This window comes from Rhizobium sp. WYCCWR 11152 (assembly GCF_013087615.1).
In the GTDB taxonomy this organism is placed as follows: domain Bacteria; phylum Pseudomonadota; class Alphaproteobacteria; order Rhizobiales; family Rhizobiaceae; genus Rhizobium; species Rhizobium indicum.
Map to the genome: position 1 here is coordinate 1 of NZ_JABFCP010000027.1, position 57,671 is coordinate 57,671.

49 protein-coding genes, 1 tRNA gene and 1 riboswitch (1 of these 51 running past the window's edge) are annotated in these 57,671 nt (G+C 61.9%); of the genes, 35 read left to right on the plus strand and 15 right to left on the minus strand.

Annotated elements, in window-relative coordinates; genetic code table 11:
* Positions 1-349 precede the first annotated feature (349 nt).
* The 21 genes from G9X67_RS32295 to G9X67_RS32395 all read left to right on the plus strand — a co-directional run bounded on the left by G9X67_RS32295 (position 350) and on the right by G9X67_RS32395 (position 23,924).
* Positions 350-688 carry a hypothetical protein gene (locus G9X67_RS32295; RefSeq protein ID WP_017961927.1) on the plus strand — a complete coding sequence of 113 codons (339 nt, stop codon included), beginning with the start codon at positions 350-352 and terminating at the stop codon, positions 686-688.
* A gap of 139 nt (positions 689-827) precedes the next feature.
* Entirely contained in the window at positions 828-1,034 is a 207-nt protein-coding gene (locus G9X67_RS32300; RefSeq protein ID WP_012758797.1) for a hypothetical protein, read from the plus strand.
* A 157-nt stretch (positions 1,035-1,191) separates the two neighbouring features.
* Positions 1,192-1,998 (plus strand): pseudouridine synthase, encoded by an 807-nt coding sequence (locus G9X67_RS32305; protein WP_138335034.1) that lies wholly within the window; start codon positions 1,192-1,194, stop codon positions 1,996-1,998.
* 14 nt (positions 1,999-2,012) lie between these two features.
* Positions 2,013-2,699, plus strand: coding sequence for a phosphoribosyltransferase (locus G9X67_RS32310; RefSeq protein WP_138335036.1), 687 nt, complete (start codon positions 2,013-2,015; stop codon positions 2,697-2,699).
* A 103-nt stretch (positions 2,700-2,802) separates the two neighbouring features.
* Positions 2,803-4,548 (plus strand): SLC13 family permease, encoded by a 1,746-nt coding sequence (locus tag G9X67_RS32315; protein ID WP_171600591.1) that lies wholly within the window; start codon positions 2,803-2,805, stop codon positions 4,546-4,548.
* Positions 4,549-4,632: 84 nt separating this feature from the next.
* Complete coding sequence (locus G9X67_RS32320) at positions 4,633-5,577, plus strand: phosphoribosylaminoimidazolesuccinocarboxamide synthase (RefSeq protein WP_138335032.1); 945 nt, start codon at positions 4,633-4,635, stop codon at positions 5,575-5,577.
* A 108-nt stretch (positions 5,578-5,685) separates the two neighbouring features.
* On the plus strand, positions 5,686-6,288 hold the full coding sequence (locus G9X67_RS32325) for a TetR family transcriptional regulator (RefSeq protein WP_011653308.1): 603 nt from the start codon (positions 5,686-5,688) through the stop codon (positions 6,286-6,288).
* Between the two features lie 169 nt (positions 6,289-6,457).
* A complete protein-coding gene (locus G9X67_RS32330; RefSeq protein ID WP_138335031.1) occupies positions 6,458-7,669 on the plus strand; it encodes an efflux RND transporter periplasmic adaptor subunit in 1,212 nt (403 codons plus the stop codon).
* A 48-nt stretch (positions 7,670-7,717) separates the two neighbouring features.
* A complete protein-coding gene (locus G9X67_RS32335) occupies positions 7,718-10,828 on the plus strand; it encodes an efflux RND transporter permease subunit (protein WP_138335030.1) in 3,111 nt (1,036 codons plus the stop codon).
* A 150-nt stretch (positions 10,829-10,978) separates the two neighbouring features.
* Positions 10,979-12,412, plus strand: a complete 1,434-nt coding sequence (locus G9X67_RS32340) for an efflux transporter outer membrane subunit (protein WP_138335029.1) — start codon at positions 10,979-10,981, stop codon at positions 12,410-12,412.
* Positions 12,413-12,586: 174 nt separating this feature from the next.
* Entirely contained in the window at positions 12,587-13,630 is a 1,044-nt protein-coding gene (locus G9X67_RS32345) for a LacI family DNA-binding transcriptional regulator (RefSeq protein ID WP_138335028.1), read from the plus strand.
* Position 13,631: 1 nt separating this feature from the next.
* Positions 13,632-14,654 carry an ABC transporter substrate-binding protein gene (locus G9X67_RS32350; protein WP_171600592.1) on the plus strand — a complete coding sequence of 341 codons (1,023 nt, stop codon included), beginning with the start codon at positions 13,632-13,634 and terminating at the stop codon, positions 14,652-14,654.
* Between the two features lie 68 nt (positions 14,655-14,722).
* Positions 14,723-15,550 carry an ABC transporter permease gene (locus tag G9X67_RS32355; RefSeq protein ID WP_138335026.1) on the plus strand — a complete coding sequence of 276 codons (828 nt, stop codon included), beginning with the start codon at positions 14,723-14,725 and terminating at the stop codon, positions 15,548-15,550.
* The gene (locus tag G9X67_RS32360) at positions 15,547-16,326 is read left to right on the plus strand and encodes an ABC transporter permease (RefSeq protein ID WP_017961938.1); all 780 of its coding nucleotides are present in this window, start codon (positions 15,547-15,549) and stop codon (positions 16,324-16,326) included. The genes G9X67_RS32355 and G9X67_RS32360 overlap by 4 nt, the downstream gene beginning before the upstream one ends.
* Positions 16,319-17,344, plus strand: coding sequence for an ABC transporter ATP-binding protein (locus G9X67_RS32365; protein ID WP_138391223.1), 1,026 nt, complete (start codon positions 16,319-16,321; stop codon positions 17,342-17,344). Before G9X67_RS32360 ends, G9X67_RS32365 begins: the two co-directional genes overlap by 8 nt.
* Before the next feature lie 4 nt (positions 17,345-17,348).
* Positions 17,349-18,269, plus strand: a complete 921-nt coding sequence (locus G9X67_RS32370; RefSeq protein WP_171600593.1) for a nucleoside hydrolase — start codon at positions 17,349-17,351, stop codon at positions 18,267-18,269.
* On the plus strand, positions 18,266-20,053 hold the full coding sequence (locus G9X67_RS32375; protein ID WP_171600594.1) for an adenine deaminase: 1,788 nt from the start codon (positions 18,266-18,268) through the stop codon (positions 20,051-20,053). The genes G9X67_RS32370 and G9X67_RS32375 overlap by 4 nt, the downstream gene beginning before the upstream one ends.
* A gap of 337 nt (positions 20,054-20,390) precedes the next feature.
* A complete protein-coding gene (locus tag G9X67_RS32380) occupies positions 20,391-21,323 on the plus strand; it encodes a metal ABC transporter substrate-binding protein (RefSeq protein ID WP_138335022.1) in 933 nt (310 codons plus the stop codon).
* Complete coding sequence (locus G9X67_RS32385; protein ID WP_171600595.1) at positions 21,320-22,225, plus strand: manganese/iron ABC transporter ATP-binding protein; 906 nt, start codon at positions 21,320-21,322, stop codon at positions 22,223-22,225. The genes G9X67_RS32380 and G9X67_RS32385 overlap by 4 nt, the downstream gene beginning before the upstream one ends.
* Positions 22,222-23,082: an iron/manganese ABC transporter permease subunit SitC gene (gene sitC / locus G9X67_RS32390; protein ID WP_171600596.1), complete on the plus strand. Its 861-nt coding sequence runs from the start codon at positions 22,222-22,224 to the stop codon at positions 23,080-23,082. The genes G9X67_RS32385 and sitC overlap by 4 nt, the downstream gene beginning before the upstream one ends.
* Positions 23,079-23,924: a metal ABC transporter permease gene (locus G9X67_RS32395; RefSeq protein ID WP_029872008.1), complete on the plus strand. Its 846-nt coding sequence runs from the start codon at positions 23,079-23,081 to the stop codon at positions 23,922-23,924. Before sitC ends, G9X67_RS32395 begins: the two co-directional genes overlap by 4 nt.
* Positions 23,925-24,059: 135 nt before the next feature.
* Here the strand turns inward: G9X67_RS32395 and G9X67_RS32400 are convergent, their stop codons facing one another.
* The 6 genes from G9X67_RS32400 to G9X67_RS32425 form a co-directional block, all read right to left on the minus strand.
* A complete protein-coding gene (locus G9X67_RS32400) occupies positions 24,060-25,229 on the minus strand; it encodes a M20 aminoacylase family protein (RefSeq protein WP_171600597.1) in 1,170 nt (389 codons plus the stop codon).
* A gap of 215 nt (positions 25,230-25,444) precedes the next feature.
* Positions 25,445-26,950: a tripartite tricarboxylate transporter permease gene (locus G9X67_RS32405; RefSeq protein ID WP_029872006.1), complete on the minus strand. Its 1,506-nt coding sequence runs from the start codon at positions 26,948-26,950 to the stop codon at positions 25,445-25,447.
* Positions 26,951-26,959: 9 nt separating this feature from the next.
* Positions 26,960-27,421 (minus strand): tripartite tricarboxylate transporter TctB family protein, encoded by a 462-nt coding sequence (locus tag G9X67_RS32410; protein ID WP_029872005.1) that lies wholly within the window; start codon positions 27,419-27,421, stop codon positions 26,960-26,962.
* A gap of 212 nt (positions 27,422-27,633) precedes the next feature.
* Entirely contained in the window at positions 27,634-28,617 is a 984-nt protein-coding gene (locus tag G9X67_RS32415; RefSeq protein WP_029872004.1) for a tripartite tricarboxylate transporter substrate-binding protein, read from the minus strand.
* A 229-nt stretch (positions 28,618-28,846) separates the two neighbouring features.
* A complete protein-coding gene (locus tag G9X67_RS32420) occupies positions 28,847-30,181 on the minus strand; it encodes a sigma-54 dependent transcriptional regulator (RefSeq protein ID WP_017961950.1) in 1,335 nt (444 codons plus the stop codon).
* A complete protein-coding gene (locus G9X67_RS32425; protein ID WP_348649133.1) occupies positions 30,178-31,974 on the minus strand; it encodes a sensor histidine kinase in 1,797 nt (598 codons plus the stop codon). Before G9X67_RS32425 ends, G9X67_RS32420 begins: the two co-directional genes overlap by 4 nt.
* Before the next feature lie 191 nt (positions 31,975-32,165).
* Between G9X67_RS32425 and G9X67_RS32430 the strand changes: the two genes are divergently transcribed.
* On the plus strand, positions 32,166-32,828 hold the full coding sequence (locus tag G9X67_RS32430; protein WP_171600599.1) for a sulfite oxidase-like oxidoreductase: 663 nt from the start codon (positions 32,166-32,168) through the stop codon (positions 32,826-32,828).
* On the opposite strand, the gene G9X67_RS32435 is transcribed toward G9X67_RS32430, so the two are convergent.
* Genes G9X67_RS32435 through G9X67_RS32445 form a run of 3 tightly spaced genes read right to left on the minus strand, consistent with a single transcriptional unit; the run spans position 32,813 to position 34,478 of the window.
* A complete protein-coding gene (locus G9X67_RS32435) occupies positions 32,813-33,445 on the minus strand; it encodes a hypothetical protein (protein ID WP_138333534.1) in 633 nt (210 codons plus the stop codon). The genes G9X67_RS32430 and G9X67_RS32435 overlap by 16 nt on opposite strands.
* Positions 33,446-33,495: 50 nt before the next feature.
* Entirely contained in the window at positions 33,496-34,242 is a 747-nt protein-coding gene (locus G9X67_RS32440) for a CbtA family protein (RefSeq protein ID WP_138333532.1), read from the minus strand.
* 26 nt (positions 34,243-34,268) lie between these two features.
* Complete coding sequence (locus tag G9X67_RS32445; RefSeq protein ID WP_003542661.1) at positions 34,269-34,478, minus strand: CbtB domain-containing protein; 210 nt, start codon at positions 34,476-34,478, stop codon at positions 34,269-34,271.
* Between the two features lie 51 nt (positions 34,479-34,529).
* Positions 34,530-34,605: riboswitch (cobalamin riboswitch) on the minus strand.
* Positions 34,606-34,712: 107 nt separating this feature from the next.
* Here G9X67_RS32445 and G9X67_RS32450 point away from each other — a divergent pair.
* Both G9X67_RS32450 and G9X67_RS32455 read left to right on the plus strand, forming a co-directional pair.
* Positions 34,713-35,267, plus strand: coding sequence for a histidine phosphatase family protein (locus G9X67_RS32450; protein ID WP_171600600.1), 555 nt, complete (start codon positions 34,713-34,715; stop codon positions 35,265-35,267).
* Between the two features lie 448 nt (positions 35,268-35,715).
* Positions 35,716-37,287 (plus strand): bifunctional diguanylate cyclase/phosphodiesterase, encoded by a 1,572-nt coding sequence (locus tag G9X67_RS32455; protein ID WP_171600601.1) that lies wholly within the window; start codon positions 35,716-35,718, stop codon positions 37,285-37,287.
* A 71-nt stretch (positions 37,288-37,358) separates the two neighbouring features.
* On the opposite strand, the gene G9X67_RS32460 is transcribed toward G9X67_RS32455, so the two are convergent.
* The gene (locus G9X67_RS32460; RefSeq protein WP_171600602.1) at positions 37,359-38,960 is read right to left on the minus strand and encodes an inorganic phosphate transporter; all 1,602 of its coding nucleotides are present in this window, start codon (positions 38,958-38,960) and stop codon (positions 37,359-37,361) included.
* A gap of 292 nt (positions 38,961-39,252) precedes the next feature.
* Between G9X67_RS32460 and G9X67_RS32465 the strand changes: the two genes are divergently transcribed.
* The 3 genes from G9X67_RS32465 (at position 39,253) to G9X67_RS32475 (ending at position 43,245) form a co-directional block, all read left to right on the plus strand.
* Positions 39,253-40,431 (plus strand): acetate/propionate family kinase, encoded by a 1,179-nt coding sequence (locus G9X67_RS32465; RefSeq protein ID WP_138390890.1) that lies wholly within the window; start codon positions 39,253-39,255, stop codon positions 40,429-40,431.
* Between the two features lie 71 nt (positions 40,432-40,502).
* A complete protein-coding gene (locus tag G9X67_RS32470) occupies positions 40,503-42,887 on the plus strand; it encodes a phosphoketolase family protein (protein ID WP_171600603.1) in 2,385 nt (794 codons plus the stop codon).
* Between the two features lie 79 nt (positions 42,888-42,966).
* The gene (locus tag G9X67_RS32475) at positions 42,967-43,245 is read left to right on the plus strand and encodes a hypothetical protein (protein ID WP_171600604.1); all 279 of its coding nucleotides are present in this window, start codon (positions 42,967-42,969) and stop codon (positions 43,243-43,245) included.
* Between the two features lie 22 nt (positions 43,246-43,267).
* Here G9X67_RS32475 and G9X67_RS32480 read toward each other — a convergent pair whose 3' ends face one another.
* Entirely contained in the window at positions 43,268-44,158 is an 891-nt protein-coding gene (locus G9X67_RS32480) for a helix-turn-helix domain-containing protein (protein ID WP_171600605.1), read from the minus strand.
* Between the two features lie 127 nt (positions 44,159-44,285).
* Between G9X67_RS32480 and pobA the strand changes: the two genes are divergently transcribed.
* The 7 genes from pobA (at position 44,286) to G9X67_RS32515 (ending at position 51,482) form a co-directional block, all read left to right on the plus strand.
* Positions 44,286-45,458: a 4-hydroxybenzoate 3-monooxygenase gene (gene pobA / locus G9X67_RS32485; RefSeq protein ID WP_171600606.1), complete on the plus strand. Its 1,173-nt coding sequence runs from the start codon at positions 44,286-44,288 to the stop codon at positions 45,456-45,458.
* 207 nt (positions 45,459-45,665) lie between these two features.
* Positions 45,666-46,838 carry an ABC transporter substrate-binding protein gene (locus G9X67_RS32490; RefSeq protein WP_171600607.1) on the plus strand — a complete coding sequence of 391 codons (1,173 nt, stop codon included), beginning with the start codon at positions 45,666-45,668 and terminating at the stop codon, positions 46,836-46,838.
* Positions 46,839-46,913: 75 nt separating this feature from the next.
* Positions 46,914-47,777, plus strand: a complete 864-nt coding sequence (locus tag G9X67_RS32495; protein WP_138333512.1) for a branched-chain amino acid ABC transporter permease — start codon at positions 46,914-46,916, stop codon at positions 47,775-47,777.
* 1 nt (position 47,778) lies between these two features.
* Positions 47,779-48,783 carry a branched-chain amino acid ABC transporter permease gene (locus tag G9X67_RS32500; RefSeq protein WP_171600608.1) on the plus strand — a complete coding sequence of 335 codons (1,005 nt, stop codon included), beginning with the start codon at positions 47,779-47,781 and terminating at the stop codon, positions 48,781-48,783.
* A complete protein-coding gene (locus tag G9X67_RS32505; RefSeq protein WP_138333508.1) occupies positions 48,780-49,544 on the plus strand; it encodes an ABC transporter ATP-binding protein in 765 nt (254 codons plus the stop codon). Before G9X67_RS32500 ends, G9X67_RS32505 begins: the two co-directional genes overlap by 4 nt.
* The gene (locus G9X67_RS32510; RefSeq protein WP_011653344.1) at positions 49,525-50,241 is read left to right on the plus strand and encodes an ABC transporter ATP-binding protein; all 717 of its coding nucleotides are present in this window, start codon (positions 49,525-49,527) and stop codon (positions 50,239-50,241) included. Before G9X67_RS32505 ends, G9X67_RS32510 begins: the two co-directional genes overlap by 20 nt.
* Before the next feature lie 389 nt (positions 50,242-50,630).
* Positions 50,631-51,482 carry a VCBS domain-containing protein gene (locus tag G9X67_RS32515; protein ID WP_348647903.1) on the plus strand — a complete coding sequence of 284 codons (852 nt, stop codon included), beginning with the start codon at positions 50,631-50,633 and terminating at the stop codon, positions 51,480-51,482.
* 450 nt (positions 51,483-51,932) lie between these two features.
* On the opposite strand, the gene G9X67_RS32520 is transcribed toward G9X67_RS32515, so the two are convergent.
* The 3 genes from G9X67_RS32520 to G9X67_RS32530 form a co-directional block, all read right to left on the minus strand.
* Positions 51,933-52,009: transfer RNA gene (locus G9X67_RS32520), tRNA-Met, on the minus strand.
* Between the two features lie 135 nt (positions 52,010-52,144).
* Positions 52,145-53,344 carry a tRNA 2-thiouridine(34) synthase MnmA gene (mnmA, locus tag G9X67_RS32525; protein ID WP_138390901.1) on the minus strand — a complete coding sequence of 400 codons (1,200 nt, stop codon included), beginning with the start codon at positions 53,342-53,344 and terminating at the stop codon, positions 52,145-52,147.
* A 447-nt stretch (positions 53,345-53,791) separates the two neighbouring features.
* Entirely contained in the window at positions 53,792-55,945 is a 2,154-nt protein-coding gene (locus G9X67_RS32530) for a bifunctional diguanylate cyclase/phosphodiesterase (protein ID WP_171600609.1), read from the minus strand.
* Positions 55,946-56,109: 164 nt separating this feature from the next.
* Here G9X67_RS32530 and G9X67_RS32535 point away from each other — a divergent pair, with 164 nt between their 5' ends.
* Complete coding sequence (locus G9X67_RS32535; protein ID WP_138390903.1) at positions 56,110-56,376, plus strand: hypothetical protein; 267 nt, start codon at positions 56,110-56,112, stop codon at positions 56,374-56,376.
* A gap of 77 nt (positions 56,377-56,453) precedes the next feature.
* Here G9X67_RS32535 and serA read toward each other — a convergent pair whose 3' ends face one another.
* Positions 56,454-57,671, minus strand: partial view of a phosphoglycerate dehydrogenase gene (gene serA, locus G9X67_RS32540; protein WP_003542699.1) — the 3' portion only. Its footprint extends 378 nt past the window's final position; only the last 1,218 of its 1,596 coding nucleotides appear in the window; its start codon lies beyond the right edge, outside the window; the stop codon is at positions 56,454-56,456.

Consider the following 57,671-nt stretch of genomic DNA (forward strand, 5'->3'; position numbering starts at 1 on the left):
TAGAACTAACCCACCGAAACAGTCAACACACCCAACCAAAGTTTTTTGACATTTTTGTAACAGGTTGATTCGGCTGGCATTTTTGCCGGTCGATATTATCCACAGGGCGCCCTTTCGGGACGGATTCCCGAAAATTCCTTTACCGGCTGGTCAAAAATCCATCGGAACGTCGTTCTCAACGATCGAAAGATAGCGAGAAAACAGGATCTTGCGCGAAATTATGGTTAACGGAGGATTAAAGCGCCTCCGACCGGCGAGCTTTAAATTTCCGTCACAAATCAGCGGCTGAGATTTCGGAACCTATCACCGAGTTGGGTGTTGTCTTTCCCATTGAAGGAAGGAGACCGACATGGCTGCCAATACCGATGATATCAGAGCATCCGTCAGCAAGGACATCGCCGCACTCCAACAGGAAGTCTCGCGCCTGCAGAAGATGATTTCCGCTCAGGGCGCTGAAGCCTATTACGAAGTGCGTGGCCGCGCCGGCAAGGTTTATGACGAAGCCCTGCCCCGGGCAAAGAACGCCGTCGCCCAGATCCGGGCCGAAGGTGTGGCTGCTGCCGACGCCGCCCGCGAGCATCCGACCGCAACGACCACTGCCCTGGTGCTTGCAGGCGCCATTGGCTTTCTTGCCGGATACCTGCTTTCCGGCAGTTCTCAGCCGCAGCCTCGCCATTGGTGGCGCTGAACACGCCATATCCACCCATAAACCAGTTTTTGCGCACCCGCCGATCCGTTTTTCGGCAGGGTGCGTAAATGCTTATGTCTTAGAAAAACCAATTTTTAATGCCAGCTATGGGAACATAAAAAACGAAGGGAGGACTACCATGGAAAACAAGAGGGCCAACTGCATTATTGAAGTCAGCGTCGACAGCGCCGATGGCCGCTATGCCGTCGGTATCATGAATATGCGCCAGGCACTCGATCTGCCGGAAATGCCTAGTCTGTCCTACACACATCCGGACCCGGTCAAGGCCGCCGCCGGCATCGTCGTCAGCCGCAAGGAACTGGCCGGTTTCATGGTCTGCCGCTGAGGCAGCACCACCCTAACAAAGCCGTGACGGCGCTTTATCCAAAGCGCTGACCCCTTGTTGCAGCGCCTTTATTCCCCTCGTTTTTTATTCACGTTGCTGGCATCCTTCTGCCGTTCATGCCAAGAAAACGGCATCGAAAGCAGGATAAGGATGGCAAATGAGGGAGCGGCGCCCCCCGCACAAGACGCGTGAACGAACAAAGCCCGGAGATACCGCCGCGGCCAAGCGGGTCACCCTTCCCCGTGCCCTTTCCAAACTCGGTTATTGCTCCCGCACGCAGGCCGAACGTCTGATTGCCGAAAATCGTGTTGCGGTTGACGGCCGTACCGTCAGCGATACCTCCGCATGGGTCGATCTTGCCACGGCAAGGATCAGCATCGACGGCCTCGTCATCGCTGCCGAAGCGAAAATCTATCTGATGCTCAACAAGCCTCGCGGTCTCGTCACCACCCGCCACGATCCCGAAGGCAGGCCGACGGTCTATGATTGTCTCAGGGATTTCGACATCCCGCATCTCTCTCCGATCGGCCGGCTCGACAAGGCGAGCGAGGGCTTGCTGCTTTTCACCAACGACACCGAATTCGCCCAGATCCTGCTTGATCCGGTCACCCATGTAACAAAAACCTATCATGTCCAGATCGACCGCATCATGGACGACGAGGACATAGCCGCCATGACAGCAGGCATCCGCCACGACGGCGAAGTGCTGACGGCGACCGCCGCGCGGCGCCTGCGCCAGGGCGACAGGAATTCGTGGATCGAGGTCGAGCTCGACGAGGGCCGCAACCGCCAGATCCGCCGCATGCTGGAGGCGCTCGGCACCGAATGCCTGCGTCTCGTGCGCGTTGCAATCGGCGGACTCGAACTCGGCGAACTGCCGAAAGGCACCGTGCGTGCGCTGACCGAACCCGAATTGCAGGCACTGCGCCGGAAAACCGGCATGGAGAGGACGAGACGCAATTGACTGCTGTGACGGAGATGGCGCCGCACGACTTCTGGCAGGAACTTCACCCGCCCGGCACCTTTGCCGGCGATGGGGAGTTCACCTCCTTTTACGTCGCCACGCTCGAAGACGGCCGCCAGCTTCGCCTGCCGATCCGTGAGCTGGCGGATGGCGACCGGGCCCTCGCCTCGCTGATCGTCAACCAGGCGAGCTTCGCCGTGCTCGATGCGCTCGCCGAAAGCCTCGCCGAGAAGATCAGGCCCATGCGCATCGATGTCGTCGCCGGCCTGCCGACGCTCGGCCTGACGCTGGCCGCCGCCGTGGCGCAGAAGCTCGGCCATAGCCGCTACGTTCCGCTCGGCACCTCGCGCAAATTCTGGTATCGCGACGAGCTCTCCGTCGCCCTGTCTTCCATCACCACGCCGACACAGCAGAAACGTCTCTATATCGATCCGCGCATGCTGCCGCTGCTTCAGGGACGACGCGTCGCACTCATCGATGACGTCATTTCCAGCGGCGCCTCGATCGTCGCGGGTCTTCATCTGCTGACAGGCTGCGGCATCGAACCCGTCGTCATCGGTGCGGCCATGCTGCAATCGGAGCGCTGGCGCGAAAGTCTCGCAGCCGCCGGGCCGCAATGGAGCGCGCGCACCGTCGGCGTCTTCGCAACCCCCATTCTGGAGCGGAACGCCACGGGCCGGTGGCAGGCACCACCAGCCTGACGCGAGATATGAGGATTGTTCAATCTTTGCCTGAAGGCGCCTCTGTACAGCGCATGAGGAACGATTACAGTCCCGCCTGATCGATGAAACAACGGATCTGCCCATGTCGTTCGAGCAAGCATCCCTGCTGATCCTTCTGCTGGCGATGCTCATTCTCTTCTCGCTCGATCGCATCCGCATCGAGGTGGTCTCGATCGCCGGCTTGCTTGTCGGCCATGCGCTCGGCCTTTATCCCGCCGAGCAGATCTTCACGGGCTTCGCCAGTCCCGTCGTCATCACCGTCGTCGAGATCCTGCTGATCGTCCAGGTGTTGGCGCGCGCCAGGCTCTTCGACAGTCTCGCCGCCCGTTTCGCGGCCGCAAGACCTTCGGGCTTCAAGGTCATCGCCGGTACTTCCGCGCTCGCCGGCTTCATGTCCATCTTCATGAACAATATCGGCGCCTTTGCGATCACCTTGCCGGTCGCGCTACGCTTGGGCACGGTCCTGACGATCCCGCGCCGCCAGCTCGTCATGCCGGTCTCGTTCGCGGCCCTGCTCGGCGGCCTCGTTTCGCTGATCGGCACGCCGGCCAACCTGCTCGTCAGCGATGCACTCGCCAAGGCGACCGGAACCGGCTTTCACTTCTTCGATTTCGCCTATGTCGGCCTGCCGGTCGCCATCGCCGGCATTCTGCTCATCGCCTTTCGCGTGCAGCGCCTGTTTCCGGAACCCGACGAAACACCGGTAAAGATCTCTCCGGCCACGCGTGGCATCGTCGTCGAGCGTCGCATCCCTGACGTCTCGCCGCTGATCGGCGTGCGGCTTTCCGATTGCCCGGCAAGTTTCGGTATCAAGCCGCATGCGCTGATCCGCGGCGACAGTTTCGTCTTCGGTCCGCTCGACCAGTCGGTGATCGAACCCGGCGACGTGCTGCTTGCCGAAGGCGCCGATGCGGTCTTTGCCGGCCTTGCCGCCACGCAGGCGCTGATCGCCGATGCCCATCCGCATGGCCTGCAGCCGGATTTCACCCGTGTCGAAGCCGTCGTCATGCCGGAGAGCACGTTGGTCGGTTCGCGCGTCCGCTCGCTCGAAGTCTTCCACCGTCGCGGCATCGCGGTCACCGCCCTTTCCATGCGCGCGCCACGCATCGAGGGCCGCTTCCTCGACCTGCAATTGTCGATCGGCGATATATTGACGCTGGAGGGGCCGCGCATTGCAATCGGCGAAGCGTTGGAGGAAAGCGAGTGCCTGCCGCTCGCCTCGACAGCACCGAGCGAACCGGCGCCGCTCCTATCCTGGCGGCCCTTCGCGCTCTTTGCCTGCGGCGTCGCCGCCTCGGCGGCCGGCCTGCGTCCCGACATCGCTTTTGCCGGCGTCGTGCTCGTGCTCGCTCTGCTCAATCACCTCAACATCCGTCAGGCGATGGCCGATCTCAACTGGCCGATCATCATCATGCTGGCGGCGATGATCCCGATCGGCCAGGCGGTGGCAAGCACCGGAGCTGCCGAAACCATTGCCGGCTGGCTCAGCCTCGTCGCGCCGATCACCCATCCGCTCTTCGGCATCGCCCTCATCCTCTTCCTCGCCATGGCATTGACGCCTTTTGTCAACAATGCGACGGTCGCAATCGTCCTGACCCCGATCGCACTGGAATTCGCAAGAGCCGGCAGGCATGCGCCGGACGCCTATCTGATCGCGGTCGCCGCCGGAGCGTCGCTCGATTTCCTAACGCCCTTCGGCCATCACAACAACACGCTGGCAATGGGCATCGGCGGCTACCGCTTCAGTGACTTCCTGCGCGTCGGCTGGCCGCTTGCCGTCACAAGTTACGGCCTCGCCCTGCTTCTCACCGGTCTGTTCTGGCTGTGATGCGATACCCGATCGGCTTGACTTCCCCAGCAATGAAACTAGAGCAGGAAGTCTTCACCCAATAATTAAGGACAGTCGAGCACCGTGCGAATTCTTTCCGAAGCCCATTTCCCGGAATTGCCGGCCTATTATCGCGGCAAGGTGCGCGAGAATTACGATCTTCCGGACGGACGCCGCATTATTATCAGCACCGACCGGCTGAGCGCTTTCGACCGCATCCTGACCTGCATCCCCTATAAGGGCGAGGTACTGACGCAGACAGCGCGCTACTGGTTCGAGGCGACGAAGGACATCTGCCCGAACCACGTTCTCGACTATCCCGATGCGAATGTCGTCATCGGTAAGCGGCTCGACATCCTGCCAGTCGAGATCGTCGTGCGCGGTTATCTCGCCGGCACCACCGGCACCTCGATCCTGACGCTTTATAAGAAGGGCGAACGCGAGATGTACGGCATGCGTCTACCCGACGGCATGCGCGACAACCAGATCCTGCTGGAACCCGTCATCACGCCGACCAGCAAGGAATTCGACGGCGGCCACGATGAGCCGCTGACCCCGGCCGAAATCGTCACGCGCGGCCTTCTCACGAAGGAACAATGGCAGACGCTGTCGACATATGCGCTCGCCCTCTTTGCCCGTGGCCAGGAGATGGCGGCGAAAAACGGGCTGATCCTGGTCGACACCAAATACGAGTTCGGCACCGATGGTGACGGCAACATTATCCTCGCCGACGAGATCCACACGCCGGACAGCAGTCGCTACTGGCTTGCCGAAAGCTATCCGGCAAGCTTTGCCGCCGGAAAACGCCCAGAAAGTTTCGACAAGGATTTCGTCCGCGCCTGGGTGGCGGAACGCTGCGATCCCTATAAGGACGAGATCCCGGAAATCCCCGCCGAACTGATCGAGCAGACCTCGGCCGTCTATATCAAAGCCTACGAGGCGATCACCGGCGAGCGCTTCGTTCCTGACGATAGCGGCGAGACGCCACTTGCCCGTGTCCGAAACAACCTCGCTCCCTATTTCCCTTGAAATGGCGACAGACGAAAGCCGCCGGCCCGATCATCAGCTTGCGGCATTCCTTCCAATCGCGCTAGCATTGGCAAAAAGGGGTATCGGGCTCAGCCCGGCGGGGAACAAATGGTAAGAAGGCCAAGACGCAAGGCCGAGGAAACGCGGGAAGACATTCTCTCCATGGCGGAGATGCTGTTTCGCGAGCGCGGCTTCGTTGCGGTGTCGATCGCCGATATCGCCGGCGCGCTCCACATGTCGCCCGCCAATGTCTTCAAGCATTTCCGTTCCAAGGTGGCGCTCGTCGATGCGATCGCAGGACGTCATCTCGATGATGCCGCCGAGCGCTTCGCCGCCTTCGATGAGAAGCTGCCGCCAAAGGAACAACTGCTCCGCTTCATCCTGCGCCTGCTGGAAAGCCACCTGCAGGACATCCAGAAGAACCCTTATATCTTCGAAATGGTGCTTTCGACGATCGAGGCCAAACTCGAGGCCGGCAATCGCTATCGCGCCCGCATCGAGGCGAAGCTCGGCGAGATCATCCGTGAAGGCATGGCGGAGGGAAGTTATCATTGCCGCGATCCCGAGAGCGCGGCGCGTACCGTTGCAGACGTCCTCGCCTGCGTGCTGCACCCTGTCCTGATCGCTCGCGACGACAAGGAGACCCTTGTGCACCGCGCCGAAAAAATCGTGTGTTTCGTCGATGCCGCACTGCAAAATAGCGCTTGCTAAGTGATGATTGCTGAATTACGTCACTTCGTAAAGCTTTTCTTAAATTCGGATAACGGCATTTGAAGCCAACCCAATCCTGACGCCTATATAAGCCTGCGCTCGCTCAAGCCGAGCCCGCAGGCCCGAGCTCGTGGATTGAACGGCGATTGCCACCGCACAGGAATTCAGCATGATACGGCGTGCCCTCCTCATCTCCTCGGCCCTGGCATTCGCAGCCCTTCTCGCCGCCTGCAGCGACAGTGGCTCCAAGCCCGCCGGCAATGCGGGTGCAGCCGGGGCGCAGCAGGCTGCCCCCGTCGGCGTCATCACGCTGACGAAGGGCAGCTTCCCGATCACCACGATCCTGCCCGGCCGCGCCGAGACATTTCAGACCGCCGATATCCGGCCTCAGGTCAGCGGCCTGATCCGCGAGGTCGCCTTTAAGGACGGCGGCGAGATCAAGAAGGGCGACCTTCTCTACCAGATCGAGGATGCACCCTATATCGCCGCCGTCGAGCAGGCCAAGGCGGCGATTTCCAAGGCGCAGGCGAGCGTGCCGAGCGCTGAAAGCAATCTCGACCGCTACCAGCGCCTCGTCGGCAGCGGCGCCACCCAGATCGAATTCGAAACGGCCAAGACGACGCTGCTCCAGGCCAAGGCCGAAGTCGAGTCGGCGAAGGCCTCACTGTCCGCTGCACAGATCGACCTCGACCACACCAGGATCGTCGCCCCTTTCGACGGCATCATCGACCAGACGGCCGTTAATGTCGGCAACGTTGTCTCTGCCAACCAGACGACGGCGCTGACGACGATCCGCCAGCTCGATCCGATCTACATCTCGCTGACGGAATCGAGCACCAACCTGCTGAAGCTGCGCGATGCGATGGCCGCCGGCGACATCAAGGGCGAAGCCAATGTCGTCTTCCACCTGATCCTCGAAAACGGCAAGGAATATAACCAGCAGGGCAAGCTCGACATGTCGAAACAGGTGGTCAGTGAGACCACAGGCACCTTCATCATTCGTGTGCTCTTTCCCAATCCCGACCGTATCGTACTGCCCGGCATGTATGTCCGCGCAACCGTCGAGCTCGGCGCCGAGGCCGGTTATGCGCTGCCGCAGCTGGCGACGAGCCGTGACGCCAACGGCCGGCTGACGGCACAGTTCGTTTCCGCCGACGGCAAGGTCGAAACCCGCGCCTTCGAGAACAGCTCGCCCTCCAACAATTCCTGGCTCGTGACCGAAGGCATCAAGGACGGCGATCAGCTGATCGTCAGCGGCCTGCAATCGATCACCTCAGGCATGCCGGTGAAGCCGGTCCCGATGAAGATCAACGACACCGGCGTGGTCGTGCCTGCCGAGCAGCCCGCGGCCGGTGACGCGCAGAAGCCCGCAGCGAAGTAATCGCCGCAGGCCCGCATCGTCACCGTCTCAGCCGCACAGGAACAACCGATGGCCAAGTTTTTCATCCGACGTCCGATTTTCGCCTGGGTCATTGCGATCACCATCATGCTCGCCGGCCTGCTGGCGATTTTCACGCTGTCGATCTCGCAATATCCCGACATCGCCCCGACGACGGTTCGCATCAACGCCACCTATCGCGGCGCCAGCGCCGAGACTGTCGAGAAATCGGTGACGACGATCATCGAGGACGGCATGACCGGCCTCGACGACCTCACCTACATGACCTCGACCTCATCGACGGGTTCGGCCAGCATCCAGCTCACCTTCGGGACGAGCGCCGACCCCGATATCGCCCAGGTGCAGGTGCAGAACAAGCTGCAGCTGGTTCAGTCGCAGCTTCCAAGCGACGTCATCGATGCCGGCATCAGCGTCACCCGCTCGACCTCGAGCATCCTTCTCGTCGGCTCGCTCGTTTCGACCGACGGTAAGCGCAACTCCGTCGACCTCGGCAATATCATGTCGACCTCGATCGAGGATCAGATTCAGCGCCTGGAAGGCGTCGGCAGCATCAATGTCTTCGGTTCAGGATACGCCATGCGCGTCTGGCTCGATCCGTTCAAGCTGCTGAAATACCAGTTGACGCCGAGCGACGTGACGTCAGCCATCCAGGCGCAGAACACCCAGGTCTCCGTCGGTTCGCTCGGTGCTCAGCCGACGATCCCCGGCCAGCAGATCAACGTCACCATCACCGCCCAAAGCCAGCTGACCACCGTCGCCGATTTCGAGCACATCATCCTGAAGGTCGAAAAGGACGGCGCGACGGTGCGTCTGAGCGACGTCTCGCGCATCGAGATCGGTCAGGAAAGCTACGGCGGCAGTTCGCGCTACAACGGCCAGCCGTCGACCGGTTTCGCCGTCAATCTTGCAATCGGCGCCAACGCCATCGATACCGCCGCCCGCGTGCGCTCCGCGCTCGAGGTCATCGGCCGCGGCCTGCCGGCAGGTGTCGAGATCACCTATCCCTACGACACCACGCCCTTCGTGGAACTGTCGATCGAGAAGGTCGTGCACACGCTGATCGAGGCGATCGTGCTCGTCTTCGTGGTGCTGCTCGTCTTCCTGCAGAATCTCCGCGCGACGCTGATCCCGACGATTGCCGTTCCCGTGGTGCTGCTCGGCACCTTCGGGGTGCTGGCGGTCACCGGCTACTCGATCAATACCTTGACGATGTTCGCCATGGTGCTGGCGATCGGTCTTCTTGTCGACGATGCCATCGTCGTCGTCGAAAACGTCGAACGCATCATGTCCGAAGAAAAGCTTTCGCCGCTCGAGGCGACGGAAAAATCGATGGGCGAGATCACCGGCGCCATCGTCGGCATCGCGCTCGTCCTCACCGCCGTCTTCATTCCGATGGCCTTCTTCGGCGGTTCGACCGGCATCATCTATCGCCAGTTCTCGATCACCATCGTCTCGGCCATGCTGCTGTCGGCGCTCGTCGCCCTCGTGCTGACGCCCGCACTTTGCGCCACGATGCTGAAGCCGGTCGGCGAACACAGGAAGCACCGCGTTGGCGACTGGTTCAACCGCAACTTCACGCGCTCGACCAACGGCTATATCACGACCATCGGCTATCTGCTGAAGCGGCCGATCCGCGTCATGCTGGCCTTCCTTCTGGTCGGCGCCGGCTGCGCCTATCTCTTCACCCGCTTGCCGAGCTCATTCCTGCCGCAGGAAGACCAGGGCGTGCTGCTGACCATCGTCACCACACCGCCGGGCTCGACCACGCAGCAGACCCAGGCAGTCGTCGAGAAGGTCGAGAAATACTATCGTGAAAACGAGAAGGACGCCGTCGATTCCGTATTCGGCGCGCTCGGCTTCGGCTTCAGCGGTTCCGGCCAGAACAGCGCCATCGTCTTCACCAAGCTCAAGGATTTCTCGCTACGCACCGATCCGACGCTGAGCGCTCAATCGGTCGTCAACCGGGCGCTTGGCAATTTCTTCGCGATCCGCGAGGCGCAGGTCTTCGCGCTGCTGCCACCGGCGATCCAGGGTCTCGGCGTGTCCAGCGGCTTCTCCATGTATCTCGTCGACACCGGCGGCCACGGCAACGACGCCCTGACGGCCGCCTCCAAGCGGCTGATCCAGATGGGCAATAGCTCGGGCAAGATCGTGGCGCTGCGCAGCAGCAACAAGGAAGTCGAGCCGCAGATGCGCATCGTGCTCGATCAGGAAAAGATCGGCGCCATGGGCGTCGACATCGCTTCGGTCAATTCGATGCTGTCGATCATCTTCACCGGCCGCGACGTCAACGACTTCACGCTGAACGGCGAGATCAAGCCGGTCTACGTCGAGGGCGATGCGCCCTTCCGCATGCAGCCGAGCGATCTCAACCACTGGTACGCCCGCAACAATGACGGCGAAATGGTGCCCTTCTCCGCCTTTACCCGCACGGAATGGGTGAAGGGCGCGCCCTCGCTTGCCCGCTTCAACGCCGTCAGCGCCATTCCGCTCGACGGAGCGTCCGCTCCCGGGGTTTCTTCCGGCGATGCGATGAACGAAATGGAAGCACTGACCAATCAGCTCGGCGGCGGTTATACCGTCGCCTGGCAGGGCATCTCCTATCAGGAGCGGCTGTCCGGTTCGCAGGCGCCGATGCTCTACGCGATCTCGGTGCTGGTCGTCTTCCTCTGCCTGGCAGCGCTTTACGAAAGCTGGTCGATCCCCTTCTCGGTGATCATGGCGGTACCTGTCGGCATCCTCGGGGCGCTGACGGCGGCAACGGTCTTCGGCCAGGCGAACGACGTCTATTTCAAGGTCGGCTTGCTGACCACCATCGGGCTGGCGGCGAAGAACGCCATCCTGATCGTCGAATTCGCCAAGGACCGCATGGAAAGCGGCATGGGGCTCTACGAGGCGACATTGGAAGCCGCAAGATTGCGGCTGCGGCCGATCATCATGACCTCGCTTGCCTTCATTCTCGGCGTCGTGCCGCTGGCGATCGCGACAGGCGCGGGCTCGGCGGCACAGAATGCCATTGGTATCGGCGTTCTCGGCGGCATGCTGGCGGCTACAATGCTCGGAATTTTCTTCGTGCCGTCGTTTTTCGTCGTCATCCGACGCATCTTTGCCACACGCGGTAAAAATGCGGCAGGACTGTGATATAAATGCACTGTGATAATGCAGTTCCCGTTGCTACATTGCGCCCGACTGCTTCGGAATGGTGTTTTTGGTAGAACGAGGCGCGGCGGCCGATAGTGAAGCATGAAGCTTTGGACAAGAATTGACTTGCTCGAGTACAGGATGAAATGAATGGTATCTCTTCGTTTTGCCACACCGGCATTATTGTTATTGTTGTCGGGCTGCGTTGTGGGCCCGGATCATGTTCCTCCTGAGATGCCGCTGCCCGCCAAATTCGGAGAGGGTGGAACCAAGAGTGATGGCGATGTTACCACCGTGGCCTGGTGGAGCGCCTTCAGAGACCGCAAGCTGGACGGCCTCGTCCAGTCCGGCCTCGACCAGAACCTGTCAGTCCAGCAGGCGATCGAACGCATCAATGCGGCTTCCGCCAACGTCACCGTCGCAGGAGCCGGCGCCCTGCCCAACCTGACCGTCGGCGCCTCGCACACGGTCAGCGGCCAGAGGGGCGAGCTGCGCACGCAGTTCGACACGCGCAACACCAGCGGCGGCGAAGCACAGCTGACCTGGCTGCTCGATATTTTCGGCCTCTACAAGCGCAACACCGAGAGCGCTCTCGCTTCGCTCGATTCTGCTTACGCATCGGCAGACGTTGCCAAGCTGACCCTCGTGCAGGACCTCGTCTCCAGCTATATCGACGTTCGTTATTATCAGCAGCGCCTGGCGCTTTCGAAGGCCAACCTGAAGTCCCGTCAGGAAACCTACGAACTGACCAAGTTCCAGCTGGAAGCCGGCGCCGCCTCGCGTCTCGACGTCGTTCAGGCCGAAGGCCTGGTGCAGTCGACGCTCGCCGAAATTCCCGGCCTCGAAACCAACATCCGCATTTCGGCCCATCACATCGCCACGCTGCTCGGCCTGCCGGCCGCAACCCTTGTCGATGATCTGCTGAAGGGCTATGGCCAGCCGGTATTCCGCGGCGGCATCACCTCCGGCATCCCGGCCGACCTGATCCGCAACCGTCCCGACATCCGTGTGGCGGAACGCGACCTCGCAGCTGCAACGGCACTGATCGGCGTCGCCCAGGCGCAGCTCTATCCGAGCATCTCGCTCAGCGGCTCGATCTCGCCGGCCTACATCAACCAGCGTGGCATCCACGGCGGCCTGACGCCCTGGTCCTTCGGCCCCACCCTCAACCTGCCGATCTTCGATGGCGGTACCCTGCGCGCCGGCGTCAAGACGGCGCAGTCCAATGCCGCAGCGGCCTATCTCAACTGGAAGTCGACGGTACTGACCGCGATCGAACAGGTCGAGAATGCACTTTCGGCCGTCCGCCGTGACGCCCGCACGGTCTCGGCACTTCAGGCTCAGGTGAAGACGACACAGGAAACGCTCGAACTTTCGACCGCATCCTACAAGGACGGTGCCTCTTCGCTGCTCGACGTTCTCGACGCCCAGCGCCAGGTTTCGCTCGCCCAGGCAAGCCTTGCCGCAGCCGTCCAGCAGATGGCCAAGGACTACGTGTCGCTGAATATCGCAATCGGCGGCGGTTTCGCCCCCGGCGGCAAGACCACCGCACCGGCGGCGAAGGTTGTGGCTGTCAAGGGCTGACAACTTCTTCAATCGATCTGAAAGTACAGAGCCTCGCGATCGTCTCGCGGGGCTTTTTCTTGTCCGCCGCGTGCCGTAACCGAATAATTGCGCATAAGATGAATTCGGATTCGACAGGCGGGAAAAGCTGAGCTATCACTTTGATTAAACGATTAATCAGAATGATCGTCAATCATGCCAGCATCGCGCCCGGGACCGAACCTCAGCAGAATAGCGACGTCGCTCGGCGTCTCCGTCGCCACGGTCTCCAATGCGCTTTCCGGCAAGGGCCGGGTTTCCGGCCAACTGGTCGAAAGAATCCGTGAGCATGCAGCCGAGCTCGGTTACGTCCCGAGCCAGGCGGGGCGGGCGCTGCGGACCGGCCGCAGCGGCGTTCTCGGTCTGGTGCTGCCCGATATCGCCAATCCGCTGTTCCCGAAGATCGCGCAGGCGATCGAATTCGCTGCCTCCGCCGCAGGTTACGGCGTGCTGATCGCCGATTCTCGCGGTGATGTCGCCGCCCAGACCGAGGCGATCAACCGGCTGGTCGAGCGCGGCGTCGACGGCATGGTCGTCATTCCCCGCCGCGCCACCCGCATCTCGTCCGCCGCCTGTCCGGTCGCCGTCATCGACACTCCCTCGACGCCCGGCAACACCGTTGCCGCCGACCATTGGCAGGGCGGCCATGAAATCGCCGGCCATCTCGCAGGCCTCGGCCATCGCCACATCCTCATCATCGGCAACAATCAGGAATCCAACGTCCAGAACGACCGTGCCGGCGGCATCCGCTCCGGCATGCGCCGCGGCATGCATTCGGAAACGCTGTGGATCGACAGGCTGGAGAAGGAGAACGGCAGCGGCTGCCCGCTCGGCCTCGCCGAAAAAGTCAGGCAGGGTTTCACCGCCTTCGCGGCCCTGTCCGACCTGCAGGCGCTGCGGGCGCTGACGGAGTTGCAGCAGGCGGGCATCAACATTCCCACTGACGTCAGCGTCACCGGCTTCGACGACCTCATCTGGTCATCTGTTGTCACGCCGTCGCTGACGACGGTCCGGATGGACATGGATAGGATTGCCGAGATTGCCGTGTCGGCGCTGGTGGATACCATAAGAACAAGCAGCATCCGCGAGGGCGTACTCGTTACCGCGGAGATCGAACGCGTCGCCATGCAGCTGATCGTCCGCCAATCATCCGGGCCTGCGAACCCGGCACCAAAAACCTCAGAGATGGAGAACATGTAAGATGAAAAAGGCTCTCATTGCCTCGGTAGCACTCGCCGCCCTATGCCCGCTCACCGCAGCCGCAGCAGAACGGACGCTGACGATTTCCGTCTATGCCTTTGCGCAGGACGATTTCAAGACGCTGGTCTATGATCCCTTCGAAGCCAAATGCGGCTGCAAACTCGTGGTCGAAACCGGCAACAGCGTCGAGCGTCTGGCCAAAATGGAGGCGAACAAGGCCAACCCGGTCGTCGATCTCGCCGCCGTTTCCATGGCCGATGCGCTGGCCGCCTCGCGCGCCGGCCTGATCGACAAGATCGATACCGCGAAGCTCGCCGATTTCGCCAAGCTCTATGACGTCGCCAAGGATCCGAACGGTGACGGCATGAGCGTCGGTTACACCTTCTACGCCACCTCGATTGCTTATCGCTCCGATAAGATGAAGATCGACTCCTGGGCCGATCTTCTGAAGCCGGAATATGTCGGCCACGTCGCCTTTCCAAACGTGACCACCAACCAAGGCCCGCCGGCGCTCTATATGCTCGGCCTGGCGCTCGGCAAGGACACGCCGGATCTGAAGGGGCCGATCGAAGCGCTGGGCGAGAAGAAGGACGACATCGTCACCTTCTACGAAAAGTCCTCGCAGCTGGTGCAACTGATGCAGCAGGAGGAGATCTGGGCAGCGCCGATCGGCCGTTTCTCATGGGCCGGCTTCACCAAACTCGACGTCCCGGTCGCCTGGGCGACGCCGAAGGAGGGCCAGACCGGCGGCATGAACGTGCTGGTGCTGACCAAGGGCTCGAAGAACCAGGATCTAGCTTTGCAGTTCATGGACTTCTGGCTCTCGACCGACATCCAGACCAAACTCGCCGAAAAGCTGATCGACAGCCCGGCAAACAGCGAGGTCAAGCTTTCCGAAGCCGCCGCCAACAACCTCACCTATGGCGAGGAAACGGCCAAGAGCCTCAAGCTGATCCCATCAGCCGTCGCCCTCGACAATCGCGCCGGCTGGCTGAAGACGTGGAACGAGAAGGTCGGCCAGTAAGGCCCGCGTGAAAATTGGCCCCGGCGCCTCTGCCGGGGCCTCCCTCTTGTCCGCTCGAAAGGCGCCTCATGTTCCAGAACCGCGCAGAAGCCCTGGCGCTTGCCTTGCCGGCAGCCATCTTTGCGACCGTGGTCTTTCTGTTGCCCGTTGCGATCCTCTTGTCGGAGGGCTTCCGCGCCGGCAGCGCCTGGAGCCTGTCGGCCTATGCCGATTTCTTCTCCGGGACGTTGAACCGCACCGTTTTCCTGCGCACGTTCCGGCTCGGCCTCGAAGTCACCGCCGTTTCCGCGGTCATCGGTTATGCCGCAGCCTTTGCCATCGTCAACCTGCCGGCGAAGGGCAAAGGCCGGATGATCGGCCTCGTGACCCTGCCGCTGATGATCTCTCCGGTGGCGCGCACCTATGCCTGGATCGTCATTCTCGGCCGCACCGGCATCGTCAACCAGGCGATAACAGGCCTGGGTCTCAGCGCCGAGCCGCTGCGGCTGCTGTTCACCGAGACCGCCGTCTTCATCGGCCTCCTGCAGCTCTTCCTGCCGCTGATGATCCTGTCGCTGATCAGCGCGCTCGAAAACATGCCGAAGGATGCGATTCCGGCTGCTCGTGTGCTCGGCGCCAACTGGTTCCAGGTCTTCTGGAAAGTCATCCTGCCGCTCACCAGGGAAGGCCTCGTCGTCGGCGGCACGCTTGTCTTCACCGGATCGCTGACCGCCTATATCACCCCCGCCGTGCTTGGCGGCTCCAAGGTGCTGATGCTGGAAACGCTGATGTACCAGCAGGTTTCCGTCGCCAATGATTTCGTTTCGGCAAGCGTCATCGCCTTCATCCTGATCGTCATGAGCTTTGCCGCCAACATCCTGCTGAAACGCCTTGCGACGGCGAGGAACCGCCGATGACGCTGCGCCTGTTTTCGCCCCTCGTGCTTTTCCTGCTGCTGGTCTTCCTGATCGGCCCGTTCCTGATCATCATCGCCGCTTCGCTATCATCAGGAGATACGCTGGCCTTCCCGCCGCAGGGCCTGTCGCTGCGTTGGGTGATGAAGGTGTTCACCATCGAGAGTTTCCGCGACAGCTTCGCCATGTCGATGTTCCTCGCTGTCTTCGGAACGCTCGCAGCCCTCCTCCTCGGCATCCCGGCCGCCTACGCCCTCTCCCGCTACAAGCTGCCCGCGGCCGAGACCGTCCGCACCATCGTGTCGCTGCCGATCATCGTGCCCGGCATCATCGTCGGCCTGGCGCTGCTGCGTTATCTCGTCGTGCCCTTCGGCTTCAACATCACGCTCGCGCTCTTCTTCGCCCATACGGCGCTGGTGCTGCCCTATGCCGTGCGTGTCGTCTCGGCGAGCCTCGACAATCTGCGCTCGGACATTGAGGAGGCTGCCGTCCTACTCGGTTCCTCGCGGCTCGGCGCCTTCTTCCGCGTGGTGATGCCGAATATCCGCGGCGGCATCCTTGCCGCCTTCATCCTCGGCTTCGTCACCAGCTTCAATCAGGTGCCCGTCTCGCTCTTCCTGTCCGGTCCCGGCGTTCGCACGCTGCCGATCGACATGCTGGGTTACATGGAAACCACCTACGATCCTTCCATCGCGGCGCTCTCCGCCCTTCTCGCCTTTCTCTCGATCGGCATCGTCTTTCTCGCCGAACGCTTCCTGGGATTCTCGCGCTATGTCTGATGCCTATCTTCAACTCGACAAGCTGACCCTTGCCTATGGCGACACGGTCGCGGTGCAGGACCTCGACCTGGCGATCGGCAAAGGTGAGCTGGTGGCACTTCTCGGCCCCTCCGGCTGCGGCAAGACGACGACGATGCGCGCCATCGCCGGCCTGCTGACGCCCACCGCTGGCCGCATCCGCCTCGACGGCGCCGATATCACCCGCGTCTCTGCCAACAAACGCGCCGTTGGCCTCGTCTTCCAGTCCTATGCCCTCTTCCCGCATCTGACGGTCTATGAGAACGTCGCCTTCGGCCTGCGTCTCAAGCGTATCTCAGGTGCGGATCTCGACGCCCGCGTCGGCGCCGGCCTGAAATCGGTCGGCCTGTCGGCTTTTAGCGGCCGCAAGCCCGCCGAACTCTCCGGCGGCCAGCAGCAGCGGGTGGCGCTCGCCCGTTCGATGGTGATGGAGCCGAAGGTGCTGTTGCTCGACGAACCGCTCTCCAATCTCGATGCCCGCCTTCGCCTTGAAATGCGCGCCGAATTGCAACGCGTGCAGAAGGAGACCGGCGTCACCATGATCTTCGTCACCCACGACCAGGTGGAAGCCTTGGCACTCGCCGACCGCATCGTCGTGATGCTGAACGGTGGCATCGAACAGATCGGCACGCCGGAGGAGATCTACAACAATCCGGCCTCGGCCTTCGTCGCCGATTTCGTCGGCTTCGAGAATGTCTTCGCGCTGAAGGATGGAAAGCTTGTGACGCCGAATGGGCCGGTCGGACTTTCCGGCCCGGCGCCGGAAGCCGCAGCCGGCCTCGCCTGGCGTCCGCGCATGGTGAAGCTTGGCTCCGGTGCTTTCCAGGGCACCGTGTGCGGCACGTCTTTCGCCGGCAACACCCGCGAATACCTGCTCGACACTCCGCTCGGCCCGATCAAGGCCGAGATCGATGCAGGCCTGCCGCCGCACGAGATCGGCAGCCCGCTTACCTTCGATCTGCCGGTTGCCGGCGCGGCAAGCCTCAAACGGTTCGGGTGAAATCATGGGCGTCTGGATCGACACGGACATGGGCTTCGACGACATCGCCGCCATTCTGGTGGTGGGACAGTCGGAATTCGAGATCGACGGAATATCACTGGTCTTCGGCAATACGCCGCTGCCGCAGGTGAGGATAAACGCCGCCGGCGCCGCCGGCGCCTTCGGCTGGACATTCCCCATCCACACCGGCCGCGCCATGCCCGTGCTCGGCAAGCTGGAAACCGCTCAAGCGATCCTCGGCGAAACCGGCATCCCCACTATCGGCAGGAGCCTGCCGCAGCCGGCGGCCCTTGCCGAAAGCGATGCCTTCGCAGCACTCTGCCGCTGGCTGGAGCGCAAAGGCCAGCACCGCATCCTGGCGCTTGGCCCGCTCACCAACATCGCCGCCGTGGCGCTTGCCCGGCCCGATCTTGCTGCCCGCATCAGCGAACTCGTCTGGATGGGCGGCGGCGTCACCAGCGGCAACCATACGGCCTCCGCCGAGTTCAACGCGCTCGCCGATCCCGAGGCCCTCTCGATCGTCATCGCCCATGGCCTGCCGCTGCGCATGGTCGATCTCGACCTCTGCCGCAAGGTGCTGGCCAGGCCCGAAGACGCCGAGCCGGTGCGCAATGCCGGCGGCGCCAATGCCGAACTCATCGCCGATATGTTTTCGGGTTATATCCGCATCGGCACCAGCCGTGGCCGCCCGGCCATGGCAATTTACGATCCTTCCGCCGCCGTCGCCTTCGTCGCTCCGGATATTGTCAGCTTCCGCCCCGCCCGTATCGACGTCGAGCTGCAGGGCGCCTTGACCCGCGGCCGCACCGTCGTCGAGACCCGCGCCACGCATGCGACCTTCAATGCGCAATTCGCCGCCGACATCGATGCCGACATGGCGCGTGTCATCATTCTCGCTGCCCTGGTCAACGAGGCCCGCAAATGAACGTCACCGCTCGCCAAGAACCCGCCGATCTCAACGATCCCGCCTTGCGGGCCCGCGCCGTCACCGCTGCGCGCGGCGATGCCCCCTTCGACATGCTGATCACCGGCGGCCGGCTGCTCGATGCGGTGACGGGCCTGACCCGGCAAGCCGATATCGGCCTCGTCGGCGCGCTGATATCAAGCGTTCATGCCCCGGCAAGCCGCACGGATGCCATCGAGATCATCGATGCGGCGGGCAGTATCCTGACGCCCGGCCTGATCGACACGCACATGCATATCGAAAGTTCGATGGTGACACCGGCCGAATATGCGAGCGCCGTCTTGCCACGCGGCGTCACCACGATCGTGTGGGATCCGCATGAATTCGGCAATGTCCACGGGCTCGACGGCGTGCGCTGGGCGATCGAGGCGGCGCGCAGCCTGCCGCTGCGTATGATCCTTCTCGCGCCCTCCTGCGTGCCCTCCGCGCCGGGCCTGGAACTTGCCGGCGCCGATTTCGATGCTGCGGTCGTCGCCGAGATGCTGCACTCCTCCGCCATCGGCGGCGTCGCCGAAGTGATGAACATGCGCGGCGTCATCGACAGCGATCCGCGCATGACTGCTATCGTCAATGCCGGCCTCGCCGCCGGCAAGCTCGTCTGCGGCCATGCCCGCGGCCTCGAAGGCGCCGATCTCAACGCCTTCATGGCGGCGGGCATCACCTCCGACCACGAACTTACCTCCGGCGCCGATCTCCTCGCCAAGCTTTCCGCCGGCCTGACGATCGAGCTGCGCGGCTCTCACGACCATCTGCTGCAGGAGTTCGTCGAGGTACTGAACGGTCTCGGCCACCTGCCCCCGACCATCACGCTCTGCACCGACGACGTCTTTCCTGACGAACTGCAGGAAGGTGGCGGCCTCGACGACGTCATCAGGCGCCTGGTGCGCTACGGCATGAAGCCGGAATGGGCCATCCGTGCCGCGACCTTCAACGCCGCACAACGTCTGAAGCGCTCCGATCTCGGCCTCGTCGCCGCCGGCCGCCGCGCCGACATCGTGCTCTTCGAAGACCTCGCGGAGTTCCGGGCGCGGCTCGTCATATCAGGCGGCCGCATCGTTGCCCGCAACGGCGGCATGCAGGTTGCCGTCCAGCAGATCGATACGGCGCCGCTTGTCAATTCGGTGAAGCTGCCGCCGCTGACCGAGAATGATTTTCGCATTCCGGCGAAGGGCGCGCGCGTCCGCGTCGCCACCATCGACCGCCCGCGCTTCACGCAATGGGGCGAGGCCGAAACCGAGGTCAGGGATGGTTTCGTCGTGCCGCCGGCCGGCAGCGCCATGATTTCGGTCGCCCATCGCCACGGCAAGACCGACGGCATCCCGCGCATCGGTTTCCTCACCGGCTGGGGTGAATGGCGCGGCGCTTTCTGTACCACCGTTTCGCATGACAGCCACAACCTCACCGTCTTCGGCGGCAATGCCGGCGACATGGCGCTCGCCGCCAACGCCGTCATATCAGCCGGCGGCGGCATGGCGGTCGCCAAGGACGGCAGGATCGAGGCGATGCTGCCGCTGCCGCTCTCAGGCCTAGTGACCGATGCCTCGCTGAAGGACACGGCGCTGGCCTTCGCCGGCATCCGCAAGGCGATGGAAAAGATCGTCACGTGGAAGCCGCCCTATCTGGTCTTCAAGGCCTGCTTCGGCGCCACGCTCGCCTGCAATGTCGGCCCGCATCAGACCGATCAGGGGATTGCCGATGTGGTAACGGGCAAGGTGCTGGAAAACCCCGTGCTGAAGGTCTTGTAAAGGCCGAGGGCGCGCAAGTTCCGTCATGAGGGGTGCCGTGTGCCCCTCAAACGAGGGGTGCCGTGTGCCCCTCAAACGCCTAACCGATCGAACCATGCGCCGTTACGGCAAATCCCGGTATGCGTTGTTCGATGAGGTTGACCGCAGCCAGCCCGTCGGGGCCTGCTGTCATCTTTTTCGGCCTCCGGTTCGGATCATTGTTGCAATTCATTCTTAATTGCACAATAGTCGAAACAAGGGTCGTCAAGCATTTTTTGCAAATCATTCCGAAGCGCAACTTGTTCGACTCTCCGCGGCTTTTGCAATTCGGTCGCAATAGCAGCAAGAGGAGAAATATATGCTCTATGGGGAAAGACGGTCGGTTTTGGCCGGAATGATAGGGGTGGCATTCGCAGCCGTGCTGGTTGCCTTTCCCGCCGCTGCCCAACAGACAACCAATTCGAAGTTCAAGGTGGTGACGACCTTCACGGTGATTGCCGACATGGCAAAAAACGTGGCCGGTGATGCCGCGATCGTGGAATCGATCACCAAGCCGGGCGCAGAGATCCACAACTATGCGCCGACGCCGGGTGACATACAGCGAGCACAAGGTGCACAGCTCATTCTCTGGAACGGCCTCAATCTGGAGCGCTGGTTCGAAAAGTTCTTCCAGAACCTGCACGACGTCCCCGGTGCGGTCGTCTCCGATGGCATCGAACCGATGGGCATCTCGGAAGGCCCTTACGAAGGCAAGCCCAATCCCCACGCCTGGATGTCGCCGAAGAACGCCCTGATCTACGTCGACAATATCCGGGATGCTTTCGCAAAGTATGATCCGGCGAATGCGGAGACCTACAAGGCTAACGCCGAGGCCTACAAGCAGAAGATCGAAGCGACGATCACTCCGATCCGTGCCACCCTCGAAAAAATTCCCGAGGACAAGCGCTGGCTGGTTTCAAGCGAGGGCGCCTTTTCCTATCTCGCACGCGATTTCGGGCTGAAGGAACTCTATCTCTGGCCAATCAACGCCGACCAGCAGGGCACGCCCCAGCAGGTCCGCAAGGTGATCGATGCGGTCGAGGAACACCAGATTCCAACCGTCTTCAGCGAAAGCACTGTTTCCGATAAACCGGCCCGGCAGGTGGCGCGCGAAACCGGTGCGCATTATGGCGGCGTGCTTTATGTCGACTCGCTGAGCGAAGCCGACGGCCCGGTGCCAACCTATATCGATCTTCTGCGCGTGACCTCCGATACGGTCGCGAAGGGTCTTGCCGATGGGTTGTCGCAATGACCGTGCTGGTTGGCAATCTTGTCCGTCCTGCATCCTCGGATGCGGGATCGGGGATCACGGTAAAGGATGCGACCGTCACTTACCGCAACGGACATACGGCCCTGAGGGACGCGAGTTTCCAGATCCCCACGGGCACGATCGCCGCGCTGGTCGGTGTCAACGGTTCCGGCAAGTCCACGCTCTTCAAGTCGATCATGGGTTTCGTGCGTCTCGCCAGGGGCCACATTCGCGTACTTGGCATGCCGGTCGAAGAGGCGCTGCGCAAGAACCTCGTCGCCTATGTGCCGCAATCGGAAGAAGTCGACTGGAACTTCCCGGTGCTGGTCGAGGATGTCGTGATGATGGGACGCTACGGCCACATGGGCATGATGCGCATCCCGAAGGCCGCAGACCACGAGGCAGTGGCCTCCGCGCTCGCCCGCGTCGCCATGAGCGAGTTCCGCAAGCGCCAGATCGGCGAGCTCTCCGGCGGTCAGCGGAAGCGGGTCTTTTTGGCGCGAGCCCTGGCACAGGACGGCCGGGTCATTCTGCTCGATGAACCCTTTACCGGTGTCGACGTAAAGACCGAGGACCAGATCACCAAGCTCCTGCGCGAACTGCGGGATGAAGGCCGCGTCATGCTGGTCTCCACCCACAATCTCGGCTCCGTGCCGGAATTCTGCGACCGGACCATCCTGATCAAGGGCACGGTGCTCGCCTACGGCCCGACCGTCGAGACTTTTACGCAGGAAAATCTGGAAAAGACCTTTGGCGGCGTGCTGCGTCATTTCGTGTTCAGCGAAGCGCAGAACGGCAGGCCAACGTCGATCGGCGTCATAACCGATGATGAGCGCCCCCTGATCCTGCAGGGTGGAAAAGCGACCGCCCGAAGGTCCGATAGTGGCAATGGGGGTCGGGAATGATAGCCGACCTCCTGCAGCCCTTCACCTATGAATACATGCTCAATGCCATGTGGGTGTCCGCCCTTGTCGGCGGCGTCTGCGCTTTCCTCTCCTGTTATCTGATGCTGAAAGGCTGGTCGCTGATCGGCGACGCGCTCTCGCACGCGATCGTTCCCGGCGTCGCCGGCGCCTATATGCTCGGACTTCCCTTTTCGATCGGAGCCTTCTTTTCCGGAGGGCTCGCTGCCGCAGCGATGCTTTTCCTCAACCAGCGCACCAAACTGAAGGAAGATGCCATCATCGGCCTGATCTTCTCCTCTTTCTTCGGGCTGGGCCTGTTCATGGTTTCGCTCCAGCCTATGGCGGTCAACATCCAGACGATCGTGCTCGGCAACATTCTCGCCATCACGCCCGAGGATACGCTGCAACTCGCCATCATCGGCTTCGTGTCGCTCGCTGTCCTGCTCGTCAAATGGAAGGACCTGATGGTCACTTTCTTCGACGAGAGCCATGCCCGATCGATCGGTCTCAATCCGACCGCTCTCAAGGTCATTTTCTTCACGTTGCTGTCTGCCTCCACCGTCGCGGCGTTGCAGACAGTCGGTGCATTCCTCGTCATCTGCATGGTGGTGACGCCCGGCGCGACCGCCTATCTGCTGACCGACCGCTTCCCGCGGCTGCTTGTGATCGCAGTCATCATCGGATCGATGACCAGTTTCGTCGGCGCTTATGCGAGTTACTTCCTCGATGGCGCGACAGGCGGCATCATTGTCGTACTGCAGACGGCAATCTTCCTGATCGCGTTCCTCTTCGCACCCAAACACGGCATGCTGGCGGCGCGCAGACGCGCCGCGCAGGCGCTGGAGGTAGCGCCGTGAACATGGTCGAGACGCTTCTTTCGCCTTTCCAGTTCGGCTTCATGGTCAATGCGCTGGTGATCTCGGTGCTGGTCGCAATCCCGATGGCGCTGTTGTCCTGTTTCCTGGTTCTAAAAGGCTGGTCTCTGATGGGAGACGCCATCAGCCACGCCGTCTTCCCCGGCGTGGTTATCGCCTATATCGTCGGCATACCCTTCGCGATCGGCGCCTTCGTGGCCGGCATGTTTTGCGCTATCGCCACCGGTTTCCTGAAAGATAACAGCCGTATCAAACAGGATACGGTGATGGGCATCGTTTTCTCCGGCATGTTCGGGCTCGGCCTGGTCCTTTATGTCAAGATCCAGTCCGACGTGCACCTCGACCACATCCTGTTCGGCGACATGCTCGGCGTCTCCTGGCGCGACATCGGGCAGTCGGCCGTCATCGCTGCGATCACAGCTGTCATTCTTGGTGTGAAATGGAAGGACTTCCTGCTGCACGCCTTCGACCCCGCCCAGGCGAGAGCGGTGGGCCTCAGGATCAACCTGCTGCATTACGGCCTTCTCGCCCTCATCTCGCTGACGATCGTCGGCGCCTTGCAGGCGGTCGGCATCATCCTTTCGATCGCCATGCTGATTGCGCCGGGAGCCATCGCCTTCCTGCTCACCCGCAAGTTCAGCACGATGCTGCTCCTCTCCGTCGCCATTGCCGTGATCGGTTCCTTTGTCGGTGTCTACCTGTCCTTCTTCATCGACAGCGCGCCGGCGCCGACCATTGTGCTTGTGCTGGCGATCGGCTTCGTGTTCGCCTTCATCCATGCCACGCGCGGGACAGCAAGGGTTGAGGAATCGCCGATGGACTGATGGACATTGACGAAGTCGCTGTACGGAGGGCAATTGTTGCCAACGCAGAATGCAGAGAGGCGCGTAACGGTCGCTTTTGAATTGCCGCCTAATTCCTAAAATCGATTCCGATTCAGGCAATTAGGCAGCAGATAATCAAACCTTCAACTCCCGCTCGACCAGCGCCACCCAATAGGCCGCCCCATATCCAAGCGCTTCATCGTTGAAATCATAGGCCGTGTTGTGATGCAGCGCCCCGTCCACCGCCGGACCGTTGCCGAGCCAGACATAGCAGCCCGGCGCGTTCTGGGCGAAGAAGGCGAAATCGTCGCCTGCCGTCGACGGCGGAAAGCTTGTCTGCACCTTCCCGCCGAAGACCGAGCCGGCGGCTGCCAGCGCCCGTGCGGTCGCATCCGCGTCATTGATGACAGGCGGAATCCGCCGCTCGAATGCATAGTCCACAGCAATGCCGTACATGGCCGCAGTGCCATGCGCCAATCGTCCGATCTCGGTCTCCAACTGGTCGCGCACATCGGGCGAATAGGCCCGCGCCGTCCCACCGATCTCGACGATATCAGGAATGACGTTCAGAGCCTTCGAGTCGCCCGCCTGTAGGAAACAGGCGCTGACGACGGCCGGTTGCAGCGGATCGACCACCCGTCCGACGATCGTCTGCAGCGATGACAGGAAGGTCCCGGCCGCCGTGATCGGATCGCGGCCGAGATGCGGCTTGGCACCGTGCGTGCCGGTCCCACGGAAGGTCATGCGCCAGCTGTCGGAGGAGGCAAGCTGCGGCCCCTCGACCACGGCGATCTCATCGACCGCAAGCCCAGGCATGTTATGCAGCCCATAAACGGCATCGCAGGGGAAAAGCGTGAACAGCCCCTCCTCGACCATGCGCCTTGCTCCGCCTCGCCCTTCTTCGGCCGGCTGGAAGATGAAATGCACCGTGCCGGAAAAATCCTGCGTTGCCGCAAGATGCCGCGCGGCGCCAAGCAGCATCGCCGTATGACCGTCATGGCCGCAGGCATGCATCTTTCCGGGCACGGTCGATTTATGGGGCCGCTCCGCCATTTCAGGCATGGCGAGCGCATCCATGTCGGCGCGCAGCCCGATCCTGCGTGTGCCGTTGCCGAGCTGCAGCGTGCCGACCACGCCGGTGGCGCCGAGGTCGCGATGCACCGTGATGCCAGCTTCTTCAAGAAGCCTCGCGACGATGCCGGCGGTACGCTCCTCCTCGAAACCGAGTTCGGGATGGGCGTGCAGGTCGCGGCGCAGGGAGGTCAGAAACGGCAGATCCTCCTTGATCCGGGCGGGAATGCTCATCGCGCAATGCTCCTGGGGCCTGGAGATCCTGTCAAGCGAAACGGGCGCCCAACCGGCGCCCGCGTCAGATTATCTCTTGTTCATCAACCAGGCAGTAAGTTCAACCCCCGAACAGGATGATTTCAGGCCGGGCCTAAAATCTGAATCCTATTCTACATTATATAGTTAGAGCATGATGTCGTCCGAAAACCGCTTACACTTTTCGGCATCATGCTCTAGCCCTCCTCGACGAACACCTCCTCACGCTTCTTCTTGACGCTCGGCAGGAAAACGACAATGAGGACGGCGACCGCAATGGCCAGAAGAATGGCGCTGATCGGCCGCGTAACGAAGGTGGTCGGATCGCCGCGCGACAGGATCATGGCGCGCCGGAGGTTTTCTTCGAGCAATGGCCCGAGCACGAAGCCGAGCAGAAGTGGCGCCGGCTCACAGCGAAGCTTCGCCAGCACATAGCCGATGAGCCCGAAGAAGGCGACGGCGTAGAGATCGTAGACGTTGGCGTTGACGCTGTAGACCCCGATCGAGCAGAAGGCCATGATGATGGGGAAGAGCACGTAGTAAGGCACGGTCAAGAGCTTCACCCAGAGCCCGATCAGCGGCAGGTTAAGGATGACCAGCATCAGGTTGCCGATCCACATCGAGGCGATGATACCCCAGAACAGCGCCGGCTGCTCGGTGGCAACGTTCGGACCGGGTACGATGCCCTGGATGATCATCGCCCCGACCATCAGCGCCATGACCGGATTGGCCGGAATGCCGAGCGTCAAGAGCGGAATGAACGAAGTCTGCGCGCCGGCATTGTTTGCCGATTCCGGTCCCGCAACGCCGGCGACCGCGCCTTTGCCGAATTCCTCCGGCGTTTTCGACATCCGTTTTTCCACCGTATAGGAGGCAAAGGCCGCGAGAATGGCACCACCACCCGGCAGGATGCCGAGCGCCGAGCCGATCGCCGTACCGCGAATGACCGGCGCAATCATCTCCTTGAATTCCTGGCGGGACGGCAAAAGGCCGGTGACCTTGGCCATCAGCACCGTGCGTGTCGACTCGCCCTCGAGGTTGCGCAGGATTTCCGCCACCCCGAACACACCGACGGCAAGCGCCACGAAGTTCAGCCCGTCCGCATATTCACGGATGCCGAGCGTGAAGCGTGGCGTGCCGGTGTAGATGTCGGTGCCGACGAGGCCGAGCAGCAGCCCAAGCGCCACCATGGCCAGCGCCTTGACGATCGAGCCATGCGCGAGCGCGATCGAGGAGACGAGGCCGACGATCATCAGCGAGAAATATTCCGCCGAGCCGAACTGCAGCGCGATTGCGGTCAGCGGCGGTGCGAAGATCGCGACGAGAAAGGTCGAGACCGTGCCGGCAAAAAACGAGCCGAGCGCCGCGATCGCAAGCGCTGCGCCGGCCCGGCCCTTGCGGGCCATCTGGTAGCCGTCGATCGCGGTCACGGCCGAGGAGGATTCGCCCGGCATGTTGATCAGGATCGCCGTCGTCGAGCCGCCGTACTGCGCGCCGTAATAGATGCCGGCGAGCATGATCAGCGAGGAAACCGGCTCAAGCTGGAAGGTGATCGGCAAGAGCATGGCGATCGTCGCCGTGGCGCCGATGCCTGGCAGCACGCCGATCAGCGTGCCGAGCAGCACGCCGATCAAGCAGAAGAGCAGGTTTTCCGGAGTGCCGGCTGTTGCAAAACCGAGCGCGAGATTGCTGAAAAGATCCATCATCGTCTCCTAGAACCGGACCCAGGGGCCGAAGCGCTCGAACGGCAGCCCGAGCCCGTAGCTGAAGACCCCGACCGAAAAGATGGTCAGCAGCAACGACAGCACGATCGCGAGGAATACGTTCATCTTTTGCGATGCGAAGCAGGCGATGAAGGCGGTGAGGAACAGTGACGGCGCGAAGCCGAGCCCGCGCACCGTCAGCCCGAAGAACACCGGCGCCGGCAGGATGAAGAGCATGCCGCGCCAGGCAAACGGGTCGATCGGCTCGCCCTCGACCCGCAGCGCCTGAATGAAGATGATCGCGCCGAGAAGCACGAGCACACCGGCAAGCACCAGCGGGAAATAACCAGGCCCCATGCGCACCGTCGTGCCGAGGTCGAGCCCCAGCGACTGGATGGCGAAAAAAGCGCCGGTCGCGACGAAAAGCGCGCCGCAAATCGCATTGGTGGTATCGAAACTGATGGATTTCATGGTGTCTCCTGGGGAGATGGTTCGTGACGCACTGCTGCTGCGATTGCCCTCATCCGCCTGCCGGCACCTTCTCCCCGCATGCGGGGAGAAGGGAAAGTGCTGCAAGCCCTTCGCCCCTTGCCGCCGTCGAGTGACGCAAGTCCCCTCTCCCCGCAAGCGGGGAGAGGGTTAGGGTGAGGGGCTTATCCGGCATGTCCTTACGAGGATAATCCTCAGTCGGCATATTCGCCAGCGGCCTCGATCACCGTTTTCCAGCGGGCAATCTCGCTTTCGAGCTTGGCCTTCAGCGCAGCCGGCGTCGCATCGGCGTCGGAGGATGGCGCCGTGCCGAGCTCGGCGAAGCGGGCGCCGACATTCGCATCCTTCAGCGCCACCTGCAGCGACTTCGACAGGCGTTCGTTGATCTCAGCCGGCGTGCCCTTCGGCGTATAGATGCCGTGCCAGATGCCGACTTCAAAACCCGGCAGACCGGCTTCGACGGCCGTCGGAATGTCCTTCATCACGTCAAGCCGTTTGGGCGAGGTCACGGCATAGGCCTTGATCGTGCCGCCCTGGATCTGCTTCGTCGTGTTGGTCGTCTGGTCGCACATGACGTCGACCTGACCGCCGAGCAGATCGGTCATGGCAGGGCCGGTGCCCTTGTAGGGAACGGTTGTGAGCGGCGTCTGGATGGCGCTCATGAACATCATGCCGCAGAGATGCGAAGCCGCACCGATGCCGGCATTGGCGACCGTCACCTTGTCCTTGTTGGCCTTGATATAATCGATCAGCCCCTTGAGGTCGGCCGGCTCCATGTCCTTGCGGGCGACAATCGTCATCGGCACCTCGGTGACGAGGCCGACATAGTCGAAGGCGCCAAGCGTGTCATAGGCGAGCTTGCGGTAGAGCGTGGCGCTGGTCGCCATGCCGATATGGTGCAGCAGGATGGTGTAACCGTCGGGATCGGCATTCGCCACGCGGCCAGCGCCGAGCGTGCCGCCGGCGCCGCCGACATTTTCGACGACGATCTGCTGGCCGAGATCCTTCGACATGGATTCGGCGACCAGGCGCGCGACGGTATCCGTCGGGCCGCCGGCCGCAAAGGGCACGACCATGGTGATGGTGCGCTCGGGATAGGTCTGCGCCGAAGCGGCGCCGGCGAGAAGAGAGACCGCGGCAGCCGCGGTCAGGCCGAGCATGGCCTTCAGAATTTTCATCGTTTCCTCCCTGATGAAATAAGCAAGCCCGCCGACACATCCTCCGCGCCGGTTCGGATAGCATATTTGCCGCCTGGAAAAATCGACCCGCAATCATTGCATGCGCTTTCGAAAGACGATTTTATGACAGTGCGATGCAGCATGGGTCGATTTGGAAACAAACGGCTCTGGCGGTGGGTGGAAATCCACCCATCGCACCGCGAGATTGCAGCACCGCCCCAGCTCCGAGCTAGCTTTCGGTGGTCAGCATCCGCTTGTCGAGACCGTATTTCTGCATCTTTTCGTAGAGAGTCTTCCGGGAAATGCCGAGCGACTCATAGACCGGCCTGAGGCTGCCGCCATGCGCCACCAGCGCGCTGGCAATGACCCCGCGTTCGAATTCGGCGACACGCTCCGCAAGCCCGGTCGCCTCCTCGGCTTGCCGCCCGCCATTGTCAAGACCGAGGACCAGACGGTCGGCGGCATTCCTCAGCTCACGCACATTGCCTGGCCAGTCGCGCTGAGCAATGTCGGAAATCACATCTGGCGGCACGGCCATCTCGTCGCGGCCGTAGCGGGCCGCCGCTTCCCGCACCAGCTGCAGGAAAAGCAGCGGAACATCCGCCCGCCGCTGCGACAAAGACGGCACGTGCAGCGTCGCGACGTTCAGCCGATAGAAGAGGTCGGCGCGAAAGCGCCCCGCCGCCACCTCTGCCTCCAGATCGACCTTGCTTGTCGCGATGAAGCGCACGTCGAGCGCCACGACCTCGTTCGAACCGAGCCTGGAGATCACCCGCTCCTGCAGCACCCGCAGGAACTTCGCCTGCAGGTCGAAGGGCATGGAGCCGATCTCGTCGAGCAGGATCGTGCCGCCGCGCCCATGTTCGAATTTTCCGTAACGCGGCCTCACCGCGCCCGGAAAGGCCCCCACCTCATGGCCGAAAAGCTCGCTCTCGATCAGGTTCGCCGGCAATGCGGCACAATTGATCGCGATGAACGGCCGGCTCGCCCGGGCGCTGATGTCGTGGAGCGCCCGCGCCACCACCTCCTTGCCGGCACCGGTTTCTCCGACGATCAGCGTATCGGCATCGCTCGCCCCAATCGCCCGGATGCGGTAGCGCAGATCCACCATCACCTGCGTCCGCCCCGGCAGCCGCGCCTCGATATCGTCGCGCTTGCCGGCAACCGCCTTGAGCAGCCGGTTTTCGAGCACGAGGCCGCGCCGCTCCATCGCCCGGCGGATGACGCCGGCAAGCATCTCCGGCGTGAACGGCTTCTCGATGAAATCATAGGCCCCTTCGCGCATCGCCTTCACCGCAAGCTGAACGTCGCCGTGGCCGGTGACGAGAATGACTGGTACCTCCGGGTCGAGCTCGCGAATCTTTTGCATCAGCGTCATGCCGTCCATGCCCGGCATGCGGATATCGCTGACGACGACGCCGGGAAAGCTGTAGCCGATCAGCTCCAGCACGTGGTCGCCGTTCGAATAGGTCTCGACACTGAAGCCGGAGAGCTCCAGCGCCTGCGCCGTGGAGCGGCGCAGTTCCTCCTCGTCGTCAACCAACAGGATCTTCGCATCGTTCATTCCGCTGCCTCCGGCATCAGCCCTGCCGCCGATCGCAGCTCGATGCGGAACACCGCGCCCCCTTCGGGATGATTGGCAGCTGTAAGGCTGCCGCCGAAATCCTTGATGATGTTATAGGAGATCGAAAGCCCGAGGCCGAGCCCCTTGCCGACGCCCTTCGTCGTGAAGAAGGGATCGAAGATACGCTCGGCGATCGCCGCCGGCACACCCGGCCCATGGTCCCGGACAGTCAGCACCACCTTGCCGGCCTCCTCGAAGGCCGAAACCTCGATGCGCCGATCATCCAGCCCTTCCACCGCATCGGCCGCATTCGAGATCACGTTCACCAGCACCTGCTGGAGACGCACTGAACCGGCGCGCACCACCGGCGGACGCGGCCCGAGAGCGAGCAACAGCTCGGCATCCGCCGCCTTCAGCCGCCAGGCGATGATCTCGAGCGTATCGCGCATCGCCTCGTCGAGGGAAACGGGACCAAGCTTCTCGTTCGGCTTGCGGGCGAAGTTGCGCAGGTGCCGGCTGATCGCAGCCATACGGTCGATCAGCCCGCCGATACGCCGGATATTGTCCCGCGCCTCCTCCGTCCGCCCACGGTCGATGAGAACGGAGGCGCTGTCTGTATAGGTCTTGGCGGCGGCGAGCGGCTGGTTGAACTCGTGCGAAAGGGCAGCCGACATCTGTCCCAGCCCGGCAAGCTTGCCCGCCTGGATCAGATCGGCCTGCGTCTGTCGGAGCTGGTGCTCGGTCAGCCGCCGTTCGGCGATTTCTTCTTCGATGCGGCTGTTGACGCGGGCAAGATCGGCTGTGCGCTCTTCGACGCGCCGCTCCAGTTCGTTGCGGGCTTCGGCTTGCATCTGCATGCGCTCGGCAAGCCGCGCCCGCCTCTGGCGCAGGACCGCGACCGCGAGCCCGGCGATGCAGAGGAAGAGAAAGACTGCCGCAAGCGCCGTGCGTGCCTGGGCACGGATGGAACTCGTCTCCATCAGCACGTTCACCGTCCAGTCCTCGGCCGGCATGTAATGCGAGAGCACCAGATACTCGCTCGAGCCGCGCTCGCCGGCCAGCGTCATCAGCTCATGCTGCTCGAAGTGGTGACGCCTCACCGGCAGCGCCGCCAGCCTGGCATTGGCATAACGCCGCGACGCCTCGGTGCGGGCGACGCGGTCGGCCGTCAGCGGCAGGATCGCGCCGTAGAGCCATTCCGGGCTGCCGGACATGAAGATGATGCCCTCCGGATCGGAGACGAAAATCTTGTATTCGCCGCCGCCCCAGGAGGATTCGATCATGTCGATATCGACCTTGAAGACGATGACGCCACGAATATCCGCGCCGGTTCGGATCGGTGCGGCAAAATAATAGCCGCGCTTCAGCGAGGTGGTGCCGAGCGCGTAAAACCGTGCCTGCCGGCCTTCGATCGCATCCTGGAAATAGGGCCTGTAGCTGAAATTCTGTCCGACGAAGCTTGCAGGCCCATCGTAATTGCTGGCCGCGATCGTCTCTCCGTCTGGCTTGACCACATAGATATCGGAGGATTTCAGCAGCCCATTGATCTCCTTGAGATAGAGATTGGCCGCATCGCGCAGCGCCGCATCTTCAGGCGCGCTCACCAGTTCCTTGATGTCGTCATGATCGGCGATTAGCGCCGGCAGCGCCTCGTAGCGGTTGAGATGGCCGCTGAGTGCCGAAACGGCAAGGCGCAGTGCCGTCCCCGCCTGCGCCGAGGCTTCCTCCATATAGGCGCGCGTCGCAATCGCGCTCCCATAGGTGAAGAAGGCGAAGATGATCAGCGGCACCACCAGCAACGCCGCTATCGCACGATATTTCGAAGACAGAACCGGCTCCTCCCCTTTTCTGCCTCCACTCCCCAGCGAGGCATACCCAACGGACCGAGTTTAGAGGGGTGGTTAGGGATTTCCAAGGGGCCGCCGAAACTTGACACTCGGCAGGAGCGGATGTCCTATTGCTGCACCGCAAGGAGGCCCCGCCCATGAGCGACGACCAGACGCCCGCCGACAGCAAACTCACCACATCCAAGCGCCGCTGGGCGGCAGAGGGCAAGTTCCTGACCGGCCGTATCGGCCGTCCCGAAGCCGAGCGCCTGCCACCCGGCCAGCACCTTGTCAAGAACTGGCCTGTACTCGATCTCGGCCAGCAGCCAGTCATCTCGACCGAGACCTGGCGGCTCGAGGTGCGCGGCCTCGTCGAAACGACGCGCACCCTCACCTGGGCCGACTTCCAGGCGATCGAACAGAGCACGGGGGTGAGCGATATCCACTGCGTCACCACCTGGTCGCGCTACGACAACAGATGGAAGGGCGTTTCGACGCGCGATCTGCTTGACCTCGCCATGCCGAAGCCGGAAGCAGCTTACGTCATGCTGACGAGCTACGACGGCTATACCACGAACCTGCCGCTCGCCGATTTCGCCGCCGAGGATGCGATCCTCGCCACCGCCTGGGAAGGCCTACCGCTGACGCCGGAGCATGGCGGCCCGATGCGCCTCGTCGTGCCGCATCTCTATTTCTGGAAAAGCGCCAAATGGCTGCGCCGCATCGAGCTGATGCCTGCCGATCAGGCCGGCTTCTGGGAAAAGAACGGTTACCACATCTATGGCGATCCGTGGCGCGAGCAGCGCTATTCCGACGATTGAGCTTTCGGCCGCGAGAAACGGCGAAGCGCAAACACGCCAAGGCCGAACAAGGAGGCAAGCCCCGTCAGCGATGCCATGCTGGCGGCATGAAACGGGATCCCGCTCCAGCGCGGCTTGACGATATCGGCGGTGTTGAAGGCTTCGCCGCTGAACCGGCAGCTGATCAGCGCAAGCCCGCGCCGCACCATGTCGGCGTCGACCGCAGAAATGATTTCATCCGCCGCAGCAGCCTCCCGCGGCATCTCGCGCATCGAAAGCAAGACGGCCTTGGTCGCGGCGAGATAAGCATGGGCGCATTCGTTGAACGGGCTTTCCTCATCCGTCACGCTGCCCGGCATCCGGCCCCACAGACAGTAGGAATACTGGATATCGGCATAGTTCAGCACGCGCCGGAACGGCTCGTTTGTATCGACGGCGCGGGATGCAAGATCGATGATCCGACCGCGATAGTCAGATATGACAGCCATCTCGCCATGGGAGATTTGCGGGATATTCAGCCCGGCATGGCTGCCGCCGTCGCCGCGGCTATGGGCAAAAGCGCTTCCGGCGACCACACAAAAAAACGCGGCGGCAGAAAACGCCGTCAGCAGCAGTGGTCTGGCTCTGTCGTTTTTCATAATCGCCCGAAAAGTTCAGGGCCCCGGCAAAGCGGCGCCCTTCGATGCGTTCAGTGAAATGCCGTTGCCGGCCGGCCGCGTTGCCCGCCCTTAACGGCAAGCCGCTTTTCCGCCAGCGCCCCAAAGGCGAGGCCGAGCGTTGCCCAGAGGATCGCATGCATGCCGAGCGAGGTCGTGCGGAAGCCCCAGAGCACCATCGCCGAAAAGTTCTCCGGCACCTCGTTGATCGGCGGCAGCAGAGAGAGCACGAGGCCGATGAAGACGAGATAGGCGATTCCGGCGATGATCGCGCCGTTCCAGGAGCCGAAGCGCTCGGAGAGACGACGCGACAGCGCCACCGCAGCAATGAGTGCGGCAAGCGACACGACGATCATCAGGAAGAACAGTTCGGTCCTGACGCCGATCGTGTCGGGATTGCCGACCGCCGGCGGAGTGGCGGGATATTTGATGCTGGGAACAATCACGACCGCCACGAAGGCGGCAATGGCGATGACGGCCGAGGTGCCGCGCGCCGAAAGGCGGCTGAAGCGACCATGCACGAAGGCGAAGGCAAGCGCGAAGAGCCCGCCGACGGCGACGCTGTAGGCCATGACGCCGGTGAAAAGGCCGAGACCGGCTTGCGTGGCGCGGCTGACGATTTCAGGTTCGGCAGCTTCGCCGGCCGCTTGGGCGCTCGCCTCCTCGAAGGCGATCGCCGCATCGACCAGCGGCTCGCCGAAAGTATGGGCGAAAGCGAAAACGAGGATGCCGGCAATCAGGCCCGCGAGCATGCCGCGAAGCAGAAGGTTTCCAACCATGTCAGGAACTCCGATCGCGAAGCGCTTTAGTGGCAAGGAAAGCCGAGGAGATGGCGGCCGTCATGCACGAATTCGTGCACATACATGCCGTTGAACAGCGCCATCGCGCCCTCTTCGGTGCCGACGAAATAGAGGACGATGAGCATCAGCAGGCCGCCGAAGATCGCCCAGGGCAGGATCTCTCCTACGGGGATCGGCGCCGGTACAGCAACGGGCGCGAAAGTGGTGTCGGACATGTATTCCTCCGGGAATGACGCGTTCAGTCGAAAGAGTGCTTGTGCAGTAGGGTCTGACTTCCAGCGCGAAGAGCTTTCGACACGCTGGTCACAGTGGCGCGACCGCGCCGGACTTACACCGGCTTCCAAACCCGCAACAGCACGGTTATATCTGCACGCCGAAGAGACTGTCAACGAAACTTCACAAGCCGGCGAAGGACGCTGTCGCCGCATTCAGGGGAGACAAGAACGGCTGTGAACACGCGCCTCACCTGGATCTGCCACGGCGCGACGGCAGCAAGCCGCAAGGCCCTGTTCCCGCTCGACGAACCGCTGGAGGACAAGGCAGTGGAGGAAGCCGGCAGGATGATCCCCCCGCCCCGCGCCGACCGTATTGCCACGAGCCCCGCCTTGCGCGCCCGTCAGACTGCTGACGCGCTCCGCCTCGAAGCCCAAATAGATCAGGCGCTTTGCGACTGCGACCATGGCCGTTGGGCCGGCAGGTCGATCGCGGCGATCGGGACCGAAGAGCCGGAGAACCTGATTGGCTGGATGAGCGATCCGGAAGCGGCCCCGCATGGCGGTGAGAGCCTTCTTGATCTGCGCACGCGCATCGCCGGTTGGATGGATGGCCAGGCCGTCCTCGGCGGCCACGTGATCGCCATCAGCCATGCGGCCGTCATCCGGGCAGCGATCGTGCATGTGCTTCAGGCGCCACTCTCCTCCTTCTGGCTAAGCGACGTCGAGCCGCTTTCCGTCATCCGCATGACCAGCAACGGACAGCGCTGGTCTCTGCGCTTCCAGCATTAGAGACTGCTGATCTTATCCAGCTTTGCACAAGCAAATCGCGTCATCTCTGTTGAACCCGGCTTTGCGGGGACTACTTCCTTGTCCCAAGGAGATGGAAGAATGACATATGATTGGAGTGGCGAACGCACGCGACGCCTGCGTTTCATGCGTGTCGCCACAGTCACGGTTCTGGTCGGTCTCATTGTCAGCGTTCCGCTGCTGATCGTCACCGCCTGAAGCACGAGAAAGGGCGGGCGATGCATTGGCACGCTCGCCTTCGTTCTTTTCCCGCATCAGCGACCTCCCGATCCGGGATCGCGCTGACAACGACGCCCTGGTTCCCCACTAGCCCTGTCGGGTCTCTGCGGCACAGCAACAGGCTGCCGCCTCCGATAATTCGCCTTCTGGTTTCAACAAACATTTCAGACTTTCGTGATATTTCCGCGAAGGTGGAGATGGAGAAGGCATAATGCCGGTGTTTTTCCAAAGCAGGGCCGGAAGGCAATGCGTGTCGATCGTGGTGTCTGGAGTGACCCTCTGGCTTCTCGGCACGCTGCTACAGCTCGACGACAGCCTGGTCGCCTTCATGACCGGTTTCGGCGAGTACGGCGCCGACAAGCTCGTTCTTGCGCTCGGCATCGCCGGCGCCATGAGCTTCATCTATTCGGTGCTGCGCATCGCCGACCTGCGCAAGGAAATGGAACTGCGCGCCGCCGCCCAGGCAAAGGCCGATTGGACCGCAACCCACGACCATCTGACCAAGCTGCCGAACCGATACGCCTTCGAGCGCAAGATCCTCTCCCGGCCGATCAAGGACGACGAGGCCGAGATCGAGGAGTGGGACCACAACGTCACCATCTTCTCCGTCGACCTCGACGGCTTCAAGAAGGTCAACGATCTGGTCGGCCACAAGGGCGGCGACGTCCTGTTGATCGAGGTTGCCAGACGCATCTGCGCGCTCGGCAATGCCGATTGCGTCTATCGCTTCGGCGGCGACGAATTCATCATCGTCGCCTTTGCCCTGACGGCGCAGCGCGAGGAGCGTTTTGCCAAGCTGCTGATCCAGGCCGTCACCCGACCGATCCATATCGATGGTTTTGCCGTCGAAGTCGGCGCCAGCGTCGGCTATGACCGCTGGGCCGAAGGAGCCGAGCCGCTCGAAGATGCCGCCCACCGTGCCGACCTCGCCATGTACGAGGCGAAATCACGCGGGCCCAACCACTACCTCGTCTTCGAACCTTCGATGCAGGACAAGGTAACGGAACGCGCCGCGCTGGAAACCAGGCTTCGCGCCGCAATCTCCAACAAGGCGATCAAGCCCTTCTATCAGCCGCTGATCGACCTGAAGACCGGCCAACTCTGCGGCTTCGAGGCCTTAGCGCGTTGGATCGGCGACGACGGCGTCAACATTCCGCCGCCGGTCTTCATCGATATTGCCGAGGAAACCGGCATGATCACCGCATTGTTCGAGGACCTTCTCACCCAGGCCTGCAGCGACGCCCTCACCTGGCCAGAGCATGTGATGTTGTCCTTCAACGTCTCGCCGGTGCAGATGGAAGACAAATTGTTGACGTCGCGCATTCTCAAGGTTCTTTCGGCAAGCCGGCTGCCGCCGCAGCGTCTGGAAGTGGAGATCACCGAAAACGCGCTGATCCAGGATCCCGCCATCGCCGCGCTTATTCTCGACGAGCTGCACGCCGCCGGCATCCAGATCGCGCTCGACGATTTCGGCACGGGTTATTCGAGCCTCGCCCAGCTCGCCCGCTATCGTTTCGACAAGATCAAGATCGACAAAAGCTTCATCGCCACCTATCGCGACGACGAGCGCCAGGAGAAGATCGTCCGCGCCATGCTCGGCCTCGGCAGGAGCCTCAACATCAAGACGACGGCCGAAGGCATCGAGGAGCACGGCCAGCTCGCCTCCCTGCTGCAGCTTGGCTGCGACATCGGCCAGGGTTATCTCTTCGGCAAGGCGATGCCCGCCGCCGAGGCGGGCATCTTCATCAGCGATCGCAATGCCAGTCTGGCCTCCACGGCCTGACGGTATGCTCTAATCTTTTGTTTTGACGCAATTCCCGGCAAAACCGCTTCGCGCTTTGCCGGGAATTTTCTCTAAAAAACCTGGCGCATGATCACGAACAGCACGAAGGCGATCGCAATCGAGGCCGGCAACGTCAGCACCCAGGCCATCAGCATGTTGCGCACGGTCGACCATTGCAGGCCGGAGCTGTTCGCCGCCATGGTGCCGGCCACGCCTGATGACAGCACATGCGTGGTCGAGACCGGCAGACCGAGATGGTCGGCCGAAGCGATGGTGACCATCGCCACGACTTCGGCTGCCGCGCCCTGACCATAGGTCAGATGCGTCTTGCCGATCTTTTCGCCGACAGTGACGACGATGCGCTTCCAGCCCACCATCGTGCCGAGGCCGAGCGCGATTGCGACCGCCACCTTCACCCAGAGCGGGATGAACTTCGTCGCATTGTCGACCGCCTTGTGGTAGTTCGTCACCGCGCTAAGGTCACCGGCATCCATCGGCAGCAGCTTCTGCTTGTCGATCAGCTTCAGCGCCTCGCCGATCAGGTAGATGTCGTTTCGGACGTTGCCGACGAGATTGGTCGGTACTGCTTCGAGCGTCGGGAAGCCGGCGACCTCAGCACTGGTCTGGTGGATATATTGCTGCAGAGCCAGCGTCGTCGCATCCGTCCAGGTCTTGTTCTTGACGGCGTTGCTGACCTCGGCCTTGTAGTCCGCAACCGTCACGCCAGGCTTCACATATTTGCCGAGCGCGGTTTCCACCTGGGCCGATGCCGACTTGTAGGCTTCGAGATAGTTGACATCGGGCGTGCGGTTCAGCGCGAAAGCCGTCGGCACCAGGCCGATCAGGATGAGCATGATGAGGCCCATGCCCTTCTGGCCGTCGTTGGAGCCGTGGGCGAAGCTGACGCCGGTGCAGGTGAAGATCAGGATGGCGCGGATCCAGAGCGGCGGCGGCTGGTTGCCCTTCGGCTCCGCATAGAGCGCCTTGTTGCGCACCAAAAACTTCATGACCAGCAGGAGAACAGCGGAAAGACCGAAGCCGATCAGCGGCGAGATCAAAAGCGACAGACCGATATTGGTCGCCTGCGACCAGTCGACGCCGCTGGTCGCGGTGCCTGCCGGCGCCAGGAACTGGTTGGCAAGGCCGACGCCGATGATCGAGCCGACCAGCGTGTGCGAACTCGACGATGGCAGGCCGAGATACCAGGTGCCGAGGTTCCAGACGATCGCGGCAATCAGCAGCGCGAAGACCATGGCAAGGCCGGAGCCGGAACCGACCTGCAGGATCAGTTCCACCGGCAGCAGCGCCAGGATGCCGAAGGCGACGGCGCCGCTCGAGGTCAGTACGCCGAGGAAGTTGAAGAAGCCGGACCAGATGACGGCGAATTCCGCCGGCATGGAACGGGTGTAGATCACGGTGGCGACGGCATTGGCCGTATCATGAAAACCGTTGACGAACTCGAAGCCGAGCGCGATGAGCAGCGCAAGGCCTAGGAGAATCCAGGGAACGGCAACTGCAGTTGTCAGGTCGCGGGCGAGTGCATAGGCGACATATCCAAGGCCACAAACCAGAACGAGCGCAAACAGCGGCAAGAACCACTTGCTGGCCGAATTCGAACTGTGGAGCGGGTGGGAAGCGTCGCTATGAACCTGGCTGGGGGCAATATCGGCCATGGCATAGTTCCTTGTTCCGTTTTGCAAATTTGCCTTTTGTTAATAATTCCGCAGCGTGAAGCTCTCATGACGCCCCACCCGGCCCGCCCCGTAAGCCACTGATGTCGGACGATATTGACGGTGAAGCGCTTGGTACCGTCGCCTTCACGAAGGATGACGCGTCACAATCCCAGCCGCACAAGATGACTGGCTGCGCAGTGACAAAATCGCGCCCCGAGCGAATAAATCCTTCCCGCCTGGGACTCCGACGCTAAGTTCGGTCATCTCACACCCGCGCGGAGTCTTAGACGACATGTCATCGACCGACCTGCTGCTGACCTTCAACACCGGTTCTTCGACCGTTAAGATCGGCATCTTCGCGATAGATGGCGCCGAGGCACGACGCATCGGCAAAGGCGTGATCGATTTCCGCGCCGAACCGCTGTCGCTCGGCCTGACGAAAGGGCTGCAGATAGTCGAGATGCCGTTGAAGGCCGAGGTGACGGAAGACCTGCACGGCGTCATCGATGAGACCTTCGCGCGTCTCGCCGATCACTTCGACATGACAGCGACGCGTGCTGCCGGCCACCGTGTCGTCCATGGCGGCGACCGCTTCACCAGGCCGATCGCCCTCGACGCCGCCGCAATCGATGCCGTCGATGCGCTGACCCCGCTTGCGCCCCTGCACCAGCCGCAGGCGCTGCGTTTCATCCGCGCCCTCCGGCATCTGAAACCGCATCTTGCCCAGACGGCCTCCTTCGACACGGCTTTTCACGCCACGCAGGACGATCTCGTTCGCCGCTTCGCCATTCCCCGCGCGCTGCATGACGAGGGCATCAAGCGCTACGGCTTCCACGGCCTGTCCTATAAATTCATCGCCGGAGAGCTTCGCCGCAAGGCGCCGCGCACGGCAAAGGTGGTTGTCGCCCATCTCGGCAGCGGCGCCAGCCTCTGTGCGCTGGATGACGGCATCAGCCGCGATTGCAGCATGGGCTTTTCGACGCTCGACGGCATCCCGATGGCGACGCGCCCGGGCTGGCTCGATCCCGGCATCATCCTGCATCTGGCCCGTCAGAGGAAACAATCCTTCGAGGAGATCGAGGACTTGCTCTATCACCGTTGCGGCCTGCTCGGCGTCTCCGGCATCAGCGCCGATACGCGCGACCTGCTGAAGGACGGACGGCCGGAGGCGCGCCAGGCGATCGACCTCTTCACCCTGCGCGTTGCCGGCGAAATCGGCCGCATGGCGGCGACGCTTGGTGGCCTTGACGCCATCGTCTTCACCGCCGGCATCGGCGAGCATCAGCCGGAGATCCGCGCAGGCGTGGCTAAACGGCTATGCTGGCTTGGCTTTGCAATCGACGAAAAGGTCAATGCTGCCAATGACTTTACGATCAGCACCAGGGAAAGCCGCATCGCCGCCCATGTCATCGCCACCGATGAGGAGCAGATCATCGCCGAGGAGGCGCTGTCCGTTCTTGGCAGTGGCTGATCCAGATCAACAGCTTGCCGGCAGCAGCCGGTAGAATTGACGTTGAAGACGTTTTCGAACGGGAGAAACCCATGGAAAAGCATGTCTCGACCGCCGCCCTTAACGATGCCGAACTCACCCTGATCGACCGCTATTGGCGCGCCGCCAATTATCTCTCCATCGGCCAGATCTATCTGCTGGCCAATCCGCTGCTGCGCGAGCCGCTGAAACCAGAGCACATCAAACCCCGCCTGCTCGGCCATTGGGGCACGACACCCGGCCTCAACTTCATCTATGCGCATCTGAACCGTCTCATCCGCGCTCGCGACCTCGATATCATCTACATGTGCGGCCCCGGCCATGGCGGGCCGGGCATGGTCGCCAACACCTATCTCGAAGGCATCTACAGCGAGATCTATCCCGATATCTCCGAGGATGCCGAAGGCATGCGCAAGCTTTTCCGACAATTCTCTTTCCCCGGCGGCATTCCGAGCCACGCGGCACCCGAAACGCCGGGCTCGATCCACGAGGGCGGCGAACTCGGCTATGCCCTCGTCCATGCCTATGGCGCCGCCTTCGACAATCCCGATCTGATCGTCGCCTGCGTCATCGGCGACGGCGAAGCCGAAACCGGGCCACTGGCTGCGAGCTGGCATTCCAACAAGTTTCTGAACCCTGCCCGCGATGGCGCCGTGCTGCCGATCCTGCATCTGAACGGCTACAAGATCGCCAATCCGACCATTCTTGGCCGCGCCAGTCACGAGGATTTGCAGAGCCTCTTTGAAGGCTACGGCTACGAGCCCTTCTTCGTCGAGGGTCACGAGCCGCGCGACATGCACCAGCAGATGGCCGCAACCTTCGACAGGGTCTTCGATCGCATTCGCGAAATCCAGGAGGAAGCCCGCAAGGGCAAGGCACCCGATATCTGCCCGCGCTGGCCGATGATCGTGCTGCGCAGCCCGAAGGGCTGGACGGGACCGAAGGAAGTCGATGGCAAGAAGGTTGAAGGCTTCTGGCGCTCCCACCAGGTGCCGGTCTCCAATTGCCGCGAGAATGAAGGGCATCGCAAGATCCTCGAGGACTGGATGCGTGGCTATGATCCGGAGGACCTCTTTGGCAACGACGGCCGGCTGAAACCCGAGTTGCGGGCGCTAGCCCCCGTCGGCGAGCGCCGCATGGGCGCCAATCCGCATGCCAATGGCGGCTTGCTGCGCAAGGAACTCGATGTTCCCGATATCCGCGACTATGCGGTCGATATCGGCAAGCGCGGCAGCGCCATGGTGCAATCGACGGAAATCCTCGGCCATTACTTGCGCGACACGATGAAGCGCAACGCGAAGGCTGCCAATTTCCGTATCTTCGGCCCCGACGAGACAGAATCGAACCGTCTCGGCAGCGTCTTCGAAGTCACCGACCGTGTCTGGATGGAGCGTATCGAACCCTACGACGTCCACTTGTCCCCAGATGGACGTGTCATGGAGGTGCTGAGCGAACATCTCTGCCAGGGCTGGCTGGAAGGCTACCTGCTGACTGGCCGGCACGGCCTGTTCTCCTGCTACGAGGCCTTCATCCACATCATCGATTCCATGTTCAACCAGCACGCCAAATGGCTGAAGGTGACGCGGGAACTCGAGTGGAGAAAGCCGATCTCGTCGCTGAATTACCTGCTGACATCGCATGTCTGGCGTCAGGACCACAACGGCTTCAGCCATCAGGATCCCGGCTTCGTCGACCTCGTCGCCAATAAGAAGGCCGATATCGTCCGCATCTACCTGCCGCCGGATGCCAACACCCTGCTTTGGGTCGGCGATCATTGTCTGCGAACCTATGACCGCATCAATGTCATCGTCGCTGGCAAGCAACCGGAGCCGCAATGGTTATCGATGGACGAGGCGGTGAAACATTGCGAGGCCGGCATCGGCATCTGGCGCTGGGCGAGCAACGAGGACGACACCATTTTGCCCGATCTCGTCATGGCCTGTGCCGGCGACGTGCCGACCATGGAAATGCTTGCAGCGGTCGATCTGCTGCGCAAGGCCATTCCCGAGCTGAAGATCCGCACCGTCAACGTCGTCGATCTCCTGGCACTGCAATCCAGGGATCAGCATCCGCACGGCCTGACCGACGAGGCATTCGATGCGATCTTCACCGCCGACAAGCCTGTCATTTTCGCCTATCACGGCTATCCCTATCTCATCCACCGCCTGACCTATAAACGCACCAACCACCGCAACATCCACGTCCGCGGCTTCATCGAGGAAGGCACGACGACGACCCCCTTCGACATGACCGTCCTCAACGAACTCGACCGCTTCCACCTCGCCATCGAAGCGATCGAGCGTGTGCCGGGCCTGAAGGAAAAGGCAGGAGAAGCGCTCGCCGCCTTCCGTGGCAAGCTTGCGGAACATCACGACTATGTCCGCGAATATGGTGAGGACATGCCGGAGGTGCGGAACTGGACATGGCCGATGGCGTGAAGCGAAAACCAAACGGAATCGCACGGAACTGGTCGGCGGAGATCATCCGGCGGAAGCGATCGTCAAGCAAAGTCTAAAGTTGGTGAAAACCCTCGGCGCACTGTTCCTGCAAGACCGCATCGTAGGCTATGTGTCTCGGGCAAGCTTCAAGGCCGTCGACCGAGGAAACGACATGAAAAGTTTCGCTGCCACGCTTACCGCCGCCCGGCTGGAAAAGGCGCTCGCCTTCTACATGACGCCCGCAGCCCAGCGCGATGGCTCAGACGATGCCGTCAAATCAGCTGAGCAACGAGACGCATACGAGACCCGCGCCGGCGAACGCGCCCGCAACACGGAAGAGGGCGTCGAAGCCTGGTAAACCGGGAAACCTTGCGGGTGGCCTATACACGTTCAAGCCGAACCTTCTCCTTCATGCGCCAGACCCGCGGCGTTTCTCCGGTGTATTTAACGAAGAAGCGCGAGAAATAGGCGGGATCGGCAAAGCCGAGCCGAAATCCGATCTCCTGCACGCTGCCCAGTGTAAAAACCAGTTGGCGTTTCGCCTCTTCGACGAGTTTGCCAGCGATCAATTCATGCGGCGTGTTGCCGGTCATCGACCGGACGATGCGGGTGAGATGAGTCGGCGAAAGCCCAAGCTCTCTGGCGTAGAACGACGCGGGCTTGTGTGACCGAAAATGTTGCTGAATGAGCTCGCTCAGCATTTCCATCCGCCGCTCGTTCTCGTTGGGCGGAAGCTCGCGCGTATTCCCTTCATGAGAAATCCTCGCCGTCAGCCGCAGCGCCAGAGCTACATAGGCTGCCAACGCCTCGTTGCGGCCGCTGCGGCGGTTTTCGAATTCGTCGCCCAGCCGCTTCAACGTCTGCATGACATAGACGGCCTCGGCATTATCGGGATCGAGCGGCGTCAGATGCGGCGCCGCCAGCCATTCGCCGAGTTGGCTTCGATCACCGAGCGGATGGCTGAGATGGGATCTCAACAGGGTGATCACCAGGCCGTCGATATCGCGTGAAAAACGAAAGCCGTGATTGAGCCCGGGCGGCACGGTGATGATGGCCGGCGGACGGATGGCATGGCTCCTTTCGCCGAAGATCGCATCGCCGGAACCGCTTTCGATGTACAATATCTGAAAGAAACTCTCGTGGCGGTGCGGGCGAATCTCCCAGTGATGCAAACTGCTGCGAGAGCGAATTGTTTCGCAATGCACCCAAAAATCCGGTTCTCGCCCGGTCTTTTCGCCGTAGAGTTCATAGGTGGGGACCTGTCTGCTCATGGGGCTCCGTGGGGCTTCTCCGGCACCAATGTTCGATTAGTGCAATTTTTAGGTTGGGATGTCCATTGCTGCGGCAGGCGCGGCGCGGCAGAATCTGGCAAAACGCAAAAATGCAGGGAGGCAGCATTTGCGAACGCAGGTCGCCATTATCGGTTCGGGGCCATCCGGCCTACTGCTCGGCCAGCTTCTGACCGAAGCCGGCGTCGACAATGTCATTCTCGATCGTGTGAACAAGTATTATATCCTCGGCCGGGTTCGCGCCGGCGTTCTGGAGGAAGGCACCGTCGGGCTGCTGGATCAGGCAAAAGCGGGGACGCGGCTGCATGCCGAAGGCCTGCCGCATGACGGTTTCTCATTGGCCTTCGACGGACGCGACCACCGTATCGACCTCCACGAATTGACCGGCGGCAGGCGCGTTACGGTTTATGGACAGACCGAGGTAACGCGCGATCTCATGGAGCGGCGCGAAGAAAGCGGCTCCCTGTCGATCTACGATGCTGTCGATGTCGCGCCGCATGACTTCGACGGCCATTCTCCCTTCGTCACCTATCTGAAAGACGGTGTTGTCGAGCGCATCGATTGCGACTTCATCGCCGGCTGCGACGGCTTTCACGGCGCCAGCCGCAAGGCCGTCCCGGAACGGGCAATCAAGACATTCGAGAAGATCTATCCCTTCGGTTGGCTGGGGATCCTTGCCGACGTGGCGCCTGTCAGCCATGAGCTGATCTATGCCAACCATCCGAGAGGCTTTGCGCTCTGTTCGATGCGCTCGGCGACCCGCAGCCGCTACTACATCCAATGTGCGCTCGACGAGAAGATCGAGGACTGGAGCGACGATCGCTTCTGGGACGAGTTGAGACGGCGTCTGCCGACGCATCATGCCGAGGCCTTGGCGACCGCGCCGTCCTTCGAGAAATCTATCGCTCCGTTGCGCTCCTTCGTCGCCGAACCGATGCGTTTCGGCCGGCTTTTCCTGGTCGGCGACGCCGCCCATATCGTCCCGCCGACCGGCGCCAAGGGATTGAACCTTGCCGCCAGCGACGTCCACTACCTTTTCTCCGGGCTGATCGAGCATTACCGCGAAGGCTCGAATAGTGGCATCGACGCCTACTCGCAAAAGGCGCTCGCCCGCGTGTGGAAAGCCGTGCGGTTTTCCTGGTGGATGACGACGATGATGCATCGTTTTCCGGATACCGGGGATTTTGACCAGAAGATCCAGGAGGCGGAGCTCGACTATCTCACCCACTCCCGCGCCGCCTCGACGGCGCTTGCGGAGAACTATGTGGGACTGCCATTCTGATAGGAGTGTCTGAGGCCGGCATGGATCAGAATTCGACCGTAGAACCGGCGGCCGATAGTTCGCTCCTCGACATACAATCATAATTGTACAGTTATGGATTACGGTATTTATTTCATTTTACATCACCATTTCGCATGACAGGTTAGCGCTAAATTTCCAGCGGCTAGCGAATACGGCGCCGGAGTGCGCCAAAAAGGGAGAGAGAGAATGAAGAAACTATTTCTGGCCGCCATTGCGGCAGTCGCCATGGGCACGAGCGCCTATGCCGACACCATCAAAGTCGGGGTCATCGGGCCGTTCTCCGGTCCGTTCGCGCTCCAAGGCAAGAACTTCAAGGCCGGCATCGATGCCTATATGGCGGTCAACGGCAACAAGGTCGGCAACGATACGGTCGAGATCGTCTATCGTGACGTGCCGCAAGCCGATCCGGCCCAATCCAAGGCGCTGGCGCAGGAACTGATCGTCAAGGAAAAGGTCCAATATCTCGCCGGCTTTTACTTCACGCCCGATGCCATGGCGGTGACGCCGATCCTGAAGCAGGGCAATGTGCCGATGGTCATCATGAACGCCGCCACCTCGGCGATCGTCACCAAGAGCCCGCTCGTCGTCCGCACCTCGTTTACCACCTGGCAGACCTCGACGCCGATCGCCAAGGTGGCCTTCGACGCCGGCGTCAAGAAGGTGATTTCCGTCGTCAGCGATTACGGCCCTGGCATCGACGCCGAGAACGCCTTCAAGGCCGGCTTCGAAAAGGCCGGCGGCCAGGTGGTCGAGGCGATCCGCATGCCGCTTGCGACCAACGATTTCAGCCCGATCATGCAGCGCATCAAGGATTCCGGCGCTGAGGGCGTGTTCGCCTTCCTGCCCTCCGGTCCGACGACGCTCGGCTTCGTCAAGGCTTACAACGACAATGGCCTGAAGGCTGCCGGCGTCAAGTTCTTCGCGCCGGGTGACCTGACGCAGGAATCCGATCTGCCGGCCCTCGGCGATGCTGCCCTCGGCATCCAGACGACCTTCCACTATGCCGTGTCGCACGATTCTCCCGAGAACAAGGCTTTTGTCGAGGCGGCAACCAAGGCGATCGGCAACAAGGCCGAACTCTCCTTCCCCGCGGTCAGCGCCTATGACGGCATGTATGTCATCTACAAGATGATCGAGGCGACGGGCGGCAAGCAGGATGCTGAAAAGGCCGTCGATGCAGTCAAGGGCCTTGCCTGGACGAGCCCGCGCGGCCCGGTTTCGATCGATCCGGAAAGCCGTCACATCACACAGAACATCTATCTGCGCGAAGTCACCAAGGCAGATGACGGGACCTACATCAACAAGGAGGTCCATACTTTCGAGAAGCAGGGCGATCCGGGCCTGGCAGCCGTCAAGTAACATCGAGCGTCAAGACAGGTGACGGACTTGGCCTGCGATCAGGCCGAGCCCGTCGCTTGGAAGCAAGGTATTTCCATGCAGACAGTCTTCAGCATAGCCGTCGACGCCCTTGCCTATGGCATGGTGCTGTTCGTGATCTCGATTGGCCTTTCGGTGACCATGGGGCTGATGCGTGTCGTCAACCTCGCCCATGGCGCCTTCGCAATGATCGGCGGCTATATCGCCTCCTATGTCGCACGCGACCTCGGCCTCGGTTATGCCGCGGCGGTCATCGCCGCCGTTGTCATCACGATCATCGTCGCCATTCCGATCGAGCGTTTTCTCTATCGCCGGATCTATGGCGCGCCGGAACTGACCCAGGTGCTGATGACCATCGGCATCACCTTCTGCGTCATCGGCATCGCCAATTATGTCATGGGGCCGACGCTGAAGACCATACCGCTTGCCGGTGCGCTACAGGGGTCAGCCGATCTCGGCTTCCGCACCATTCCCGTTCACCGGCTTTTCCTCATCCTCTGCGGCCTCGCCGTGGCTCTCGCCCTCTGGTTTACGATCGACAGGACGAGCTTCGGCGTCAAGCTACGCGCCTCCGTCGACGATGCGGCGATGGCTGCAGCACTCGGCGTGCGCACAGAGATCATCTATGCGGTGAGTTTTGCCGTTGCCGTCGGGCTTGCCGCCTTCGGCGGCGTGGTCGGCGCCGAACTCCTACCCGTCGAACCCTATTACGCGCTGCGCTACATGGTGACCTTCCTGGTCGTCGTCTCCGTCGGCGGCGCGGGCTCCATTCCAGGCGCGCTGATCGCCTGTCTGCTGCTGGGCGCGATCGATACCACAGGACGGTATCTGATGCCGGAATTCGGCGAATTCTTCTTCTATCTCGCGGTGATCGCAATCATCTGCGTCTTCCCGCGCGGCCTTGCCGGAAGGGCGAAATAGGATGGCGCTTGTCATGAACGACGAAAACGAAGGTCTACAGCATCGTCGCGGCTTTATCGGCCGCGATTTCATCGGAATAGCGGTCATCGTAGCCATTGCCACGATCGGCTATTTCGCCTTCCCCGATAATCTCGCCCTTCTGACCCGAATGATCACCATCGCGCTGCTCGTCCTGTCGCTCGATCTCGTGACCGGTTATTGCGGCGTCGCAACGCTCGGCCATGCAGCACTTTTCGGCTCCGGCGCCTATGCCGCCGGGATCCTTTCGGCGCATTACGGCATCAATGACCCGCTGCTGATGATGCTGGCCGGCATTGTCGGCGGCGTGGTCGCCGGGCTGCTCTGCGGCGCCATCATCCTGCGTGCGCATGGACTGCCGCAGCTGGTGCTGTCGATTGCGCTGATCAACCTCTTCCATGAATTCGCCAACAAGGCCTCGTCATGGACAGGCGGCAGCGACGGACTTTCCGGCATTGCGCCGGACCCGGTCTTCGGCCTCTTCGAGTTCGATCTCTACGGTCACACCGCCTTCTTCTTCGGAATGGCGCTGCTGCTGACCGTCTTCGTGCTGCTGAGGGTTCTGGTCCGCTCGCCCTTCGGCATGCTCTGCCGCGCCATCAAGCAGGACCCGCTGCGCATCCGCGCCATGGGCGCTTCGCCGAAGGCAGCTCTGATCAGGATGTACGCGATCTCCGGTGCCGTTGCCGGTGTCGGCGGCGCCTTGAACGCGATTTCGACACAGGTCGTCGGCCTCGACAGCCTGTCTTTCACGCAGTCGGCGGAAGCGCTTGTGATGCTGGTCCTCGGCGGCACCGGTTCTCTCTTCGGGGCACTTTCCGGCACCGTCATCTTCATGCTCTTCGAGGACTATGTCTCCGCCGCCAATCCCTTCCATTGGCTGACCATGGTCGGCGCGCTGCTGATCGCCGTCGTGCTCTTTGCGCCGAAAGGTCTCTATGGCACGGCCGCAGCCTTCGTTAGCCGCCGCACGGAGAAGCGCTCATGAGCCCGGTCTTCGAAGTCGCCAATCTCAAGAAAGCCTTCGGCGGCCTTGCCGTCACAAATAATGTCTCGCTCACGATGTCGCCTGGTGATCGCATCGCGCTGATCGGCCCGAACGGCGCCGGCAAGACCACCTTCGTCAACCTCGTGACCGGTAATCTCTCGCCCGATTCAGGCGAGGTTCGCCTCGGCGGCGAGGTGGTGACAAAGGTCGATGCGATCGGCAGGGTCAGACGCGGCCTTGTCCGCTCCTTTCAGGTGACGCGGCTCTTCCAGGACATGACGCCGGCCGAACATGTGGGACTTGCCGTCCTTCAGCGCGATGGAAAGACTGGGCACATGTTCGGCAATTTCCTGCGTATGCCCGATGTCATGGCGGAGGTCGATGATCTCCTCGGCAAGCTCGGACTGGCTTTCCTGATGCATCGCAAGGTCAGCGAAATCGCCTATGGCCAGCAGCGGCTTCTCGAGATCGCCGTGGCGCTGGCATTGAAGCCGAAAGTGCTGCTGCTTGACGAGCCGGCAGCCGGCGTGCCGCAGAGCGATACCGGCCGCATCGAGCAGGCGCTGGCCGATCTGCCCGCCGATCTCGCCGTCTTGATGATCGAACACGATATGGATCTCGTCTTCCGTTTTGCCAAACGGGTCATCGTGCTTGCATCAGGCGCGATCATCTTCGATGGCCAGCCTGAAGACGTCACCAAGGATGCGCGCGTGCGCGAGGCCTATCTCGGGAGCTATGCCAATGCCAGCCATATCGCTTGAGGTCGAGAATCTGTCGGCCGGATATGGGCCGACGAGAGTGCTCGAAGGCATTTCCTTCTCCGTGCCGGCAGGTGCCCGGCTTGCCGTGCTCGGCCGCAACGGCATGGGCAAGACCACGCTGCTCGCAACGCTTGCCGGGCAGACCAGGCGATACGAGGGCAGCATCCGCCTCGGCGATTCGGATGTCACGACGGCACCGAGTGCTGCACGCGCGCACAAGGGCCTCGGATATGTGCCGCAGGCACGCTGCGTCTTCCCGACGTTGACGGTCGAAGAGAACCTCTTCGTCGGCTTGAAGGCGCGACCGAAGACGGCGCTGGAGGAAGCCTATGCGATGTTCCCGCGCCTGAAGGAGCGCCGCCGCAACCTCGGTAGCCAGCTTTCCGGCGGCGAGCAGCAGATGCTCTCCACGGCCCGCACCATTCTCGGCCGCCCGTCCGTCCTGCTGCTCGACGAACCGCTGGAGGGCCTCGCACCCGTTATCTGCGAGGAACTCATGGCCGCCTTCACCGACCTCGCCAAGACGGGAGACATGACCATCCTGCTGGTCGAACAGCGCATCCAGAGCGCGCTCGATTTCGCCGATCAGGTCGTCATTCTCGAACGCGGCAGACTGGCCTGGACCGGAACGCCGGAGAACCTCACCAGGGATCACGAGGCTGTCGAGAGCCTGCTCGGGGTCGGCGGCCTGCATTGATGGGATGGTCGGCAGAAGCTCGGGCTCTGCTGATTGCTCCCCTTTCGCCTTCAAGATTGCTCTTGGCGCGCCGAGCAATTCATGCAGTATATCGTCATGACGACGTCATGATTGATCCGCCATTATTATCCTGCCTGAAAGTTTTCCGCTGGTCGATTGATGGATCTCCTGAAAAGGCGAGCAACACCATGATCGATGAAGCGGCAGTAGCGTAAGACAAGACGTAAAATCCTGGTTCATAAACAGGATCGACATTCGAGCCGCTCTCTTTACTTGAATGCTTGAGGTGTAACCGATCGAAATCTGTTGGATTGACGGGCGGAATTGCTCTGCCGCTCCATCAATTTCGGTTGCCAGATACCCGATAAGGTTGCATAGTCGAACAGAAAATCACACGGGAGGTAGAAATGGCAAACCACAAGCCGGTCGCAGGTGATGTATACCAGCCTATTTTCAACATCGACAACCCGATCGACGGCAACATCCTGGACAATACCAGTTCGGTGGATGCCGACGGAGATCAGGTGCGTCTCAACTTCGTCAATGGACAGCGAATTCCGCAACCGGCCGATCCGAACGGGCCTGCCACGACCACCACAGTCGAGGGAAAATACGGCACTCTGACCGTCTATTCCAACGGTAACTACACCTATGAGCTCGATCACACCAACCCGGTGGTATCAGCGCTCGGCCCGGGAGACCAACTCGTCGACCAGTTCAATTTCAAGATCTCGGATGGCAAAGGCGCCACCGATTTCGGCTTGCTCAACATCGCGGTCGACCTGCCGGAACGCGGCGACGTCTTCGTCAATTTCGAGGATGTCGGCAACCACGACTTCCCGACGGGCTACAAAGGCTTCGATTGGGGCGCCTGGTACGATGGTGACGACGCGACTGTGCGGGAGGAAGCGGATGGCAACCACTATCTGGGAGGAGGCGTGTTCTGGACACCCATCCAAGCCGCCGATGGCGGCAACTTTCAGATCGAGCAATTCAGTGTCGCAAACGGCACATCGGATTATGACAACGTTCTGACGATCGAAGGTAAGCTGGACGGCGATACCGTATTCTTGGTCACAGTCAACGTCACCGCCGACAGCATTCATGACCCGCAAGTGATCGATCTCAGCGCCTACGGCGAAATCGACTCTCTCGTGCTCGACACAGAACCCGTCATCAACGAAACGAGCGGCCCGGATTATTACGGCGCGCAATACGACAACTTTCATTTCATCGTCTGATTGATGGGAAAGGGCGCCGCATCACCGAAATCTGTGCACCTTCACCGACTGCGCTCTGCGGCGCCTATCTGGGTACCAATTTCTTGCGATAGCTGACGGGCCTGCATCTTGCTAGCATTGGATCGTTCGAGGGGGCACGATTATGCTGGGATGGAGGAAATGATGCAGCCAGTCGGGATCAGGTTAGCGGCGGTCATGTTCTCGCTCGCCGTATGGGCTATTATTATCGCTGTCGCATCCCACCTTTGGGCGACGAAGATGCCTCTGTTGCTTCTGACGCTCTACAGATAGGCCTGTCCTCAGCGTTGGCGGGAATCCTGCAGATCAGGGCCGGACTGGTTTTGTCCCCTCACCGCCACGTTTGGTGGTTGCCACCAGTGTGCCATCACGCCAAAAAAAGAGGCCGTCTTTTCGGCCTCCAAAATTCGCATTTTATGTAATGAAAACAGATGGTAGCGGAGGAGGGATTTGAACCCCCGACACAAGGATTATGATTCCTCTGCTCTGACCTACTGAGCTACTCCGCCACTGGTCAACGACACCCGCTCGCGAAGCGATGCCGGTTCGTGGGATGAGCGGCTTATAAGGTGCGCTTCGGCTTTGTGTCAAGCGCATGATCGAGAAAAAGGGTGGGCTTTACCGCCTCCTGTTTCCGATCGGTTTCAGGCGGCGACGGGGCTGGCCAAAAGGGCCTTCAGGCAGGCTTCCGCCGAAGGTTCACGCTCGGAGCGTTCGATGAAACCGCCGCCGAAGACGCGGGCGTTGTCGCCGGGCGCGGAATAAAGCGCGCAGGCCTGGCCGGGCGCGATACCCGCCTCGCCGACCGTCAGGTCGACATAGGTGCCTGTTGCATCGATATGCAGGACGGCGGGCGCCGGCGCCCTTGTTGAGCGGACCTTGGCGTAACAGGCAAAGCCCTTGCCGGCGGCGGCTTCCGCAAGCGTCTCGTCACCCAGCCAGTTGACGTCACGCAAGTAGACGCGGTGCGTTTCCAGCGCCTCTTTTGGCCCGACGATGACCCGGCGCGAGCGAGCATCGAGAAAGACGACGTAGAGCGGCTCGCCGGTGGCGATGCCGATGCCGCGGCGCTGGCCGATCGTGAAATGCAGGATGCCCTCATGGGTGCCGAGCACGCGCCCATCAAGATGGACGATCTCGCCGGCGAGCGCCGCATTCGGCTTCAGCTTGGTGATGACGTCGGAATATTTGCCCTGCGGCACGAAGCAGATGTCCTGGCTGTCGGCCTTCTTGGCAACGACGAGGCCCATCTCTTCGGCGAGCCTGCGGGTCTCGGCCTTCGGCAGGCCGCCCAGGGGAAAGCGGAGATAATCGATCTGTTCCTGCGTCGTGGCGAAGAGGAAATAGCTTTGGTCGCGGTCGGCATCGGCCGGGCGGAAAAGCGCGCGGCGGCCGGGATTGTCCGGCGAAGGATTCCGTCCCGAGCGGATATAATGGCCGGTCGCCAGCGCATCGGCGCCAAGCTCCTTGGCGGTCGCCAGAAGATCGGCGAATTTGACGGTCTGGTTGCAGGAAACGCAAGGGATCGGCGTTTCGCCCGCCACATAGCTTTCGGCGAATGGGTTGATCACCGTCTCACGAAAGCGCTTTTCGTAATCGAGCACGTAATGCGGAATGCCGAGCGTTTCGCAGACGCGGCGCGCGTCGTCGATATCCTGGCCGGCGCAACAGGAGCCCGCGCGGTGAACGGCGGCGCCATGATCGTAAAGCTGCAGCGTGATGCCGAGCACATCATAACCCTGCTGTTTGAGAAGGCCGGCGACAACGGATGAATCGACGCCGCCCGACATGGCGACGACGACACGGGTCTCTTCCGGCTTCTTGTCAAAATCCAGTGTGTTCAACGATGGTGCCAATTCTGCGCGGTCACGATCCGCCCTTGCGCTGCAATTGCGGCGGATTGCTGATCTCCGGCGGGATCGGCCGCCGTCTCTCGATGAGGCACCGATATAGAAAGGATTGTCCTTGGGCGCAAGGGGCAGCCTTCGGGCGCCGATATTTCGCATTCCCGCCTGAAGAGAAGGCGCAGCCGAAGCCGCGCCTTGGAGCGGGGGGTGCGGCTCAAGTGCCGATCAGCTTGTTGCAGGCGAATGCGATGCCCGGATTGGCGATAATGGCGGTTACGAGCGCCAGTCCGATCATCGATAATGAATAGCGTTTCATAGACATCCTCCTTTCCAGCCCACGACAATTATGCCGCTTCTGCCGGCTTTCTCAAAATGACGAATGCTTGATGGCATCCGGCGAATACCTTTCCCTGGACGCCGCTGCCAGCTGTCGCTTAAGCGACTCTATCTGCGTGACGAAGCGGCCTTCAGCGCGCGGCCGTGGATCAACGCCTCTGCCTCGTGCTGCGGCATCGGCCGGCCGATCAGATAGCCCTGCACCTCACTGAAACCTTCGGCACGCAGCTTCTGCAACTGCTCTTCCGTCTCGATCCCTTCGGCCAGCGTCGTCGCGTTGAATCCGGAGCCGATGCCGACGACGGCACGCACGATGGCGAGATTGCCCGCATCCGTCTCGATGCCCGAAACGAAACTGCGGTCGAGCTTGATCTTGTCGAAAGGGAAGGATCGGAGATAACTCAGCGACGAATAACCGGTGCCGAAGTCGTCGATGGCGATGCGGAGGCCGAGTTCCTTCAATGCACGCAGCCGCGGCAGGCTTTGGTCGGCATCGGTCAGGAATACGGATTCGGTGATTTCGATTTCAAGCCGGTCGGCATTGAGGCCCGTCTCGTCAAGCGCCGAGACCACGGTCGAAAGCAGGCTTGCATGCCGAAACTGGCTGACGGAGAGATTGACGGCGACCCTCAGATGGGCGGGCCAGCCGGCAGCCGCGCGGCAGGCTTCCCGGATCACCCAGTCGCCGATCGGCACGATGAGGCCGGTTTCCTCGGCAAGCGGAATGAATTCCATCGGCGCCACCAGCCCGCGCTTGGGATGGCGCCAGCGGATCAGCGCCTCGAAGCCGCCGATGCCGTCATTGTCGAGCTGCACGATCGGCTGGTAATACAGCTCGAACTGGCGCTTCTCCAGCGCTTCCCACAGCTCGGCGGTCATCACGTGCCGGCGTTCAGCGGCAAGCCGCATCTCCATCTCGTAGAAACGATAGGTCGAGCGTCCGCTCTCCTTGGCGGCATAGAGTGCCAGATCCGTGTGCCGCATCAACACATCCGCGTCGCCGGCATGGTCGGGCGCCAAGGCGATGCCGATACTGCAGGTGACATGCTCCCGGGCGCCGTCGAGATCGAAGGCATGGCTCAGCGCCTTGAGCAGCCGCTGCGCAAAACGGCCGGCCCGTTCCGGCTCGTCGAGTTCCAGCACGACGGCGAATTCGTCGCCGCCGAGACGGGCGACGAGATCGCCCTCCTCCGCCAGCTGAAGCAGCCGCTCCGACACTTGGCAAAGCAGCGCATCGCCGGCGGCATGCCCCTTGCTGTCGTTGATATGCTTGAAATGATCGACATCGATATAAAGCAGCGCGATCGGGCTGTCGGCGGTCGCCTCGACCGCCCGCTGGTTGATGTGCCTGGAAAACGCCGCCCGGTTCGGCAGGCCGGTGAGCGAATCGTGCATGGCGAGATGGGCAAGCTTTGCCTCGACGGTCCGCTCCTCCGTCACGTCCTGCGAGATGCCGAGCAGATAACGCGGGGCATGGCCCTCGGGCGTCGGCAGGGCGCGTTTGACGGTGCGCAAGAGGCGCGGCGCCCCATCGGCGCGCAGCATCGTCTCCTCAAAGCTGATCGTCGCATTGGCTTCGAAGGCCCGGCGATCCTGCTCGCGAAAGGCGTCTGTCTGACTGGGGGGAAACAGCGCCCGGTCGGTTCGGCCGACCACGTCCTCCGCCTTCATGCCGACGATGTCGCCGCAGGCCTCGTTGAAGAGAACGTAAAGCCCGTCCGCTTCCATGTCCTTGACGAAGACGCCGACCGGCAGGTTGTCGACGATGCTGTCGAGAAGCGAGCGCGTATCGCTCATCTGGCGTCTGGCGGCGTTGACCTCGGTGCGATCCTGCACGATCGCCAGGATTGCGGCCCGGCCCTCGAAACGCACTTCTCGGCCATAGGTCAGCACTTCGAAGGTCTCGCCGCTCGCCTTGAGGTGAACCCAGCGTTCCGCCTTTTCCATGTCGGTACGGCCGCTGACGGCGTCGCTCATCCGTTCCCGCTCATGCTCAGGGCGGATATCCAGAACCGTCATGCGCCGGTACTCGTCCGCGCCATAGCCGTAAAGTGCTGCCGCCGCCTCGTTGACGATGAGAAAGCGCAGCGATATCGGATCATAGACCCACATCGGCGACGGATGCGTTGCAAACAATGACCGGAAGTCGTCGTTTAATGCTTCGGTCTGCTCGGTCTTCTGCAAGGGGGCCATGGAAATTCGCGTGCGGTTGATGCCGATGGCACGGGTATACTGAGAAAAGTTAAATAAAATCAGAATCATACTCGGGGTTAAACTTTAGGCTTTCGCCTTCAGAATGTGCAAAAGCGGCGGTTTGCCATCGCGATCTCGGTCCTCGATAAAATATTTGAGGCACCACGGAACAATTCCCTCGATCGTGCGTTCTTGGGCATCGAAGTCGCAATCGAATTGCTGAGGAGGGTTTCATGGGCAGGTTCGGCACGACGACGGATTACAGCAGGATCAGACACTGGATCGAGGAGCGCGGCGGCCATCCTGCCCGGATCAAGAACGCACCGGACAGCGAAACCGTGCGCGTCGATTTTTCCTCTGAAACGCAGGAAGAGATTTCCTGGGACGAATTCTTCCAGGGTCTCGACGGCAGCAGGCTCGCCTTCCTTCACCGCACGAAGGCTGAAGACGATGTCGCCCATTTCGGCAAAATCCTTCGCCGGAAACGCCGGCACCACTAAATTCATTGGTTCCCGACACAGCAAAAACCCGGCGCCGTTGCCAGCGCCGGGTTTTTCATTTCCTCGGGAGGAAAAACTCAGTCGATATTGAAGGTCAGCGGCTTTGCCTGGCGAACCGCCTGGTGGGCGGTCAACTCAGCAAGCACGGCGTCATCAACCTTGCCGTCGACATAGAGCAGTGCGATGGCGTCGCCGCCCTGCTTGTCACGGCCGAGCTGGAAGTTGGCAATGTTGACGCCGGCAGCACCAAGCGTCGTGCCGATGAAGCCGATCATGCCGGGGACGTCGGTATTGGTGATATAGATCATGTGCGAGCCGACATCGGCATCGAGGTTGATGCCCTTGATCTGGATGAAGCGCGGCTTGCCGTCCGAAAACACCGTGCCGGCGACCGAGCGTGTCATGCTTTCGGTGGTCACCGTCAGCTTGATATAGCCGTCGAAGACACCGGTTTTGTCGCGCTTGACCTCGGAAAGCACGATGCCCTTTTCCTTGATCATGATCGGCGCCGAAACCATGTTGACGTCGGCAACCTGCGGGCGGATGAGGCCGGCGAGCACAGCGCTCGTCAGCGCCCGCGTATTCATGTTGGCGGTGATGCCGTCATAGAGGATTTCGATTTCCTTGATCGGCTCTTCGGTGACCTGGCCGACGAAGGCGCCGAGAACGTCGGCTAGACGGATGAAGGGCTTCAGGATCGGCGCTTCCTCAGCCGTGATCGACGGCATGTTGATGGCGTTGGAGACCGCACCATTGACAAGGTAATCCGCCATCTGTTCGGCGACCTGCAAAGCGACGTTTTCCTGAGCCTCGGTCGTCGAGGCGCCGAGATGCGGCGTGCAGACGACGTTCGGCAGGCCGAAGAGCGGGCTTTCCTTGGCGGGCTCGACCTCGAACACGTCGAAGGCGGCACCCGCGACATGGCCCGACTTGATGGCCTCGGCAAGCGCCGCCTCATCGACCAGGCCGCCGCGGGCGCAGTTGATGATGCGCACGCCGGGCTTGGTCTTTGCCAGTGCTTCCTTGTTGAGGATGCCGCGTGTCTTGTCGGTCATCGGCACATGCAGCGTGATGAAGTCGGCGCGGGCGAAAAGCTCTTCCAGCTCCACCTTGGTGACGCCCATCTCCTCGGCGCGCTCCTTGGAGAGGAACGGATCGTAGGCGACGACGTGCATCTTCAGGCCGATGGCGCGGGCGCAGACGATCGAGCCGATATTGCCGGCGCCGATGACGCCGAGCGTCTTGCCGGTGATCTCGACGCCCATGAACTTCGACTTCTCCCACTTGCCGGCCTG

Bases quoted from the DNA above. Each gene is read 5' to 3' on its own strand.
- G9X67_RS32295 (WP_017961927.1), top strand. From the start codon at position 350: ATGGCTGCCAATACCGATGATATCAGAGCATCCGTCAGCAAGGACATC.
- G9X67_RS32300 (WP_012758797.1), top strand. From the start codon at position 828: ATGGAAAACAAGAGGGCCAACTGCATTATTGAAGTCAGCGTCGACAGC.
- G9X67_RS32305 (WP_138335034.1), top strand. From the start codon at position 1,192: ATGAGGGAGCGGCGCCCCCCGCACAAGACGCGTGAACGAACAAAGCCC.
- G9X67_RS32310 (WP_138335036.1), top strand. From the start codon at position 2,013: ATGGCGCCGCACGACTTCTGGCAGGAACTTCACCCGCCCGGCACCTTT.
- G9X67_RS32315 (WP_171600591.1), top strand. From the start codon at position 2,803: ATGTCGTTCGAGCAAGCATCCCTGCTGATCCTTCTGCTGGCGATGCTC.
- G9X67_RS32325 (WP_011653308.1), top strand. From the start codon at position 5,686: ATGGTAAGAAGGCCAAGACGCAAGGCCGAGGAAACGCGGGAAGACATT.
- G9X67_RS32330 (WP_138335031.1), top strand. From the start codon at position 6,458: ATGATACGGCGTGCCCTCCTCATCTCCTCGGCCCTGGCATTCGCAGCC.
- G9X67_RS32335 (WP_138335030.1), top strand. From the start codon at position 7,718: ATGGCCAAGTTTTTCATCCGACGTCCGATTTTCGCCTGGGTCATTGCG.
- G9X67_RS32340 (WP_138335029.1), top strand. From the start codon at position 10,979: ATGGTATCTCTTCGTTTTGCCACACCGGCATTATTGTTATTGTTGTCG.
- G9X67_RS32345 (WP_138335028.1), top strand. From the start codon at position 12,587: ATGCCAGCATCGCGCCCGGGACCGAACCTCAGCAGAATAGCGACGTCG.
- G9X67_RS32350 (WP_171600592.1), top strand. From the start codon at position 13,632: ATGAAAAAGGCTCTCATTGCCTCGGTAGCACTCGCCGCCCTATGCCCG.
- G9X67_RS32355 (WP_138335026.1), top strand. From the start codon at position 14,723: ATGTTCCAGAACCGCGCAGAAGCCCTGGCGCTTGCCTTGCCGGCAGCC.
- G9X67_RS32360 (WP_017961938.1), top strand. From the start codon at position 15,547: ATGACGCTGCGCCTGTTTTCGCCCCTCGTGCTTTTCCTGCTGCTGGTC.
- G9X67_RS32365 (WP_138391223.1), top strand. From the start codon at position 16,319: ATGTCTGATGCCTATCTTCAACTCGACAAGCTGACCCTTGCCTATGGC.
- G9X67_RS32370 (WP_171600593.1), top strand. From the start codon at position 17,349: ATGGGCGTCTGGATCGACACGGACATGGGCTTCGACGACATCGCCGCC.
- G9X67_RS32375 (WP_171600594.1), top strand. From the start codon at position 18,266: ATGAACGTCACCGCTCGCCAAGAACCCGCCGATCTCAACGATCCCGCC.
- G9X67_RS32380 (WP_138335022.1), top strand. From the start codon at position 20,391: ATGCTCTATGGGGAAAGACGGTCGGTTTTGGCCGGAATGATAGGGGTG.
- G9X67_RS32385 (WP_171600595.1), top strand. From the start codon at position 21,320: ATGACCGTGCTGGTTGGCAATCTTGTCCGTCCTGCATCCTCGGATGCG.
- sitC (WP_171600596.1), top strand. From the start codon at position 22,222: ATGATAGCCGACCTCCTGCAGCCCTTCACCTATGAATACATGCTCAAT.
- G9X67_RS32400 (WP_171600597.1), bottom strand. From the start codon at position 25,229: ATGAGCATTCCCGCCCGGATCAAGGAGGATCTGCCGTTTCTGACCTCC.
- G9X67_RS32405 (WP_029872006.1), bottom strand. From the start codon at position 26,950: ATGGATCTTTTCAGCAATCTCGCGCTCGGTTTTGCAACAGCCGGCACT.
- G9X67_RS32410 (WP_029872005.1), bottom strand. From the start codon at position 27,421: ATGAAATCCATCAGTTTCGATACCACCAATGCGATTTGCGGCGCGCTT.
- G9X67_RS32415 (WP_029872004.1), bottom strand. From the start codon at position 28,617: ATGAAAATTCTGAAGGCCATGCTCGGCCTGACCGCGGCTGCCGCGGTC.
- G9X67_RS32420 (WP_017961950.1), bottom strand. From the start codon at position 30,181: ATGAACGATGCGAAGATCCTGTTGGTTGACGACGAGGAGGAACTGCGC.
- G9X67_RS32430 (WP_171600599.1), top strand. From the start codon at position 32,166: ATGAGCGACGACCAGACGCCCGCCGACAGCAAACTCACCACATCCAAG.
- G9X67_RS32435 (WP_138333534.1), bottom strand. From the start codon at position 33,445: ATGAAAAACGACAGAGCCAGACCACTGCTGCTGACGGCGTTTTCTGCC.
- G9X67_RS32440 (WP_138333532.1), bottom strand. From the start codon at position 34,242: ATGGTTGGAAACCTTCTGCTTCGCGGCATGCTCGCGGGCCTGATTGCC.
- G9X67_RS32445 (WP_003542661.1), bottom strand. From the start codon at position 34,478: ATGTCCGACACCACTTTCGCGCCCGTTGCTGTACCGGCGCCGATCCCC.
- G9X67_RS32455 (WP_171600601.1), top strand. From the start codon at position 35,716: ATGCCGGTGTTTTTCCAAAGCAGGGCCGGAAGGCAATGCGTGTCGATC.
- G9X67_RS32460 (WP_171600602.1), bottom strand. From the start codon at position 38,960: ATGGCCGATATTGCCCCCAGCCAGGTTCATAGCGACGCTTCCCACCCG.
- G9X67_RS32465 (WP_138390890.1), top strand. From the start codon at position 39,253: ATGTCATCGACCGACCTGCTGCTGACCTTCAACACCGGTTCTTCGACC.
- G9X67_RS32470 (WP_171600603.1), top strand. From the start codon at position 40,503: ATGGAAAAGCATGTCTCGACCGCCGCCCTTAACGATGCCGAACTCACC.
- G9X67_RS32480 (WP_171600605.1), bottom strand. From the start codon at position 44,158: ATGAGCAGACAGGTCCCCACCTATGAACTCTACGGCGAAAAGACCGGG.
- G9X67_RS32490 (WP_171600607.1), top strand. From the start codon at position 45,666: ATGAAGAAACTATTTCTGGCCGCCATTGCGGCAGTCGCCATGGGCACG.
- G9X67_RS32495 (WP_138333512.1), top strand. From the start codon at position 46,914: ATGCAGACAGTCTTCAGCATAGCCGTCGACGCCCTTGCCTATGGCATG.
- G9X67_RS32500 (WP_171600608.1), top strand. From the start codon at position 47,779: ATGGCGCTTGTCATGAACGACGAAAACGAAGGTCTACAGCATCGTCGC.
- G9X67_RS32505 (WP_138333508.1), top strand. From the start codon at position 48,780: ATGAGCCCGGTCTTCGAAGTCGCCAATCTCAAGAAAGCCTTCGGCGGC.
- G9X67_RS32510 (WP_011653344.1), top strand. From the start codon at position 49,525: ATGCCAGCCATATCGCTTGAGGTCGAGAATCTGTCGGCCGGATATGGG.
- G9X67_RS32530 (WP_171600609.1), bottom strand. From the start codon at position 55,945: ATGATTCTGATTTTATTTAACTTTTCTCAGTATACCCGTGCCATCGGC.
- G9X67_RS32535 (WP_138390903.1), top strand. From the start codon at position 56,110: ATGGGCAGGTTCGGCACGACGACGGATTACAGCAGGATCAGACACTGG.